This window comes from Microbacterium sp. B19 (assembly GCF_000333395.1).
GTDB lineage: Bacteria > Actinomycetota > Actinomycetes > Actinomycetales > Microbacteriaceae > Microbacterium.
In genome coordinates this window covers 1-56401 of sequence record NZ_BADA01000145.1, presented here as the reverse complement: position 1 = coordinate 56401, position 56401 = coordinate 1, and the positions used below count along the sequence as shown (strand labels likewise).

Below are 56401 nucleotides of genomic sequence, written 5' to 3'. Positions count from 1 at the left end.
AGGCCGAGCACGTCGTCGACATCTTCGGCATCTGCGCCGACTGCGCGCGGGCGCGCGCTCGTGAGCGTGGCGACGACTAGTCGCACGGTCGCGTCGGCACCCCCGCGTTCCGGCGTCACGCGTACCCTCGCCGGCCTCGGCGTGGGTCTCCTCGTCGTCGTCGCGCTGTTCCTCATCGACGCGCTCGCGCCCACGTTCTTCGCGGCGCCCCTCCCCACCCGCGCGCAGGACGGCCTGACCCTCGCGCTCAGCGTGCTGATCGAGTCGCTGCCGTTCGTCGTCCTGGGCGTGCTGCTCTCGATCATCGTGCAGGTGTGGGTGCCGCCCGGGGCGATCGAGCGATGGATGCCACGCGCCCCGTGGGCGCGCCGGGCGGTGCTGTCGCTCCTCGGCATGCTCATCCCGGTGTGCGAGTGCGGCAACGTGCCCTTCGCCCGCGGCCTGCTCATGCGCGGGTTCGCGGTGTCGGACACCCTGACGTTCCTCGTCGCCGCGCCGATCGTGAACCCCATCGTCATCATCAGCACGAACGCCGCGTTCGGGCTGAGCGACGGCATCCTGGTGGGTCGCCTCGTCGGGGGCTTCCTCATCGCCAACCTCATCGGCTGGCTGTACAGCCGGCATCCGGATCCCGACAAGCTCCTCACCGAGCGCTTCCTCGAGACGTGCGAGATCGTGGTGCAGGAGCGCGGCGGGCGCGGGCGCCGCTCGCTCGCGCAGTTCGTCGTCGAGCTGCGGTCGGTCATGCCGGCGCTCATCATCGGCTCGCTCATCGCGGGGGCGGTGCAGGTGCTGATCCCGCGGAGCGCGCTGCTGGCGATCGGCTCCGACCCCGCGCTGTCGATCGCGGCGATGATGGTGCTCGCCGTCGTCGTGTCCCTGTGCTCCAACGTCGACGCGTTCTTCGCGCTCTCCTTCGCCTCGACCTTCACGCCGGGCTCGATCGTCGCGTTCCTCGTCGTCGGTCCGGTCGTCGACCTGAAGATGTACGCGCTGCTGCGCACGACCTTCACCACACGCGTGCTCGTGGGGCTGACGATCGTGGTCGTGCTGTCGGCCTTCGCGCTCGGAACGGTGGTGAACCTCCTTGTCTAGAACGGGTGCCCTGGCCACGCGGTGGCTCGGCGTCGGCCTCGCCGCGTGCCTCGCGGTCACGACGATCGCGCTGTGGCTCACCGGCCGCCTCGCGCTGTACGTCAACCCCGACTCGGCGTGGTTCGCCATCGGGATGGCGGTGGTCGCCCTCGTCGGCTCCGTCGCGACGTTCGCGCTGCCGCTCGGTGCGGAGGCCGATCACGGTCACGACCACGAGCACGGGCACGCCCCGGCGCCCGCGCTGGCCCGTCGCGAGGCCTTCGCGCACGCCGATCACGCCCACGCCGACGCGGCCGACGCCCACGATCACGACGCGCACGAGCATCTCGCCGCGCGCCCGCGCCTGACGCCGGCCGGCATCGCCGCGTTCAGCGGCGGGCTCATCGCCTCGGGTGCGGTGGTCGCGGTGCTGCTGACCCCGCCCGCGGCGCTGTCGGCCGAGCTCGCCGTCTCGCGCGACGTCGGCGCCCCGCCGTTGTTCGTCGGCGCCGACGTGATCACGCTCGCGGCCTCCGGCGACACCTCGAAGTTCGGCATCGGCGACTGGGCGGCGGTGTTCGCGCACGCGACCAACCCCGAGACGTTCGACGGCAAGCCGGTCACCCTCACCGGGTTCATCACGCCCGGGCAGGACGGCGCGACCTTCGACCTCACGCGCCTGGTCATCACGCACTGCGTCATCGACGCGCAGACGGCGCGGTTGCCGATCAGCGCCAACGGCGCCGCGCCGGCGACCGGGCAGTGGGTCACCGTGACCGGAACCGTCCGTTCGAGCGGGGACGGGGCGCTCGAGGTGCGCGCCGACCAGGTCGCGACCATCGACCAGCCGACGGATCCGTATGAGTACTGACTCCCGCCGCGTCCGCGCCCGCCGGCGCCGCGGTCGCGGGTATCTCCTCGCCTTCGGGGCCGTGGTCGCGGCGCTCGTCCTGGTCGGCGGGGTCGGTGGTGTCGTCGCGGTCGCGCAGGGCCCCCGGGTCACGGACGTGCAGGTCGACCCGAGCGCCGCGGTCGCGGCATCCGGTGCCCGGGTCATCCTCACGACGACGCAGTCCCTCGCGAAGATCGACCCCTCGCAGGTCGAGGTGCAGCCGGCGACACCGTTCACGGTCGACACGTCGGGGCGGAGCGTCGGCATCCGTTTCACCCTCCCGCTGCGCGACGACTCCGACTACAGCGTGACCGTCCACGACGTCCGCGGGCTCGGCGCCGGGCCCGCGGCGACGTTGACCGAGACCTTCCGCACTCCGCCGCTGCAGGCGTTCCTGTTGCAGCGCGGCACGTCCTCCGGCGACACGATCTTCCACACCGACCTCCACGGCGACGCGGGGCTGCCGGTGTTCACCCACCCGCACATCGAGGATTTCCGCGCGACAGCGAACCACCTCGTGATCTCGGTGCGCGAGGACGACCGCGCGCGCGTCATCATCACCGACCTCGACGGCAAGAACCCGCGTGACATCCCGCTGCCCGGCCCGGGGTTCGTGTCGAACCTGCAGTCCGCCGACCGCGGTGAGCGCATCGGATTCACCTTCTCGGATGCCACCCTCGGCACGACCGGCGGACGCGAGAGCAAGCTCTTCACGGCGTCGGCCGCCGACGAGGCGCCGCCGGTCGAGGTCGGCCTCAACGGCGGGGACGTGCGTGTCGCCGACTGGCGGTTCGTGCCGGACACCGACAGCATGCTCGTGCTGACGTTCGACTTCCGGCTGCTGCTGACCGACGCGCAGGGCGGCAACGCCGCGCCGCTCGGCACCGCCCAGTCCATCGACGGCATCGCCCGCGGCTCGTCGATCGCGATCGTCGAGCGGCTCGAGGGCATCCGCGAGATCAACCTGAGCGACGGTTCGGAGCAGCCGCTCGAGGACCCGGTCGACCCGCCCGGGATGCCGGGGCGTGCGACGCCCGTGCCCGGAACCGGCACCGGCACGCTCCGCTCGTTCGCCGACATCGGGTCCGACGGGGCTTACCGCTCCACGACGATCGGGCACGTCGACCCGGACGGCGCGGTGCGTCCGCTGCTGAAGGTCCCCGGCACCGACACCGTGCTGCAGACGTGCGTCTCGCCGAGCGGGCGCTACGCGGCGGTGCTCGTCGCCCCGCAGGCGGTCGACAACCCGTTCGACCGGTACCAGCTGCCGCTCCCGGGGCGCCTCCAGACGCATCTCGTCGAGATCGACACCGGTCAGGAGCTGTCCGCGCTGCAGGGCTTCGACCTGTCGTGGTGCCAGGTGCCGCCCGGATGACGCGACCCGCGACGCGCGACGACCTCGCCGCTCTGCCCGTCGAGGTCGCGCCCCTGCTCCTCGGCGCGCACCTCGAGACGGTGGTCGCGGGGGAGCGCGTGGTCCTCCGCCTCACCGAGGTCGAGGCGTACCACGGGCTCGGCACGGGCGACCGCCCCGACCCGGGCTCGCACGCACGCAGCGGCCCGACCGCGCGGAACGCCACCATGTGGGGCGAACCCGGTCACCTGTACGTGTACCTGAGCCATGGCATCCATTCGTGCGTCAATGTGGTGTGCGGTCCGGACGGCGTCGCCGGCGGTGTGCTGCTGCGCGGCGGCGAGGTCATCGAGGGCACCGACGTGGCCGAACGCCGACGGCGGGAGCGCGGGGGCGTCGTGCGCGCGGCACGCGACCTCGCGCGCGGTCCCGGACGACTGGGAGATGCCGTGGGCCTCCGGCATCCGGTCCACGACGGGATCGACGCGGTCACGGGAGCCGAACGGGCGGGCGCCCGGGCGCGGCTGTTCCTGCCCGACGAGCCGGTCGCGGCGACGACCGGTCCGCGCGTGGGCGTGGCCGGGATCGCGGGGACGGATGCCTTCCCGTGGCGGTTCTGGATCGACGGCGACCCGACTGTGTCCGCGTTCCGGTGGGGGCGAGGGGCGGCGGAGGCGGCGCGTTGAGATCGGCCCCGGGTTTCCCCGGCGTAACCTCGGCGATTCGCGCAACCTCAGTGGCATCCAGGTCGATCCGACTGAGTTTGCGCGGATCGCTGAGCGGGGGCGGGATGCGTCGGAGGCGCCGGCCCGTCAAGGCGACACGCCGTCCGTGCTAGACTGAACGCTTGTCTGCGCGCACTCCAGCACGCAGTACGTACCCCTTCTTCCGATCCCGGCCTCGTGCTGTGCCCGGAACGGGGTGCAGACAAGGGATCTTGGGTGGCACCGTCCGGTGTCACGGTACAGAAGGAGACATCACCATGGCAGCAGTGTGCCAGGTGACTGGAGCGGTTCCCGGCTTCGGTCACAACATCTCGCACTCGCACCGCCGGACGAAGCGCCGCTTCGACCCGAACGTGCAGAAGAAGACCTACTTCGTTCCGTCGCTGGGTCGCAACATCAAGCTCAACGTCTCGGCGAAGGGCATCAAGGTCATCGACGCGCGCGGTATCGAGGCCGTCGTCCGTGACCTGCAGGCGAAGGGCGTGAAGCTGTAATGGCGAAGAAGGCTCAGGACATTCGTCCGATCATCAAGCTGCGTTCGACCGCCGGCACGGGCTACACCTACGTGACGCGCAAGAACCGCCGCAACAACCCCGACCGCATCGTGCTCAAGAAGTACGACCCCGTGGTCCGCAAGCACGTCGACTTCCGAGAGGAGCGCTAAGCACATGGCTAAGAAGAGCAAGATCGCGCGCAACGAGCAGCGCAAGGTCGTCGTCGAGCGCTACGCCGCGAAGCGCGCCGAGCTGAAGAAGACCCTGGTCGACCCCAACGCGACCGACGAGGCCCGTGAGGCCGCCCGCGTGGGCCTGCAGAAGCTGCCCCGCAACGCGTCGCCCGCCCGCGTGCGCAGCCGCGACGTCATCGACGGCCGCCCCCGTGGCGTGCTGACGAAGTTCGGCGTCTCGCGCGTCCGCTTCCGCGACATGGCGCACCGTGGCGAGCTGCCCGGCGTCACCAAGTCGTCCTGGTAAGCACCAGTACCACCGCGAAGGGCGGGGGTCCCGAGAGGGGCTCCCGCCCTTCGTCGTTTCCCGGCCATTCCTTTCGCTAGTATTCCCGCGAAGGCGGCGGGGCACCGACCTTCCCGGTTGCAGAGGAGCAGGCGTGCGGAAGACGGTGCGGCGAATCGTCGCGTGGGGAATCGGGATCGGTCTCGCGGCCGTGTTCGGCGTTGCAGGAGCGGCCGGTGCGGCGGACGCCCCACCCGCCTCCGGCGACGGCGCGGTGTGGATGGTGCCGCCCGCCGCGAGCGTCGGCCAGCAGGTGCAGATCATCGGGCTCGGGTTCACTCCCAACGCCGACGTCTATGTCACGACGTCCGCGAGTCCGGACCCCACCCTGATCGGTCGGAGCGCGAGCGACGGCACCTTCACCCTGCCCTTCACTGTGCCCGACCTGCCGCCGGGTCAGCATCAGCTCGATGCGACGGCGGGGTCGGTGCAGGGTGGGCTGGAGTTCATGGTGCTCGCGCCGGGAGAGGAGCCGCCGTCGTCCGAGAACGCCTCCGTCCAGGTGACGCCGAACCCCGTCACTCCGGGGCAGCGGGTCGTCGTGTCCGCCGAGGCATTCCCTCCGGACGTGGCCGCCGGGCTCCGCGTCATGTCCGATCCCGTCGAGTACCAGTCCCTGGGGACGACCAACGACAGCGGCAGGATCCTGGCGCCCTGGACGGTCCCCGATCTTCGACCGGGGACATATCGGGTCTTCGTCTATGCCGGCAACACGGTCGCGTTGACGGAACTCACCGTTGCGGAGGCTGCCGAAGAGCCGGAGCCTGCGCCGTCGTCCACCGAGGGGAGCTCGCCGGGACCGCAGGCTTCTGCGTCGTCGTCGCCGACCTTCACCCCGACGGCCGCGCCGCAGCTCGCCGCGAGCGGCACCCCCGACGTCGGCGGTGTCGTGCCGTGGGGTGTGGCGGCCCTGGTGGCGGCCGCGGCGGTCGGCGTTCATCGGCTCCGATCCCGCGCGAAGGGGTGACGAGGGTTCTCTCGCGCGCCCCACGAGCCCCTCGCGCCCCATCCGACTCGCGACACGCCGCCCTCCCGAGGGCGAAATCCGTCAAAATCCGCGTAATTCCGCGGTTCGGTTGATACTGTCGAGGCGGTCTCCCGACCACCGAGGAGAATCCCTCCTCGTCCGATGTAACGAGAGGCGACACCACAGTCGCCTGGAGGACAAACCACATGGCCGACAAGTCCATCACCAAGACCGAGCTCGTCGCGAGCATCGCCAGCGCGACCGGACAGAGCCAGTCCGCCGTGTCGAGCGTGCTCGACTCCCTCTTCTCCACCGTCTCCGAGGCGGTCGCCAAGGGCAGCAAGGTCTCGATCCCCGGCTGGATCGCGTTCGAGCAGGTCGCCACGTCGGCCCGCACCGGCCGCAACCCCCAGACGGGCGAGGAGATCTCGATCCCCGCGGGCAAGCGCGTCAAGGTCACCGCCGGCTCGAAGCTGAAGGCCGCCGTCAAGTAAGACGACGTAGACCTGACAAGAGGGGGGATGCCAGTCGGCATCCCCCCTCTTGTCTTTCCGGCCGCGCGTGGTGGGGCACGACGTAGGCTTGGGGGGTGAATCCCCGAGCCCTGCGCGTGGCCGGACCCGTCATCCTCGTCGTGGTCTCGCTGATCTGCGTCGTCGCGGGTCTCGCTTACGGCGGCGGTGCCGCACCGTCGCTCCTCGCCGACCCCGGTCCGTTCGTCCGCTGGGGTCTCCCGATCTCGACGCTCGTGGTCAACCTCTCGGCCGCGGCCATGGTCGGCTCGCTCGTCCTGGCGTTGTTCGCGCTGCCGGCGGGGGAGCGACCGTTCGAGATCGCGCTGGACACGGCATCCATCGGCGCGGCCGTCTTCACCGTCGCCTCGGCGACCACCGGATTCCTGACGTTCCTCAACGTCATCAACGCCACCCCGACCCTCGACCCGCTCTTCGGGCAGCAGCTGGGGCGGTTCCTCGTCGAGACCGAGATCGGTCCGGCCTGGCTCATCACCACGATCGCGGGTGCCGTGCTCACGGTGCTCACGTTCGCCGTGCGCTCGTGGCTCCCGACGCTCCTCGTCGCGATCCTCGCGCTCGCGGCCCTCATCCCGATGGGGACGCAGGGCCATGCGGGCACCGAGGCGAGCCACACGGCCGCCGTCACCTCGCTCGTGCTGCACATCCTCGCCGCGGCCGTATGGCTCGGCGGCCTCATCCTCCTCGTGGTCGTGCGCCCGGCGATGACGCGCCCGCAGCTGCAGACCACGATGCTGCGGTACTCGTCGATCGCGCTGGTGGCCTTCGTCGTCGTGGCGATCTCCGGCACGGTGCGCGCCTCGATCGGCCTGGTCGGGTGGCAGAACCTCCTCTCGCCGTACGGCATCCTCGTGCTCGTCAAGGTCACCGCGCTCGTCGCGATGGGGATCCTCGGTGCCTGGTACCGTCGGCGCCTCATCGGCCGCATGGGCGATGCGGAGGGGTCGCGCCGGTTCTGGGGCGTCGTGCTGCTCGAGCTGGTGTTCATGGGCGTCGCGAGCGGCATCGCCGTCGCCCTCGCCCGCACGCCCCCGCCCGCCGCCGACCTCCCCCTCATCGGCACCACGCCCGCCGAGGTGCTCACCGGGGCGCCGGTCCCGCCGGAGTTCACGATCGACCGCTGGTTCACGGCGTGGGACATCGACCTGCTGTGGGCGTTCGTCGCCGGCTTCGGGCTGTTCTTCTACCTGGCGGGCGTGTGGCGCCTCCGTCGGCGCGGCGACGCGTGGCCGATCCACCGCACCGTGCTGTGGTCGCTGGGGATGCTGGCGGTGTTCTGGGTCACCTCGGGTCCGCTGAACGTCTACCAGGACTACCTGTTCAGCGTGCACATGATCGAGCACATGCTGCTGTCGATGGCGATCCCGCTGATGCTGGTGGCGGGTGCTCCTGTCACGCTCGCGGCGCGCGCGATCCGCAAGCGCGACGACGGGTCGCGCGGTGGCCGCGAGTGGATCCTGTGGGCCGTGCACAACCCGGTCGCGAAGGTCCTCACGAACCCGTTCGTCGCGGCCGGCCTGTTCATCGTGTCGCTGTGGGCGTTCTACTACACCGACCTGTTCCGCTGGTCGCTGTACGACCACGTCGGGCACATCTGGATGGTCGCGCACTTCCTCATCACGGGGTATCTGTTCGTCCTGAGCCTCATCGGGATCGACCCGGTGCCCTTCCGGCTGCCGTACCCGGGGCGGCTCCTCATCTTGATCGCCGTGATGGCGATGCACGCGTTCTTCGGCATCGCGATCATGATGAACTCCGGCCTCATGGCGGCCGAGTGGTTCGGATCGATGGGCCGCACGTGGGGCGCCACCCCGCTGCAGGACCAGTACACCGGTGGCGGTGTCGCGTGGAGCGTCGGCGAGATCCCGACGCTGATCCTCGCGATCACCGTCGCGATCCAGTGGAGCCGCAGCGACGAGCGGCAGCAGCGCCGCCGTGACCGCCACGTCGACCGGGTGGGCGACGTCGAGCTCGACGCCTACAACGCCGAACTGCAGCGGCTGGCCGAGCGCGACGCCCGCGCCGCCGAGCGCGAGGCCGCGAAGGGCCGCTGAGCCCGCCCGCCCGCTCCCGGTGCGGCACCGGCCTCAGTCGAGGCTGCCGCCGATGGAGATGGATGCCGACCCGTCGGGCTGCACCGAGATCTCGCCGTTGACGGTGAAGGGGACGTCCTCCTCCACCGTGCGGACCGAGCCGTCGAAGATCGAGCGGATGTCGACCTCGATGTGCGCCACCGCCCGGGTGGAGGGGATGCGCCAGCCCGCGCCGTCCGGCACGACGGAGACCGTCGGCTGCTCGACGATCGACCACGTGGGAGCGTCGTCGATGCGGTTGCGCACGGTGAAGCCGAAGGGGCATCCGGTGGGCTGCAGCACCTTCTGCTGCGCGCACGCGGTGAGGAAGTCCGAGACGCGCTGCTGCACGACGGACACGAACTGCTCGGTGGGCTGCGCCTGCACCTCGACGGGCACGTCGGTCAGCGGTGAGTCGGCGAGGATCGCAACGCCCGGCGTCGTCGACATCGGGGTGTCCACGGCGACCGAGTACAGCCCCGGGGAGAACACCAGCAGGGGGACGGGCGCCGAGGGGTCGGCATCCACTCCGTCCATCGACACCTGCCGCTTGTCGATCTCGAAGCCGTTGACCGAGAACTGCATCGAGCCGCCCACGGTGAGCGCGACGACCGCGAGCGGGCTCACGTCGAAGCGCCAGTGCGGCACGACGCCGATCCAGCCGTCCTGGCGCACGGCGAACGTCGTCTTCCCGTCGTACGAACCCGCACGGTAGGCCACGGTCACGCGGGTGACGTCGCCGTCGGCGGCCTCGTCGATGACGCGCGCGTCGGTGATGGTCTGCAGCGCGTCCGGGCGAAGGAGGGCATCGGATGCCGAGGTCGGCAGGCCCGCGCTCTCGAGTTCGGCGGAGTCGACCGCGACGCCGGGAACCGCGAGTGCTTCGGCTGCGCGACGGTCCTGCAGCAGTTCGAGGTAGTGCAGGACGAACGCGCGGGGGCTGTACAACTCGCGATAGGCGGCGGCCGCTCCGGCGCCGAGCGCCGCGAGGAGGAGGACGCCCACGATCGCCAGGATCGTCAGATCGCGCGCGAGTCGCCGGGGTCGGCGCGCGACGGCGACATCCTCGGATGCCGTCGGTGCCCCCGCCGCGCTGTTCACGGTCTCAGTCTAAGAAAGCCACCCGCGCGCGAACGGAATACGTCGCGCCCGATAGGGTTTCGAGATGTCGGCCATGGGGGCGGCGGGGGCTATCGAGGAGGATGCCGTGAGTTCTGTCCAGGGTCGGGTCCGCCCCGATCTCGAGCCCGTCCGCGAGCGTTTCGCGGAGTGGTCCGCGGCCGATCCGGACTGGGGTGCGCAGCTGTGCGTGGTCGTCGGCGACGAGGTCGTCGTCGACCTGGCGTGCGGACCCGGAGCGGATGCCATCACCGGCGTCTACTCCGTGAGCAAGGGCGTCGCCGCGACCGTCATCGCGCTGCTCCTCGGTGAGGGGGCGCTCGAGCTCGACCGTGCCGTCGCGCACTACTGGCCCGAGTTCGCCGCGGCGGGGAAGGGCGAGATCACGGTCCGCCAGCTCCTGTCGCACCAGGCGGGGCTTCCGGCGACGGATGACGGCATCCGTCCCGAAGACGCCCTCGACTCCCGCGCGGGGGCCGAGCGTCTCGCGCGCCAGCGGCCGCTGTGGCGACCCGGGGCCACCTTCGGCTACCACGGGATCACGATCGGCATCCTCATGGAGGAGCTCGTGCGCCGCATCGCGGGGGCGGAGCTGCAGGACGTCTTCGAGTCCCGGATCCGCGCGCCCCGCGACATCGACTTCTTCCTCGGTCTGCCCGACGATCAGGCCGCCCGGTACGTCGACCCGCGGCCACCGCTGCTCACCGAGACGGTCGATCCCGGTCCGCGCGACAACCTCTTCGCTGCCTCGTTCGGCCCGCTCGGTCACGCGGGCGACGCCATCCTCACCGGGTTCGGGCCGCATTCCCCCGAGGTCCGGCGACGGGGGACCGCGGCGGCCGGGGGCGTCGGATCGGCGCGCGGTCTCGCGCGGCTGTACGCGGCGACGCTCGGGAACGTCGGTGAGCCGATCGCGCCGCCCGAGACGTTCGCGGAGATGTCGCAGGTGCACGTGCGCGGGCGCGACATGGTGCTCGACATCCCCCTGAGCTTCGGCATCGTCTTCATGAAGCCGCACATCGACATGCCGTTCGCGAGCTTCCGCGCCTTCGGGCACGATGGCGCCGGCGGTGCGATCGCCTTCGCCGACCCGGTGCACGACCTGGCGTTCGGCTACATCCCGACGCGGATGACGGTCCCCGGCGGCGTCGACGCCCGCGCGGTCGAGCTGTCGCGCCTGGCCCGGGTGATCCTCGGGGCGCCGCGGGTCTGAGAAGCCGCGCCGAAAGCGCAAGGCGAGCGCAAGATCGGCGCAAGAATGGCGCAGTTCTTCCGCGCGAGAGCCCGCGGCGGTCCCGCGCGGGCGTCGTCCGGTGCAGTGTGGGTACGGCCTGCGTCCAGCAGGAGCGGCGAGGTGGGGGCACCTCGGACCGCATCCGACGCCGTACCCGAATGCGGCGCTCCCGGGGGGAATCATGTCTCGCACACACCGACGGTCGCGTCAGCGCGTGGGAGCGCTCCCACATGCCCGCCGGCGCCAGTGGGGGTCCGAGCGCACCCGCGTTCCGCTGCCGACCGTCCACACGCCGCCGTCCGCGGCGACCCTGGTGTGGGCGCGCGTCGCGATCATCGTCACCGTCGTCGCGTGGGCCGCGTACATCCTCACGACCATCGTGCGACAGCTCCGGGTGTACGGGCCGGACGACTATCTCCTCACGGTCGAGGCATGGATATATGCCGCCGTCGTCACATTCCTCACGCTGTCCGCCCTCATGTACCTGGTCGCGCGCGAGGGAGCGCTCGGTCGGTTCCGTCGTCACCGCCGCGCGGCCCGCGCGGAACTGGATCAGCACTTCCTCACCGGACACGGCGACGGCCTCACCGTCCTCGTTCCGTCCTACGCGGAAGAGCCGTCGGTCATCCGCAAGACGCTGTGGTCGGCGGCCCTGCAGGAGTACCCGGACCTGCGGGTCGTCCTCCTCCTCGACGACCCGCCCTCCCCGTCCGATCCCGCTGAGCGGGCGCGGCTCGCCGCCACCCGGGCCCTGGCCGCCGGCATCCATGCGGATCTCGAAGGCCCGCGCTCGCTGTTCTCCGAGTCGCTGCTCACGTTCGAGCACGAGTTGCTGACGACCGGGCGCGTGGGCCAGGACGCGGTCCGGCGCGTGCACGCCGCCTACGTCGAAGCCGTGCGGTGGTTGCGCGAGATGGCGGACACCGAGCCGCACGAGGATCACGTCGACACGTTCTTCATCGACCAGGTGATCCGCGGGCTGGCCGACGACCTCGAACTCACCGCTCGGGCCCTGGATGCCGCGCTGATCGCCGAGCGGACACCGGAACCGGAGCGCCTCCTCGGGCTCCACCGCCGGCTCGTCCGCATCTTCACCGCGGACATGGCGGTCTTCGAACGCAAGGCGTACGCGTCCCTGTCGCACGAACCCAACAAGGCGATGAACCTGAACGCCTACATCGGGCTCATGGGCGGGCGCTACCGCGCGGAACGGACCCCGCAGGGCGTCCACCTCCGGCTCGTCTCGGGTGCCGCCGAGGCGGATCTCGTCGTCCCCAACGCCGAGTACCTGCTCACGCTCGACGCGGATTCCCTGCTGCTGCGCGACTACTGCCTGCGGCTCGTGCACTTCCTCGAACAGCCCGGCAACGAGCGCGTCGCGGTCACGCAGACGCCGTACTCGTCGTTCCGCGGTGCCCCGACCCGCATCGAACGCCTGGCGGGTGCGACCACTGACCTCCAGCACATCCTCCACCAGGGCATGACCGCCCACGGCGCCACCTTCTGGGTGGGGGCCAACGCCGTCATCCGGATGGAGGCCCTCGACGACATCCTCGAGATCGAGTCCACGTCGGGGTTCGAGGTGCGCCGCTACGTGCAGGACCGCACGGTCATCGAGGACACCGAGTCCAGCATCGACCTGACGCAGCGCGGGTGGACGCTCGTGAACTACCCCGAGCGCCTGAGCTACAGCGCGACGCCGCCGGACTTCGGCTCGCTCGTCGTGCAGCGACGCCGCTGGGCGAACGGCGGGCTGCTCATCCTCCCCAAGTTCCTCGCCCAGGTGCGGGCGCGGCGCCGCACCGAGACGCCCGTGCGGCTCGCGGAATGGCTGCTGCGGGTGAACTACATGGCGTCGCTCGCGTGGGCCAGCGTGGGACTCGTGTTCCTGCTCGCGTTCCCCTTCGACAGCGCACTGCTCAGCCCGCTCGTGGTGCTCGCGGCCTTGCCGTACTTCCTGTCGCAGGCGAGCGATCTGCGCACCACCGGCTATCGGCGGCGCGACATCTTCCGCATCTACGGCTTCAACCTCATCCTGCTGCCGGTGAACCTCGCCGGCGTGCTCAAGTCGGTCGAGCAGGCGCTCACGGGGCGCAAGATCCCGTTCGCGCGCACGCCGAAGGTGCGGGATCGCACGGCGACGCAGCTCCTGTACGTGGTGAGCCCCTGGGCGATCCTCGTGTTCTCGGTCGTCACCGCGTGGTGGAACGCGTCCGCGCAGAACTGGGGTACGGCCGCATTCGCCGGGTTCAACTCGGTCTGCGCGGCCTGGGCCATCGTCGAGAACATCGGGGTGCGCAATTCGATCGTCGACGTCTGGCTCGGGTTGACGAACTGGATGTGGGTGCCGGTCGCCGCGGGCGGGAGCGGAACGACCCCGACGGGAGAGGACTTCGACTGGGAGGCGGCGCTGTACCACGGCTATCCCGCGGTCGGTGATCGGGCCAGCGCGCGGACGACTCCGCCCCGCCTCGAGACGGAGACCTCCGCCCTCCCGACCCCGATCGATTCCGGCCTCCGATGAACTCCCGCGTCAGCTACGTCTCCCCGCCCGCCCCGGGACCGCACGACGGCAAACGCCTCTCGCCGTGGCGGGTGCTCGCGGGTCTCGCCGTCGTCGCGGTCGTCGTGGCCGGCGGCGTCGTCGGCTACCGATTCTTCAGCGGCACCGCTGAGGCGCGCGCGGAGGTGCCCGCGCCGTGGTTCGCCGGCTACGTCGACGTCACCGCGACCCCCGCGTACGACTTCGAGACCCCGCGCCACGACGAGACGCGCGATGTCGCGCTGGCCTTCGTGGTCGCCGCCGCTCCCGACGACTGCGTGCCCTCGTGGGGCGCGGCATACTCCCTGGATGCCGCTGCCGACGACCTCGACCTCGATCGGCGCATCGCCCGGCTCCGACAGCGCGGCGGAGACGTCGTCGTCTCCTTCGGCGGGGCGGCGAACACGGAACTGGCATCGGCCTGTGCGGACGTCGACGCCCTTCGGCAGGCGTACGCCGACGTCGTCGACCGCTACGCGGTCGGCCGCATCGATCTCGACATCGAGAACGACGACCTCGCGGACCGTGTCGCCGGGCTCCGGCGGGCGCTCGCCGTGGCCGACCTGCAGCGGGAGCGCGCGGCGAGCGGGGACCCGCTGGCGGTGTGGCTCACCCTCCCGGTCTCCGAACGCGGCCTCACGGACGACGGTCGCGCCGCCGTGGCGCAGATGCTCGACGCGGGTGTCGACCTCGCCGGCGTCAACGCCATGACCATGGACTACGGCACCGATCTGGGCGGGCGGAGCCTGGCCCTCGTCGCCCAGAATGCGCTCACGGCCGTCCACGACCAGCTGCTCGACGCGTACGCCCATGCCGACACCCCGATCGCCGACGCGACGGCGTGGGCGAAGGTGGGCGCGACGCCGATGATCGGCCAGAACGACGTGGAGCAGGAGGTGTTCGGACTGGAGGACGCGCGACAGCTGAACGCGTTCGCGCTCGCGCAGCACCTCGGTCGGGTGTCGATGTGGTCCCTCAACCGCGACCGTACGTGCGGCGAGAACTACGCGGACGTGCGCCTCGTCTCGGACGCCTGCAGCGGCGTGGATCAGGGGGACACCACGTTCGCCGCGACGCTCGGCGCAGGCTTCACGGCATCCGTCGCGGCCGCGCCCGCGGCGTCGACGCCCCTGCCGCCCGCGCCGACGGACGATCCGGCCCGCAGCCCCTATCCCGTGTGGGTATCCGGGAGCACCTACCTCGCGGGGACGAAGGTGGTGTGGCACGGCACGGTGTACCGGGCGAAGTGGTGGACGCGCGGGGCCCAGCCCGACGACCCCACGGTGGCCGCGAGCGACTCTCCGTGGACGATCGTCGGGCCCGTGCTCGCCGGCGAGACCCCGCAGCCGCAGCCGACGCTCCCCGCGGGTCTCCTCCCGACGTGGAACGGCACCGACGTCTACACCGCGGGGAGATGCGTCGAGCTCGACGGCACGGCGTTCCAGGCGCGGTGGTGGACGCAGGGCGACAGCCCCGCCGCGGCATCCATCGATCCGGGGACGTCCCCGTGGATGCCACTCACCGCCGACCGCGTGATCGGGGGTCAGGCCGGCTGCTGAGTCGCCGCGAGGCTCTGCACGATCGCCACCGCCGCGAGCTGCCCGCTCGCGATGGCCACCGCGAGCGTCGCCATGGGGCCGGGGAAGTGGTCGGGGTGCGCCATGTCGCCCGCCGCGAACACGCGCTCGACGCCGGTGCGCCCGTACGGGTCGATGCGCACGGCCCCCGACTCCTGGAACGTCAGGCCGAGGTCCGCGGCGAACGGTGCGCGCTGACGCGGCGCCGGGGCGACGAACACCCCGGCCACGTCGACGGTCGACGCGTCGTCGAGAACGAGCCTCAGGCCGTCCTCCAGGTCTTCGACGGCCACGACACGTGCGGGGTCGAGCACCCGGACCTCGGATGCCACGGGCTCGAGCATCCCGCGCAGCATAACCGCGTGCGGGGAGGCGTTGAGGATCGCGACCGGCCGGCCCGCGAACTCGTGGCCGTGGCAGAACGGGCAGTTGGCGACGCGGTTCCCCCAGTGCTCCGCGAGTCCGGGGATCGGCGGCAGGTCGTCGGCGAGGCCCGTCGCCAGCACGAGGTGCTCCGCGCGGAGCGTCTCGCCGTCGACCTCCACCCGCACGCCGTCGGCGTCCGCGGCGACCCCGGAGACCCTGGCATCCCGGATCTCCACCGTCGCGTAAGCGTCTAGCTCGGCGCGGCCGCGGCGCCGGAGGTCGGCCGGCGCGACGCCGTCGTTGCCGAGCAGGTTGTGCGCGTGCTCGACCGTCGCGTTGCGGTACTCGCCGGAGTCCAGCAGCAGTACGCGTCGGTGCATGCGCCCGAGGGTGAGGGCGGCCTGCAGGCCCCCGGGACCGCCGCCGATGATGATGGCCTCGTACATGACGGGCTCCTTCCGTTTGCGTTCGCGACCATCGTGTGACTTCATGTCGACATGAAGTCAAACGGCGAGACGATCGGCGACGCGGCGGCCCGGTTCGGGCTCGAGACGCACGTCCTGCGGCACTGGGAGGACGAGGGTCTCCTCCGCCCGGCGCGGAACCCGGCGGGACGGCGCCGCTTCGGTGACGCCGATCTCGTGCGCATCGCGGTGATCCTCCGCAACAAGGCGGCGGGCATGTCGCTCGACCAGATCCGCGTGCTCCTCGACGAGGACGCCCCCGACCGGCATCGGGTGCTCGAGGAGCACGTGGCCGAGCTCGACCGCCGCGCCGCCGACATCGCTCAGGCCCGGGCGATGACCGAGCACGCGCTGCGCTGCCGCGCGCACGACATCACCGAGTGCCACCGCTTCCGCAGCCACGTCGAGGACGTCCTCACAGGCCAGGCCCGGTGGCTCGTCACTCACACCGAACCGCCCGTTCCCGCGCCCGGCATCCCGCGCGAACTAGCATGAACCGGTGACCACGCCACCCCTTTCGGCCGAGCAGCAGGCGCTGTTCCGGCTGATCGAGGACACGCGCGAGCACGTGTTCGTCACGGGCCGCGCGGGCACGGGCAAGTCGACGCTGCTGCAGCACCTGGCGTGGAACACGAAGAAGCAGATCGCCGTGTGCGCCCCCACGGGCGTCGCGGCGCTCAACGTCGAGGGGCAGACGATCCATTCGCTGTTCCGCCTGCCGATCGGCCTCATCGCGAACGGCGAGATCGACCAGAACGACGCGACCCGCAAGCTCCTCAACGCGATCGACACGCTCGTCATCGACGAGATCTCGATGGTGAACGCCGACCTGATGGATGCCATCGACCGCTCGCTCCGCCAGGCCCGCGGCCGCCGCGCCGAGCCGTTCGGCGGCACCCAGATCGTCATGTTCGGCGACCCGTACCAGCTCGCGCCGGTGCCTCCGCGCGGTGATGAGGCGCGGTACATCCGCGACCACTACCGATCGTTCTGGTTCTTCGACGCGAAGGTGTGGTCCGGCGAGACGTCGGGGGACGGACTCATCGACATCGGGCGGCACGGCGCCGACCTGCACGTCAACGAGCTCGTCGAGATCCACCGGCAGTCCGACCCGGGCTTCAAGACGCTGCTCAACGCCGTCCGGTACGGGCGCGTCACCGCGGAGATGGCCGGGATCCTGAACGCCGCCGGGGCGCGCACCCCGCCGCATCCCGCCGACGGCGAGCACCCGATCATCACGCTCGCGACGCGGAACGACCGCGTGAACGAGATCAATCGCCGACACCTCGACGAACTGGTCGGCCGCACGCAGACCGCGAATGCCGAGATCTCGGGTGACTTCGGCCGCGGCGAGGCGAACTACCCCGCCGAGCTCGCGTTGACGCTCAAGATCGGCGCGCAGGTGATGTTCCTCCGCAACGACTCCGCCCAGTTCGGCGAGGGGCCGCGGTGGGTCAACGGCACGATCGGCACCGTCACCCGCATCGCGGGCGACAGCGTGCGCGTCGAGGTCGACGGCACCGAGCACGACGTCGAGCCGGCCGTGTGGGAGCGCTATCGCTACGCGTACGACCCCGGCACGAAGAACCTGTCGCGCGAGATCGTCGCCGAGTTCACGCAATTCCCGCTGCGCCTGGCGTGGGCCGTGACGATCCACAAGTCGCAGGGCAAGACGTACGACCGCGCGGTCGTCGATCTCGGCGCCGGCGCCTTCGCGCCCGGTCAGACCTACGTCGCGCTGAGCCGACTGACCTCGCTCGACGGTCTGTACCTCTCGCGCCCGCTCCGTCCCAGCGACATCCGCGTCGACGAGGACGTCCGGCGCTTCATGAAGCAGGCGTGGCTCGGGCGGCAGCAGGCCGCGCAGGCCTGAGGCGCGCGTTCAGGCGACCTGCGCCGCCTTCGCGCGGGCCAGGTCGGCGCAGAGCTCGGTGGTGAACCGGTACGCGACGAGCACTTCGTCGATGACGCGGGCCTTCTCTGCGTCGTCCCAGGGCGCGGCATCCAGCTGTTCCCGGTAGACGCGTTTGAACGCCGACGGATCGGCGATGTCGGCGAAGAGGTACAGGCCGATCCCGTTCGTCTCGAAGCCGAACCGGCGCTGCAGCACCCGGCCGATCGAGGGGCCGCCCGAGAGATCGCCGAGGTAGCGCGTGTAGTGGTGCGCGACGAAGCCACCCGGCCACTGGGATGCCAGGTGGCGGATGCGCGACACGTACGCCTGGGTCGTGGGGAGCGGGGCGATCCGCTCGCGCCAGTCGGGGCCGATGAGGAACTCGAGGTCGGCCGCGATCGCGGGGAGTCGCGTGAGCTTGTCGCTGAGGAACACCGACACGACGGGGTGGTCGCGCAGGAGGGCGGTGCCGGCCTCCAGGGCCTCGTAGATGAACCAGTGCTGCACGACGTGCGCGATGTAGTCATCGCGCGTGCCGGTGCCCGTGATGAGGTCCACCATGAAGTCGGTGCATTCGGACGACGTGTGGGCCGCGCTCGACCGCTCCCGCAGGGCGGCGGAGAACGAAGCGACGGCGTTCATGCGGACATCATACGCAACGGGTTAGGTAAACCTAAGTCCTGTGACGCAACTCGCAGGGTGAATACCCGGTCAACCGTGATGCAGACGTGACTCCGCCCGGGTGCAAGCGGACGCCCCGATTGTTCCGCGTGTGTTTGAATTCTTCGAGCGCCGCTTCGTCGCGCGCGGAATCGTGGGGTGGACATGCGGGGTTGGCGCCGATCTGCGGCCGTGGTGGTCGCGGGAGCCAGCATCATCGCCCTCGCCCTGTCCGGGTGCACGCCCCAGTCGACGGCATCCATCAAGGTTCCCGACCAGGTGCAGGCGGAGCTTCCGGGGGACACGGTCACCCAGTTGCAGGATGCCGTGACCTCGGCGATGGCGATCACCGGCTCGACCGGCGCGATCGTGGGCGTGTGGGCGCCGTGGAGCGGCACGTGGGTCGCGGGCCTCGGCACGCAGGGGCCGGGCGGCGCGGAGGTCACCACCGACATGGGGTTCCGCGCGGCGGACGTGACCCGCTCGATGACGTGCGACGTCGTCTACGAACTCGCGGCCGACAAGACGTGGTCGCTCGACGACCCGATCACGAAGTGGGTCAGCGGCCTGCCCGGCTTCGACGACATCACGCTGCGCCAACTGTGCGACGGGACGTCCGGTCTGGGCGTGTACGGCGACATCCTCCAGAACCAGGTGCTGAGCAACCCCGATCGCGCGTGGAACGACCGCGAGCTCATGGCCTACGGCATCGCCAGCCCGCGCCGCAACGCGCCGGGCGCGGCCTTCGCCGGGTCCGACACCAACTACCTCCTCGCCGGCATGGCCGTCGAGCGCGCGACGGGCGAGACCCTGTCCGACGTCCTCGCGCAGCGCGTGGCCGGACCGCTGGGGTTGAGCGGGACGTCGCTGCCCGGTCCCGCCGCCGCAGCGCCGTCCGCCAACGCCCTCAACGGGTACTGGTCGCAGAAGAACGGCGACGCCTGGAACTGCACCGATCCGGGGAACTACACGGTGACGTCGGCGAGTTTCGGGGCCGGCGCCTCCGGTGCCGTCACCGACATCGCGGATCTCGGCCGGTACGCGCAGGCCCTGGCGACGGGCGCCTTGCTGCCCGACGGCAACGACCGCTTCGCGAACCCCGTGCCCGTGAGTGCGGACGCCCCGACCTGGTTCACCGCCGCGGGCGGTGCGTACCAGGCCGGATCGCTGATCGGACAGTTCGGGTCGGCGCCCGGCTACATCGTCGGCGCGTTCGCCGACCCCTCCACCGGAATGTCGGTCGCCGTCGTCCTCAACAACTCCGGCGCCAACGAGATGGCGGGCGCGTGGCTCGCGTGGGAGCTGGCCGCGATCGCCTCCAAGGCGCCCGCCGCGGACGGTCGCACCACCCCCGAGGCCGGTCTGCCGTGGACCGCGCAGCAGATGAGCGACAACCTCAACACGATCGCCATCTGCCCTCCCGCCGCGAAGTGACCACGCGCGTGACCCGTCGCGTGGTCGCGCCGTGACCGCGCGCGCCGGTCGCGGAACCGCCGCGGCGCTCGTGCTGGTCGGGCTCGCGTGCCAGGAGGTCGGGGCCTCCTTCGCCGTCCTGCTCTTCCCGCGGACGGGGCCGCTCGGCATCGTGATGCTGCGCCTGGTCTTCTCGGCGCTGCTCCTCCTCGCGATCGCGCGCCCCCGGCTGCGGGGCCACACGGCGGGCGCGTGGCGCTCGGTCGTGTGGTTCGGTGTGGTGCTGGCATCCATGAACGGGCTGTTCTATCTGGCGCTGAACCGCCTTCCGCTCGGGGTCACCGTGACGATCGAGGTGCTCGGGCCGCTGACACTGTCGATCCTCACCGCGACGGGGATCGCGCGGTGGCTGTGGGCCGGTCTCGCGCTCGCGGGTGTGGTCGCGCTCGGCGCCGGCGGATGGGATCGTCTCGACGCGCTCGGGGTCGTCTTCGCGCTCGGCGCGGCGGCCAGCTGGGCGCTGTACATCCTCGCGTCGGCCCGGGTCGGGCGGGAGTTCCCGCGCCTCGACGGCCTCGCGCTCGCGATGAGCGTGGGTGCCGTGATCGCGCTGCCGTTCGGCATCGCGCAGGCGCAGGGGGCGCTGCTGCGACCCGACGTCCTCGCGCTCGGCGCCGCGGTGGCCGTGCTGTCGTCGACGATCCCGTACGCCCTCGAGCTCATCGCGCTCCGGCGCCTGCCCGCGTCGGCCTTCGCGATCATGATGAGCCTCGGGCCGGCGACGGCGTCGCTCGCCGGGTTCCTGCTGCTCGGACAGCACCTCTCGTGGCTCGAGATCGCGGGGATCGGCCTCGTGATCGCGGCGAGCATCGGCGCGGTGACCGCGGCCGGGCGGCGACCGGCGAGCGAACCGATCGTCTGACACGGGATGCCACGTCCCGGCGCCCCGCGCCAGCGGCATCCGCTGTTTATCTTCGAGGGGTAGAACGGACGCATGCCCATCATCGACAGCGCCGTGTACGTGGACGGTCATCGGATCGAGAACCCGTCGAGCCTCGACCAGACCTTCGAGTACATGGAGGCCCACGGCGGCATGGCCTGGATCGGGCTGCTCCGGCCCTCGCCCGAGGAGCTCGAACGCGTCGCCAAGGAGTTCTCACTGCACCCGCTCGCCGTCGAGGACGCACTCACCGGACACCAGCGGTCCAAGCTCGAGCGCTACGGCGGCAACCTCTTCGCCGTGCTGCGACCCGCCCGCTACGACGATGCGACCGAGACCGTGCACTTCGGCGAGCTGCACGTCTTCGTCGGGTCGGACTACGTCGTCACGGTCCGCCAGGCGGAGGTGCCGGACCTCGCGCAGGTGCGCCGCCGGCTCGAGGGACAGCCCGAACTACTCGCGCGCGGACCCGAGGCCGTGCTGTACGCGATCCTCGACGAGGTGGTCGACCAGTACGACCCGGTCGCGGCGGGGCTGCAGAACGACGTCGACGAGATCGAGGACGCCCTGTTCGGCACGGGCGACGTGGAGCTCACGCAGCGCATCTACGAACTCGCACGCGAGGTCATCCACTTCCAGCGCGCCACCGAGCCGTTGCGCGACATGCTGGAGGCTCTCCTCCGCGGCGCGGAGAAGTACGGGGTCGACATCGAGCTGCAGCGATCGCTCCGCGACGTGCTCGACCACGTGCTGCGGCAGTGCGACAAGCTCGGCTCTCTCCGTGCGATCCTCGACAACGCGCTGACCGTCAATGCCACGCTCGTCACGCAGCGGCAGACCGAGACGTCCCTCGAACAGAACGACCAGGTGAAGAAGATCTCCGGGTGGGCGGCGATCCTGTTCGGACCGTCGTTGATCGGCGCGATCTACGGCATGAACTTCAAGAACATGCCCGAGCTCGATTGGACGTTCGGGTACCCGATGGCGCTCGCGCTCATGGCCGCGACGTCGTTCGGGCTCTGGATCACGTTCAAGCGCAAGCACTGGCTCTGAGGCGCAGCGGCCGGCTTTTCGGCGCGCTTCACGGGCGCGGGAGCGCGGATGCCAATGATGGAGGGGTGACTGACACCACTCCTTCGGGCTCCGGCTCGGGCTCCGTCTCCGGCGATGGCGCCGGCGCCGGGACTCCCGCCGAGCCGATCACGACCGCGTCCGTGCACCTCGAGGACGAGGGGTACCACAAGCGATTGAGCTCGCGGCAAGTCCAGATGATCGCGATCGGCGGTGCCATCGGCACGGGCCTCTTCCTCGGGGCGGGCGGCCGTCTCGCCCAGGCGGGCCCGGCGATCGTGCTGTCGTACGCGGTGTGCGGCCTGTTCGCGTTCTTCATCCTGCGGGCGCTCGGCGAGCTGGTGCTGCACCGGCCGACCTCGGGCTCGTTCGTCTCGTACGCGCGCGAGTTCTTCGGGGAGAAGGCGGCGTTCGTCTCGGGCTGGTTCTACTGGATCAACTGGGCGACGACGACGATGGTCGACATCACCGCGGCCGCGCTGTACATGAACTTCTTCGGCAAGTACGTGCCGTGGATCGGCGCCGTTCCGCAGTGGGTGTGGGCGCTCGCCGCCCTCGTCACGGTGCTCGCGGTGAACCTCGTGTCGGTCAAGGTCTTCGGCGAGCTGGAGTTCTGGTTCGCGCTCATCAAGGTCACGGCGCTCGTGGCGTTCCTGCTCGTGGGCATCTACTTCGTGATCTTCGGCACGCCCACCGGGGCACCCGTCGGGTTCTCGCTCATCGCCGACAACGGCGGCTTCTTCCCCAACGGCATCCTGCCCGCGATCATCCTCATGCAGGGTGTGGTGTTCGCGTACGCCTCGATCGAACTGATCGGCACGGCCGCGGGCGAGACGAAGAACCCCGAGAAGGTCATGCCGCGCGCGATCAACTCCGTGATCATCCGCGTCGCGGTGTTCTACGTCGGGTCGGTGCTGCTGCTCTCGCTGCTGCTGCCGTTCACCGCGTACTCCAAGGACGAGAGCCCGTTCGTCACGTTCTTCGCGTCGATCGGGGTGCCCGGCGTCGACGTCATCATGAACCTCGTCGTGCTCACGGCGGCGCTGTCGTCGCTGAACGCGGGGCTGTACTCCACCGGCCGCATCCTGCGCGCGATGGCGGTCGCCGGGTCGGCGCCGAAGTTCGCCGCACGCATGAACAAGGCGGGCGTGCCGTACGGCGGCATCGCGATCACGGCGTTCGTCGCGCTGTTCGGCGTCGTCATCAACTTCGTGGCGCCCAGCGACGCGTTCGAGACGGTGCTGAACGTGGCGGCCGTCGGCATCCTGGTGACCTGGGCGACGATCATGCTGTGCCAGATGCGGCTGAAGAAGCTCGCGGACCGCGGTGAGCTGGTGCGGCCGTCGTTCCGCCTCTTCTGGGCGCCGTACACCGGATACCTGACGCTGGCGTTCCTGCTCGTGGTGCTCGTGCTGGTGTTCGTCGACTCGCCCGCGACCGCGCTCGTGGCGCTGGTCGCGAGCATCCTCATCGCGATCGGGTGGTTCGCGCGCCGCAAGCGCATCGCCGAACTGGCCGAGGAGCGGGACGGCTACACGGGGACGGTCCCGGTGGTGCCGAGCCCGTTCTCGAAGGAGTAGGTCGTCGGTTCGCGTGAGGTCATCGTGACCCCCGAGTACAGCCGCTCCATCCCCGGTGTGCTGAAGAACGCGCTGGACTGGTCGGCGCGTCCCTACGGTGAGGCGTCCTTCAACGACAAGCCCACCGCGGTCGTCGGCACTTCCCAGGGCGGTATCGCCACCGCCGCCGGTCAGCAGCACCTGCGCTCGGTCCTCCTGCACTACAACGCGCTCGTGCTCGGACAGCCCGAGGGCTACATCCAGTCGACGCCCGGCCTGTTCGGCGAGGACGGCACCGTCAACGACGAGGGCACGGCAGCGTTCCTCCGCTCGATCATCGAGGCGCTCGTGACGCTCGTCGAGCGCACGGCTCCCGCGGCGGTTCCGGCGGTCTGACGCTCCGCACGTCGGGGTCGGGCTTGGCTCCGGCCCCGACGTCGCGCGCAAAGTTCGCAGATTCGGCGGTTCTTCGCAGATTTCCGGCCGAATCCTGCGAAGAACGGGGAAATCTGCGACGTTTGCGCGCGTCGCCCCGCGCAGCCTCAGCCGCCCAGCGCCTGCGCCTTCCGGCGCAGCAGCGCCGCCTCGCGGGCGTTGCGGGTGAGGCCCGCGGCCTCGAGCAGCTGCGCGCGGGCGTCCTCGACGCGGCCCAGGCGCGCGAGCAGTTCGCCGCGCACGGACGGCAGCAGATGCGAACCGCGCAGAGGCGTGGCATCCATTCCGTCGACGATCGCGAGCCCCTCTTCCGGACCGGATGCCATTGACACGGCGACCGCGCGATTGAGCTCGACGACCGGGTTCGCGGTGATCCGGCCGAGCATCTCGTACAGCAGGACGATGCGGTCCCAGTCGGTCACCTCGACGCTCGCGGCCTCGGCGTGACACAGCGCGATCGCGGCCTGCAGTTGATACGGGCCTCGGCCCTTGCCGAGGGCGTCGGCCCGGTCGAGGAGCGCGCGGCCGCGGGCGATCGCCGAGTGATCCCAGCGGCGTCGATCCTGGTCGGCCAGCAGCACGGCATCCCCGTTCCCGTCGATCCGGGCGGCGAAGCGGGATGCCTGGAACTCCATGAGCGCGGAGAGCCCGAGCACCTCCGGCTCGCGGGGGAGTAGGCGGTCGAGGACGCGGCCGAGCCGCAGCGCCTCGTGCGCCAGCTCGGTGCGGAGGACCGCGTCGCCCGTGCTCGCGACGTAGCCCTCGGTGAAGATCAGGTACACGACGGTCAGCACCGCCGTGCGCCGCGCGGGCCATTCCGCGGGCTCGGGCACCGCGAAGGGGACGCGCGCCGCGCTGAGCGCCTTCTTGGCCCGGACGATCCGCTGCTGCATCGTCGGGACGGGGACCAGGAAGAGCCGCGCGATCGCCTCGGTGTCGAGGCCTGCCACGACCTTCAGCGTCAACGCCACCTGCGCTTCGCGCGAGAGCACGGGGTGACAGGCGGCGAAGACCAGGCGCAGGACGTCGTCGTCGATCGGCTCCCACATGTCGTCGGCCACCTCGTCGAGGTCGGCGGCGAGGAGGCGGTACTTCTCGCCGAGGCGCTGCTCGCGCCGCCAGCCGTCGATCGCGCGACGCTTCGCCACCGCCGTGAGCCATGCCCCGGGGTTGCGCGGAACGCCGTCGCGCCCCCACTGCTCCACGGCTTCGACGAGCGCGTCCTGCGCGAGGTCTTCCGCGGTGCCGAGGTCGCCGACCACGCGAGCCAGCGCCGCGACGATCCGGGCACCCTCGATGCGCCAGATCGCCGCGACGCGGCGCGAGAGGTCGGGCTCGGTCACCGCCCGGACAGCTCCTCGCGCCAGCCCTCCTCCTTCTGGATGTACTCGTTGTCGGCGAACGCGGCGAAGTCGGTCTCGTCCGTCACGCGGCGCACCTCGAGCTTGTTGCCGGCGATGAGCGGCGCGCGGCGCGCCCACTCGATCGCCTCGTCGCGCGACGACACCTCGATGATCCAGAAGCCGTTGAACAGCTCGTGCGTCTCGCCGTAGGGGCCGTCGGTGACCACCGGCTCCTCACCGCCGAACTCGACGACGAAGTTCTGGCTCATGTCTTCGGCGAGGCCGTCGCCGGCGACGAGCACGCCCGCGGTGATCATGGACTCGTTGTACGCGCCCATGTCGTTGATGATCTGCTCGAAGGGGATCTGCTTGTACGCCGCGTACGCCTCGTCGGTGCCGCGCATGATCAGCATGTACTTCGTCATGGTCTCTTCTCTTCCCTGCTGCCGTGGATTCCGGGGGAGCGGATGCCTGCCCCTACTATCGCGTCGAACGGCGCGGGCCGGAATCGACAGGGGGACGAAAAAAGATCCCGGATGCCGTCAGCCGAAGATCATCGGGAGGTCGTCGTCCTCGCCGTCGGTGAAGTCGAGGTCGGCGACGACGGGCACGTGGTCGCTCGGCGCCTCGCCCTTGCGCTCGTTGCGGTGGATCTCGGCGCCCTGCACGGCGTCGGCGAACGCCGTCGAGCCGAGGATGAAGTCGATCCGCAGCCCCTCGTTGCGGGGGAAGCGCAGCTGCTTGTAATCCCAGTACGTGTAGCCGGTGGGAATGAGCGGACGCACGACGTCGGTGAGCCCCGCGGACTCGAACGCGGCGAACGCGGCGCGTTCGGGCGGCGAGACGTGCGTGGTCACGCCCTCGATCACGGTGGGGTCGCCGTTGTCGGCATCCGTCGGGGCGATGTTGAAGTCGCCCGTGAGGGCGAGGGGCAGGCCGGGGTTCGCCGCGAGCGTGTCTTCGGTGTGACGGCGGAGGGCCTCGAGCCAGTCGAGCTTGTAGCGGTAGTGAGGGTCGTCGAGCCCGCGGCCGTTCGGGACGTACAGGCTCCACACCTTCACGCCGTTGACGGTCGCGCCGAGCGCCCGCGCCTCCTTCGGCAGATCGGGACCTTCCTTGCCCTTCTCGAACCCGGGCATGCCGGGGAAGCCGATCTCGACGTCCTCGATCGGCTCGCGGCTGGCGATCGCGACGCCGTTCCACTGGTTGAGCCCGTGCGCGACGACGTGATACCCGGCCTCTTCGAACGCGGCGTACGGGAACTGCTCCGTCTTGCACTTGATCTCCTGCATCGCCAGCACGTCGATGTGCTCGCGCACGGCGAACTCGACGGTGCGGGCGACGCGGGCGCGGACGGAGTTGACGTTCCAGGTGGCCAGGCGCATGGCATCCAGCCTACTTTCGGGCGGGGACATCGCCGGGCGATGAGCTGCAGCGGGGGATCCCCTACCGTGCCGCGGCGAGCAGCACACCGCCCACTGCCCAGACGAGGGCGAGAGCCCCCATCGCGAACGCCCACCGCTCGCGCGGCTCCCGTTTCCGGGAGAAGGCCCCTCGGACACACAGCCCCCACCAGATCGCCAGGACGGCGATCACGGAGGAGACGGCGATCGCATGTGCGGACGCCGGTGCGAACGCGGTCGCCGCCGCGCCGATCGGAAGCGGGGCGGCCGCGGCCCACCACGCGATCCCCGGCGAGTGCGACGCGCTCCGGGGATCCCACGGCGCCGCGCCCAGCCGTCGTGCGACGTCGGGGACGTCTCCGGGCACGGGATCGTCGAACCTCAGGTGCGACCGCTCGGCGAGGACCGATGACGGGTCGTTCCCTCCACGCGACAGGATGCTCGCCGCGTACGCGTCGCGCTCCGCCTCCGTGGTCACCCCGGGAAGCGGACAGCCCCAGCGGCCCGCCTGGGCGGGGCGATTCCGTCTTCGCGCATCTTCGACGAGCGCGCGTCGCGCTTCCGGATCGCCGTCGGCACGGACGAGCGCGCGCAGCATCACCCGTCCCTCTTGCGGTCGGCTGTCGAGGAGCTCGAGGGCGCGCCGGGTGGCGAACTCGGGGTCGGGGAGTTCGACCGGACGATCGAAGAGCCGCAGTCCCGCGGCGAGCACTCCTCCACTGACGATGACCGTGATCAGTGCGGCGAGAGCGAGTTCGGCAGCGGACGACGATGGCGTGTCGAAGAGCGCGTTCCACAGCGTGGGACCGGTGTTCCAGACAAGGACGACGAAACTCGCGATCAGCACGATGACCGCGATGAACACGCCAACGCACCCCAGAAGCGCGACGCGAGAGGCATCCTTCGGTCCGCGCTCGACGTAGCTCGGCGATGTGAGGTCGGCGACGACGGGGGGAACGACCTCGTTGTCGGGGAGCAGCAGGCTCTGACGCACGAAATTGCCTCGGCTCGCTCGACCGAGCATCCACAGACGCATGTGCGCAATCTCTCGTGGTCGCGCCCAGCCCGGGAAGACGACGCCCCACCGCCCCGCTTGCGCGCGATCCCCGATCTGCCGGTAGTGCTCCGCGAGAGCCAGGCGGAGTTCGGGCGATCGGGATGCCCGTGCCTTGGCTTCCTGGCGCGCCTCTTGCACGTCCGTCCCCGCGCCTTCGGTCGCGAGCAGCGCGACGAGGTCGGGGGTGGGCGTTTTCGGCATGCGCCCATGATGGCGGAGGCTTCGCTTTCCGCACCAAATAGACTCGACGCCGTGACCACCGCCTCCACGCCCGAGCTCGAAGCCGACCGTCAGGCCCTCATCGGCCTCATCAACGCCGAGGCGGTGTTCCACGGCGACTTCACCCTCTCGAGCGGCAAGAAGGCGACGTACTACGTCGACATGCGCAAGCTCACGCTCGACCACCGCGCCGCTCCCGCGATCGGCCGTCTCGTGCTCGACCTCGTGAAGGACCTCGACGGTGTCGTCGCCGTCGGCGGGCTCACGCTCGGCGCCGACCCGATCGCCAACGCCGTGATGCACGAGTCGGTGCACGCGGGCCGCCCGCTCGACGCGTTCGTCGTGCGCAAGGAGCCCAAGGACCACGGCCGCGGCCGCCAGATCGAGGGCGCCGACGTCGCGGGCAAGCGCGTCGTCGTCGTCGAGGACACCTCCACAACCGGGCAGTCCGCCCTCAAGGCCGTCGAGGCGCTCCGCCGCGAGGGCGCCGAGGTCGTCGCCGTCGCCGTGATCGTCGACCGCAAGACCGGCGCACAGGCCGCGATCGAGGCCGAGGGCCTGCAGTGGCTGGCATCCATCGACCTCGACGACCTGGGGCTCGCGCCGCAGTAAGTCGGATGCCGGGGCGGATGCGGCGATCACTCCCCGCCGTCGCCCGGACCGTCGAACGGGTCGCGGTGGTCGCCCCTCCGCGAGCGGCGCCACTGCACGATGAACGCGACGAGCGTGCCGGCGGTGATGACGAAGGCCGTGAGGAGCCAGAGCGTGCGGTCGTCCATGGGGTCTCCTGATCAGACGGGGCGTTTGCCCGCGGCGGCGTCGGCCACGATCTTGGCGATCCGCGCCTCGCGCGTCTGCGGTCGCACGGCCATCGCGATCTGAGTGAGCCCGAACTTCCGGGCCGAGGGCGGGAACGCGTCCCAGTTCGTTCGCGCCGCGGGTACCGCGTCGAGAGCGGCGGTGAGTTCGCGCGGCTCGATGCCGGCCTCGGGTCCGTCGAGGATCTCCCACGCGCCGTTGGCACGGGCGACCTCGAGCGCGCGGACACCCGCGGGCCGCAGACGCCCCTCGGCCTCAAGTCGGGCGATGCGCGCCTTGTTCGTCGCCGCCCATCCGCTCCGCGGCTGACGCGGCGCGAACCACAGCCCCGAGCTCACCTCGTCGAACACCCGCACCGGGCCGTCGATCCAGCCGAAGCACAGCGCCTCGCAGATCGCCTCCTCGTACTCGACGTAGCGGCCCGCGTCGGCGCCCCGACCGCGGAGCAGCCACGCGCCCTTCGACACGGTGTGGTTCTCTTCGAGCCAGCGGCCCCACTCGACGGCATCGACCGCCGCGACCTTCACCCCGTCGTCGAGCGCGCCCACGTCACAGGCCTTCGGCCAGGCCCTCTTCGCCGTCGGCGAGGTCGGTCTCGACCGGCTCGGCGCGGACGAGGTCGGCGACGGATGCCAGGATCTCGTCGGGCCGGAACGGGTACTTCTCGATCTCGTTCTGGTCGCTGATGCCCGTCATCACGAGCACGGTGTGGAGCCCCGCCTCGATGCCGGCCACGATGTCGGTGTCCATGCGGTCGCCGATCATCCCGGTGTTCTCCGAGTGCGCGCCGATGCGGTTGAGGGCGGACCGGAACATCATCGGGTTCGGCTTGCCGACGATGTACGGCTCTTTGCCGGTCGCTTTCGTGATGAGCGCGGCGATCGCCCCGGTCGCGGGCAGCACGCCCTCGGTCGAGGGGCCCGTGGCATCCGGGTTCGTGGCGATGAAACGGGCGCCGTCGCGGATGAAGCGGATGGCCTTCGTGATCGCCTCGAACGAGTAGTTGCGCGTCTCGCCGACCACGACGTAGTCGGGTGCCGTCTCGGTCATGATGAAGCCCGCCTCGTGCAGCGCGGTCGTGAGCCCCGCTTCGCCGATGACGAAGGCGGAGCCGCCGGGCATCTGCGACCGCAGGAAATCGGCGGTGGCCAGCGCGGAGGTCCAGATCGAGGACTCGGGCACCACGAGTCCCGACGACCGCAGGCGAGCGCTCAGATCGCGGGGCGTGAAGATCGAGTTGTTGGTCAGGACGAGGAACGGCGTGCCCTCGGCTCGCCACTGCGCGAGCAGTTCGGACGCACCCGGCACGGGGGTGTTCTCATGGACGAGCACGCCGTCCATGTCGGTGAGCCAGCACTCGATGTCGCCCCGGGTTCGCATGGGCCCAGCCTAACGCGAGGGTCCGACACGGCCAGGGGGAAGAGTTCGGGGCGCCGACCCGGAAGTCGGCGCCCCGCGGGAACGCTTACTTGAACGTGTCCTTGACGTCCTCGGTGGCCTTCTTCGCCTCGGCCTTGACCTGGTCGGCCTTGCCCTCCGCGACGAGCTTGTCGTTGTCGGTGGCGTTGCCGATGGCTTCCTTCGCCTTGCCCACGATGTCCTGAGCGGCGTTCTTGATCTTGTCGTCGAGACCCATGATCGGTTCCTTCCCTAAGTGACGTCGTCGCGCCGGGTGGTGGCCGCGGCGGAGCCGGTGTGCTCACTCCTCAGACGCGTCGACCCGGCCATTCGTCACGCGATCGAGCGAAAAAGTTCACGAGATCGGTATTCCGCATCCGGAATGCACCCGTGACGGCGCGGAGCGATCTCGTTAGGGTCGAAGGGTGGCGCGCGACGAGTGGGACCCCCGGAACCTTCCCGACCTCACGGGCCGCGCGTACCTCGTCACCGGGGCGACCCGCGGACTCGGCTACTTCTCGTGCGAACAGCTGGCCGGTGCGGGCGCGCACGTGCTGCTCACGGGGCGCAACCCGAACCGGCTCGTGCTCGCGAAGGAGGCCGTGCGTCGAACGCATCCGGATGCCTCGATCGAGACGCTCCTCCTCGACACGAGCAACCTCGGGTCGGTGCGCGCCGCTGCGGCGACGGTCCGCGCCCGGGGTCGACTCGACGGGCTTCTGATGAACGCGGGGATCGTGCACCCGCCCAAGACGCGTGAACTGGCCGGAGGGCACGAAAAGGTCTTCGCGACGAACGTTCTCGGACACTTCGCGCTCGCGGGTGAGCTGCTGACCCCGCTGGCGGCGGCGCGCGGGCGCATGGTGTGGGTCGGCAGCATGGCGACCTCCCTGTGGAAGCACCTGCCGACCGACCCCGACCTCGTCGAGGGCTACACCCCGTGGCGGGCATACGTGCAGTCCAAGGCGGCCACGACGATGCTGGCCCTCGAGGCCGACCGCCGGCTGAAGGCGCACAGCGTGCCGGTCGAGAGCCTGGTCGCCCACCCGGGGTACTCGACGAGCGGCCGGACCCGTGGCATCCGCGGGGTGAACGAACCGACGCGCCTCACGCGCTTCGTCGACAACCTCCAGGCCGCGTTCACGCAGGGCAAGGACGAGGGGGCGTGGGCTCTCGTCCGTGCCCTGACCGACCCGCGGGCCGAGGGCGGCTCGATGTACGGACCCGCGCAGCTCGCGCGGGGGCTTCCGCGCCGGGCGACTCCCGCGCGCCTCACGCGCGACAGCGGGCTCAGCGCCGACCTGTGGCGCGCGTGCGAGACCGCGACGCACGTCCGCTGGCCGTTCGAGCGCGTGCGCCGCGTGGCATCCTGAATCCGGTTCTTCGGCTGAGACGGCGTCGCGCGCGGTGACGAGCAGAGGATCTGGGACGGCGGGAGGATCCGCCGCGCCGGATCGGGCCTCCCGCCCTCCCACGCCCTCCGCCCGTCACGGGCGCGCCGCGCGCGTCTCCCATGCCCTCCGCCCATCACCGGCGCTCCTGTCGCGTCAGCGCGTGAGCCAGACCGAGGCGCCGGCGCCCTCGGGCAGCGCGACCTCGACGCCGTCCGCCCGCACGGTGTCGGGCGACACGACCTCGACCTCGTGGCCGACGTCGATCTGCCGCGCCACGAGCGCCCGGAGCAGCTCGGGGTCGCGATCGCTGACGCGCAGCACGCGTCCCGAGTGACCGGATGCCGCGTCCTGCAGCAGCACGAAGGGTTCGCGGTGCACCGCACCGGTGGCATCCGGGATCGCGTCTCCGTGCGGGTCGAACCGGGGCCGCCCGAGCCGCTCGTCGATGCCCTCGAGCAGCCGGTCGCTGAGCGAGTGCTCGAGGACCTCGGCTTCGTCGTGCACCTCGTCCCACGAGTAGTGGAACTCGCGCACGAGCCACGTCTCGATGAGGCGGTGTCGACGGATCACCGACGCCGCGCGCCGCGCGCCCGCGGGCGTCAGTGACACGGGACCGTACGGCCGGTGGCTCACGAGCCCCTGCGCCGCGAGCTTCTTCACCATCTCGGTGACGCTCGAGGGGGCGAGGCTCAGCACCCCGGCCAGCTGCGAGGGCGTGATCGGGTCGTCCTGCCACTCGGTGTGGTGGTAGATGGCCTTGAGATAGTCGTCGGCCACGGGCGATTCCACGCGCTCAGCCTAACCGCCGCTGAACACCAGCCACAGGAGCACGGCGTTCAGCGCGACGAGGAACACCGAGGCCATGATGCCCGCGGCTGTCGTGAGGGGGCGGTTGCGGTGGGCGCCGAGGAGGTCGCGCCGGGAGGTCAGCACCACGAGCGGGATGAGCGCGAACGGGATGCCGAACGACAGCACGACCTGGCTGAGGACGAGGGCCACCGTCGGGTCGATGCCCAGCCCGAGGATCGCGAGCGCGGGGACCAGCGTCACCAGGCGGCGGGCGAGGAGCGGAACGCGGATGCGCAGGAGCCCGTGCATGATCTCGGCGCCGGCGTACGCGCCGACGGACGTGGAGGCCAAGCCGCTCGCGAGCAGCCCGACGGCGAACAGTGTCGCGACCAGCGATCCGAGCCCGTCGCGGAGCGCCGCGTAGGCGCCCTCGAGGCTGTCGGTGCCGTCGACGCCCGTGAGGTTGGCCGCGGCGAGCAGCAGGATCGCGAGGTTCACCGTGCCGGCCACCGCGAGGGCGATCGTCACGTCCCACCGGGTCGCGCGCAGCAGGCGCGGCGTCGAGACGCCCCGAGCCGCTTCGAGATCGGCGGCGGCGGTCGGCTCGGCGGGAGCGAAACGGTCGCGGCTCAGCGCCGAGTGGGCGTAGATCGCGTGCGGCATGATCGTCGCGCCCAGGATGGATGCCGCGAGCAGCACCGACGTCGCCCCGTCGAACCGCGGGACGAGTCCGCCGACGACACCGACCGGATCGGGCGGCGCGAAAAAAAGGCCCGCGGTGAAGCCCCCCGCGATGATCACCAGCAGCCCGATGACGACGGTCTCGAACGCGCGTGCGCCGCGCCGCGACTGCACCAGCAGCAGCGCGATCGACACCACGCCCGTGATCGCCCCGCCCCACAGCAGCGGGATGCCGAACAACAGATTCAGCGCGACGGCGCCGCCGATGACCTCGGCGACGTCGGTGGCCATCGCGACGAGCTCGGCCTGCAGCCAGTACGCCCGACGGACCCACGGGCGGTGGATGCGACGCCCGAGCAGCTGCGGGAGGCTCTCGCCCGTGACGATGCCGAGCTTTGCCGACAGGTACTGGATCAGCCACGCCATGACGTTGCCGAGCACCACCACCCACACGAGCAGGTAGCCGAACACGGCCCCGGCCGTCATGTTGCTCGCGACGTTTCCGGGGTCGAGGTACGCCACGCCTGCGACCATCGCGGGCCCGAGGAGCCATGCCGCGCGGCGCGTGGCGCGACGCGGGGGCGCGGCATCCAGAGTTTTCGGCATGCCGAAAGATTAGCGATATTTCGGGATACCGAAAAGTCGTGTTGCGCGAGGAGGCGGCGCGCGCGGGGCGGCGGATAGCCTGGAGCGATGACCCACGGCGACGCGACCCCGGTACCGGACGACGCGACGCCGGTGGTGCTCCCGGGTGTCGGGCCGTGGCCCGGCGGACCCGACGCGTGGCCGGACGACCCGCGCTACGATCGCGAGCTGCTCGCCGAGGGCGACCGCCGCAACGTCGTCGACACGTACCGGTACTGGACGATGGATGCCATCGTCGCCGACCTCGATGCGCGGCGGCATCCGTTCCACGTGGCGATCGAGAACTGGCAGCACGACCTGAACATCGGGTCGATCGTCCGGAGCGCGAACGCGTTCCTCGCGGCCGAGGTGCACATCATCGGCAAGCGGCGCTGGAACCGTCGGGGCGCGATGGTCACCGACCGGTATCAGCACGTGCGGCACCACGAGGACGTCGCCGCGTTCGTCGCCTGGGCGAACGACGCCGGGCTCCCGGTTCTGGCGATCGACAACGTCGACGGCTCCGTCCCCGTCGACCGCGCGGAGGTGCCCGAGGCGTGCGTGCTGCTCTTCGGTCAGGAGGGGCCGGGACTCTCGCCCGAAGCGCTCGCCGCGGCCACGAGCGTCATCGAGATCACGCAGTACGGCTCGACGCGGTCGATCAACGCGGCCTCGGCGGCCGCCGTCGTCATGTACGAGTGGTGTCGCCGCTGGGCGTGAAGCCCTCTGCGCGGGCGGGGCACTCGTCGAGCACCGGCGAACCGTGGACGCGACCGGCGCGCATGAGCATCACGGCCGCCGCGTAGAGCACCGCGGCGCTGAGCACGACCGAGACGCCGAGCACCGCACCCGAGTACGGTCTCGCCCGGTAGATGTACGCCGAGGTCGTGGCATCCCACACCTGGTATTCGACGTAGTAGTAGCCGCCCGCGCAGAAGATGGCCATCGCCAGGATCAGCGCGGCGACGACGATCACGACTGCCGCTGCATGCCCCCGCATGCGCCCAGGATAGAGAATCCTGAGTGTCGGGTGTGTAAAGAATGCGCGAATTCAGGTCCCCGCGCGCGGGTGAATTTCGTAAGCGAACACCGCCTGCTCCGCTGCGTCCACCCGGAGCGTCGCCGGGGAGGTGGCATCCCATCGGATCGTCGTGGGCGTCGCTCCCGACTGTCCGGGCGCGCCGCACGCGACGTCGGTCGTCGTCCCGGCGACCTCGACGGTGAGGGGCGCTCCGGTCGCGCTCTCGCACGCGACGACGACGTCCCAGGAACCGCCGACGGGGGCGAGGTCGACCGCGGCTCCGGCGGGCCCGACCTCACCGGTGCCGCGCGCGACGGCGGTACTGCCGCCGAGGCCGTTCTCCGGCAGCGCGGTCGCCGCCCACTGCTCGAGCGCGGTCGTGTCACTCGGCAGCGCCGCGCCGGGGGACGGCGCCGACGGGGCCAGAGACGGGACGGATGCCGATGGCCCGGCGGAGGACGCGGACGGCGAGGCCGCGTCGGTCGAGGTGCACCCCGCGAGCACGAGCAGCGCCGGGACAAGCAGGGCGGGGAGGGTCGCGAGGACCGGGGGGTTCGACCTCATGCCCGCACGGTACGCGCGGCGCCTGGGAGTCGCGTGGGCGTGTCAGGCGCCCGCGGTCGTCCAGGCGTGGCCGCGCACGCGCAGGCCCAGGGTGGTGGCGCGGGCGAGCAGGTAGACGCCGAAGAACGCCGCGGCGAGCCAGGCCAGGCCCGCGGCGCCGCCACCCGCGAACAGGGCGACGAGCACGAGCGCGGGGAGGTACGGCACGAGGTTCAGCAGCCCCGCGATCGCGAGGTACTTCGCGTCGCCCGCGCCGATGAGCACGCCGTCGAGGACGAAGACGAACGAGGCGAGCGGCTGCGCGACCGCGAGCACGAGCAGGGCCGGCTGGATGAGCGCGGCGATCGCGGGATCCCCCGTGAAGACGAGTCCGAGAACCCCGGATGCCGCCGCCACGAGCGCCCCGACGGCCACCCCGAACCACAGCCCCCACGCGACCGTGCGCGACAGGACGTGTCGGGCACCGGCGACATCGCCCGCGCCGAGCGACTTGCCGACGAGCGCCTGCGCCGCGATCGCCAGGGCGTCGAGGGCGAAGGCCGCGGTCGAGAAAATCGTGAAGGCGATCTGCCACCCGGCGAGCTCGGCGGACCCGAGGCCCGTGGCCACCGCCACCGTCGCCAGGAACGCGGCGCGCAGACTGAGGGTGCGGACGAACAGCCACCCGCCGGAACGCGCGGTACCCCGCAGACCCTCGGCCTCGGGGCGGACGGATGCCGCGTGCCGACGCGCCAGCCGCGTGGCGATCACCACGTACGCGCCCACCATGCCCCACTGCGCCAGGACCGTGCCGATCGCGGAACCGGCGATGCCCCACCCGAACCCGTAGATGAAGAGCGCGTTCAGCAGCGCGTTGACGCCGAAGCCGAGGCCGGCGATCCACAGCGGGGTCACGGTGTCCTGCATGCCGCGGAGGAGCCCCGTGGCGGCGAACACCACGAGCATCGCGGGCAGCCCCCACATCGAGATCGACAGGTAGACGCGCGCGTTCTCGGCCACGTCGGGCGCGGCGCCGAAGACACCGACGAGGAGCGGCGTGGCCATCACCCCGACGAGCGCGAGCACCCCGCCGATCGTGAGCGCGAACCACATGCCGTCGATGCCGACCGAGACCGCACGGCCCAACTCGCCCGCGCCGTAGCGGCGGGCGACCGCGGGGGTCGTGGAGTACGCCAGGAAGACCATCAGCCCGACCACGGTCTGCAGCACCGCGCTGCCGATCCCGAGGCCTGCGAGCGGCGCGACGCCCAGATGGCCCACCATCGCACCGTCGACGATGAGGAACAGCGGCTCGGCGATCAGCGCGCCCAGCGCCGGCACGGCCAACCGCACGATCTGGCGGTTGAGGGTCGCCGGTGCGGGTGTGGTCACCGTTCGAGCCTACGGCCGGCCTCCGACACGGCATGCTGAGCCCGCGTGGAGCGGAGGGATTTATCCTGTCTCCATGACCCAGACCCCCCACGCAGGTCTTGCGCTCGAAGAGCTCAGCGATGAGATCCGCCCGCAGGACGACCTGTTCCGGCACGTCAACGGCCGCTGGCTGGAGCGCACCGAGATCCCCGAAGACAAGGCCCGATGGGGCAGCTTCCATCTCATCGCCGAACAGGCCGAGAAGGACGTCCGCACCATCGTGGAGGAATCGCAGCAGGCCGAACCGGGCAGCGAAGCCCGCAAGATCGGCGACCTGTTCGCGAGCTTCATGGACACCGCCCGCATCGAGGAGGCGGGCGCGACGCCGCTCGCCGACCAGCTCGCGCGTGTGGATGCCATCACCGACGTGCCCGGATTCCTGCGGCTCGTCGGCGAGCTCGAGCGCGACGGCGTGAGTGGCCTGCTCACCCTGTTCGTCGAGCCCGACCCGGGCGACCCGACCCGGTACGTCCCCGTGATCTATCAGGGCGGCCTGTCGCTCCCCGACGAGAGCTACTACCGCCTCGAGAACTTCGCCGAGACCCGCACCGCCTACCGGGCGCACATCGAGCGCATCCTCGAGCTCGCCGGGGTTACCGAGGCAGCGGCATCCGCCGATCGGGTGTTCGCGCTCGAGACCGACATCGCCACGCACCACTGGTCGCGCGAAGACAGCCGCGACGCGGTGAAGACCTACAACCTCCGCACGTGGGACGAGATGGTCGGCCTCGCCGGTCTCGACCTCGCGCCGTGGCGCGCCGGTGTCGCGCCCGGCCACGAGGACGCCTTCGCCGAGGTCGTCGTGTACCAGCCGAGCTTCGTCGAGTCGCTCGCGACGCTGCTCGTCGAGGAGCGTCTGGAGGACTGGAAGGCGTGGCTGCGGTTCGCGATCGTGCACTCCTCGGCGGCGTTCCTGTCCGACGAGTTCGTGGCCGAGAACTTCGCGTTCTACGGCACGCAGCTCACTGGTGTCCCCGTCAACCGCGAGCGGTGGAAGCGCGGCGTGAGCCTCGTGGAGGCCGCCCTCGGCGAGGCGATCGGCAAGGTCTACGTCGAGCGACACTTCCCGCCCGCGGCGAAGGATGCGATGGACGTGCTCGTCGCGAACCTCATCGAGGCGTACCGCGAGTCGATCGCCTCGCTCGAGTGGATGACGCCCGAGACGCGCGAGCGCGCGCTCGCGAAGCTCGACGCGTTCACGCCGAAGATCGGCTACCCGGTGAAGTGGAAGGACTACTCCGCGCTCGAGATCGACGCCGCCGACCTCGTCGGGAACGTCCGTCGCGCCCACGTCTGGGAGCACGACCGCCAGCTCGCGAAGGTCGGCCAGCCGATCGACCGCGACGAGTGGTACATGACTCCGCAGACCGTCAACGCGTACTACAACCCGCTCATGAACGAGATCGTGTTCCCCGCGGCGATCCTGCAGTACCCGTTCTTCGACGCCGACCGCGACGCCGCCGCGAACTACGGCGGCATCGGCGCCGTGATCGGACACGAGATCGGCCACGGGTTCGACGACCAGGGCAGCCGCTTCGACGGCGACGGGTCGCTGCGCGACTGGTGGACGGATGCCGACCGCTCGGCGTTCGAGGAGCGCACGAAAGCGCTCATCGCGCAGTACGAGGAGCTCGTTCCCGAGGGCCTCAGCGCGGAGCACCACGTCAACGGGGCGCTCACGATCGGCGAGAACATCGGCGACCTCGGCGGCCTCGGCATCGCGATCCGCGCCTACCGGCTGTCGCTCGGTGAGGACGAGCCGGCCGACGGTCCCGTGATCGACGGGTACAGCGGCATCCAGAGGCTCCTGCTCAGCTGGGCGCAGATCTGGCAGCAGAAGGGTCGGGATGCCGAGACCATCCGGCTCCTCACGATCGACCCGCACTCGCCGAACGAGTTCCGCTGCAACCAGATCGTGCGCAACATCGACGCGTTCTACGACGCGTTCGACGTGACCGAGGGTGACGCCCTGTGGCTCGCCGAGGACCAGCGCGTCACCATTTGGTGAGGTTGCGTTTGTTGCTCTCCTGACCCGGAAGGAGCCACGCTCGTGGGCATGCCACCGGTTCCCGAGCCCGCCGTCCCCGAACCCGCCGGAGGGCCCGTGGAGTCGTCGCGACGCGACGCCCCGGCTCTCCGCGGGTCGGCGCGCAAGGGTCCCCGGCGACTGCCCCGGCGGGCGGCCGCCGGGCGGCGCTCGTTCACGGCCACGCTCCGGGCGCTCGACGAGCTCGCGGCATCCGGAGCGAAGGTGTCGGTGCGCATCGACGACCTCGACGGCGGCTCCGCCGTGCTCGAAGGTGACGACTTCCTCACGCTGCCGGTCGCGGGCCTCGGGGTCGTGCCGCTGCTCGTCGAGGTGGCCGCGGCGATCGAGGCGGGCCGCGTCGACGCGCTCGAGATCATCGATCGCGCGACCGTCGACTCCGCCTCGGGCGGGGGAGTGTGGCAGCACTTGAAGGCTCCCGCGCTGCCGCTGGCCGACGTCGCGGTGCTCGCCGCCTCGGCCGGGGACGCGCTCGCCGCCAACGCTCTGCTGCAGCGCGTCGGCTTACCCGCGGTTCGGGCGCGGATCGAGGAGCTCGGGCTGCGCCGCACGGCGCTGCTCGACCGGTTCCGCGACGACCGTGGCCCCGACGACGCGCCGCACGTCGCGCTGTCCACCGCGCGCGAGATGGCCGCGGTGTTCGCGGGGCTCGTGAACTCGACGGTGGTGTCGCCGGGGGTCAGTGCCCAGGTCGCGGAATGGCTGAGCCTCAATCACGACCTGTCGCTCGTGGCATCCGCCACCGGTCTGGATCCGTTCTCGCACGAGAACGACGAGCACGGCCTGCTGTTCGTCAACAAGACGGGGCGCTCGGACGGCGTGCGGGCCGAAGCGGGAGTGCTCGGGGGCCCGCGCGCCGGCGTGGCGTTCGCGATGATCGTGAACTTCGACGACCTGTCGATCGCGCACCGCCTGCGCGCGCACGACGCCTTCCGCGTGCTCGGCGTAGAGCTCATGGAGTACGTGTTCTGAGGTGCGGGCGCGACGTGGCGGCGCCGTCTGACGCCGAGACTGCCCGCGCCTGACAGACCCACTGCAGGCTGCAGTGGTTTCGTCAGGCGGATGCAGTCTCGCGGACCGGAGGCGGTACGGGAGGCGGGACGCGCGGCGGGGAGCCGCGGCGGCACAACGCGGGGGTCAGAGGTGGGCGCGGACCTCGTCGTCGGACGGCTCGACGAGGACGGCGCCGTCGGGCAGCACGACGACCGGCACCCTGGTGCTGCCGCCGATCCCGGCAGCGCGCGCGGCGTCCTCCGCCGACGCCCCGACGTCGACGAACGTGTACTCCGCGCCCACGTCCTGCAGCAGCGCGCGCGTGCGGAGCGTGTCGGCGCACTCCTGCTTCCCGTAGACCACGATCTCGGCGCTCATCGGGCCGTGTACCCGCCGTCGACCGGCAGTGTCACGCCGGTGATCCAGTCGGCCTCGTCGGAGGCCAGGAACAGCACCGCGTACGCGACGTCGATCGGGCGGCCGAGCCGACGGATCGACTGGTGCGCGGTCATCATCTCCTCGTACGCCGGCATCCCGCCGGGATACTCGGCGGCGATGCCCTCGACGAGCGGGGTGAGCACGGTCGACGGGTTGACCGCGTTGACGCGGATCCGATGCCGGCCGTAGCTGGCGGCATCCTGTCTCGTCTGCATGTTCACGGCGCCCTTGGCGACGTGGTACGGCGTGAATTCGTCGTTGCCGAGGATCCCGTAGATCGACGAGAAGTTGACGATCGCGCCCTTCCCGGCCTCGAGGAAGTGCGGGACGGCGGCCTTGGTCGCGAAGAAGACGCCCTTCACGTCGACCGCGAAGACGGCATCCCACTCCCGCTCCGTGACCTCGTGCGTGGGCTTGTCGACGCCGATGATCCCGGCGCAGTTGACCAGCACGTCGAGCCCGCCGAACGCCGCGGCGGCACCGTCGACCGCAGCCCGCACGTCGGACTCGTCCGTCACGTCGGCTCGCGCGAACACCGCGTCGCCCCCTGATTCCCGGATGCCGGCGGCCACCGCCTCGCCGGCTTCGGGCTGCGCGTCCAGGAGCGCGACACGCGCCCCCTCCGCCGCGAAGAGCTCGGCCGTCGCGCGGCCCATTCCGGAGGCGGCGCCGGTGATCACCGCGCGCTTGCCCTGCAGTCGTGCCATGGGGATTCCTTTCGGGACGGCGGGGACGCGCGCGGTGCGCGCCCCCGCTGGAGGGGTCGGGTCAGGCGTCGACGGGCTGCTTGGCGCCGGTGCGGTGGAGGAGCGACGCGTAGCCGGATTCCTCGAGCTCGCGGCAGTAGCGCTGGTAGACCTGCCCGCCGCCCATGTAGACCTGGAACTCCTCGGGCTTACCCGGGATGTTCTCACCGAGGAACCAGGCCTTGGCCTTCTTGCCCTCCGTATACATGACGGTCTGACGTCCGGTCTTCTCGGTCTCCTCGCGCCACCAGTCCTCGGATTCGGGCGTCGCCTCGAAGTACTCGATCCCGTTCTCCTCGGCCCACTTCAGCGCCCGCTGCAACCACTGCGCGCCGAGCTGGATCGGAACGATGAGGTTCGAGTACGGCGTCTGCGGGCCGAGCGACATGAAGAAGTTCGGGAAGCCGTTCGCGTTGATGCCGAGGTTCGACTTGAGTCCGTCCTCGGCCCACTTCTCGCGCAGCGTGCGACCTCCGCGGCCCACGATGTCGATGTGGGTGAGCGTGCCGGTCATGGCGTCGAAGCCGGTGGCGAAGATGAGCACGTCGAGTTCGTACTCGGTGTCGCCGACCTTCACGCCCTTCTCGGTGATGGCCGTGATCGGCGTCTCGGCGGTGTCGATGAGGTGGACGTGATCGTGGTTGAACGCGGCATAGTAGCCGTGTCCGGTCGGGACGCGCTTTCCGTTGAACGAGTACGTGCGCGGCGAGAGAAGCTCGGCCGTCTCGGGGTCCTTGACGATCTCGGCGATCTTCGTGCGGATGAACTCGGACGCCAGTTCGCTGGCCTCGTGGTTCGTCGCGAGGTCGTTGAAGCACTCGTTCGCGAAGTGGAAGCCGCCCTCGTTCCACTTGCTCTCGAAGATGCGGCGGCGCTCGTCCTCGGAGACCTCGAGCGCGCTGTGCTCGGCGGGCTCCATCGCGACGCCGAACGGGTGGTTCGCCGCCTTCTCGTAGACGAGGTCGTAGTTCTCGCGGAGCCACGCCATGTCTTCTTCCGAGACCTTGTCGTTGTTCGTCTCGACGATGAAGTTCGGCGTGCGCTGGAAGACGAAGAACTCGTCCACCTGCCCGGCGATGACGGGCACGATCTGGATGCCGGAGGCACCGAGTCCGATGAGCCCGACGCGCTTGCCCGACAGGTCGACGCCTTCCCGCGGCCACTGGGCGGTGTGGTACTTCTCGCCGCGGAACGTCTCGATCCCGGGGATCTCGGGGAAGATCGGCTGCGACAACACGCCCATGCCGCTGACCAGGTACTTCGTCGTGAGCGTGTCGCCGCCCTTCAGATGGACTGTCCAGGTGTTGGCATCCTCGTCGTAGACGGCCGACTCCACGCGGGTGTGGAGGCGGATGTCCCGGCGGAGGTCGAGGCGGTCGGCGACGAAGTTGAGGTACGACAGCACCTCCTCGCCGGACGGGTACCGCTCGGTCCAGGTCCACTCGTCGCGCACCTCCTTCGAGAAGGAGAACGAGTAGTACGAGTACTCGCTGTCGGTGCGCACACCGGGATAGCGGTTCACCCACCAGGTGCCGCCGATCCCGTCCTCCCCGTCTAAGGCGATCGTGCGGAGGCCGATCTCACGGAGGTGGTGCAGCATCGCCAGGCCGGAGAATCCGGCGCCGATGACGATGGCGTCGTAGTCGCGGTCGCCGGTACCGCGTGCAGGGGTGTCGCTCATGGCGGGGGTCCTTTCGGTGGAGGGGGTCATGCCGAGACGCGCGACGAGCTGGTCGCGCGCACCCATTCGGCGATTCGACGGATGGAGGTGTCGGCGGGGGCGTGCCGCCCCGCCTGGAGGGGCCAGACGTGCTGTTCGCCCGAGACGGTCTCGAACGTGACGTCGACGCCGTCGCGGGCGGCGCGCTCGGCCAGACGCACGGCGTCCGCGTACAGGGACTCGGCGTCGCTGGCGGTGATGAACAGCGGCGGGAACCCGGTGAAGTCCGCGTACAGCGGGTTCACGAGCGGGTCGGTGGGAGAGGCGCCGCCGGAGAGGTAGCGGTCGATGTTCCCCTGCAACCCTTCGCGGGCGATCAGGAAGTCCGTCGCGTCGTTGGTCTCGATCGTCTCGCCCGAGTTCTCCATGTCGACCCAGGGCGAGATCGTCGCGACCCGCCCGGGGAGGGCCGCGCCGCGCTGCAGACGCCGCAGGACGGTCGCGATCGCGATGCTCGCGCCGGCGCTGTCGCCGACCGGCGTGATGGCCTCGGGGGCGTAGCCGTCGGCGAGAAGCGCGTCGATCACGGCATCCGCGTCGTCCAGCTGCGCGGGGTACGGGTGCTCGGGGGCGAGACGGAAGTCGGCGACGAACGCGGACGAGCCGGCGGCCTTGGCGAGGTGTCCGGCCATCTTGCGGTGGCTGGCCGACGAACCGAGGGCGAATCCGCCACCGTGCAGCACGAGCAGGATGCGGTCGCGGTCGGCCTCCAACGGCGTGACCAGGATGCCGGGGACGCCCCCGATGCTCGTCGAACGGTACGTTACGTCCTCCGGTTCGGCCGTCGCGCGCTGCCAGTCCTCGAACACCCATCGAAGGACGGGGAGCGACATGTCGGGGGCGGCGGTGAACTCGACGGTCCACTCGGCGTAGATCTCCCCCAGGGGGTCGGTGGGCCTGTTCTCGGCCATTCGCGGATCCTCCTCATCGTGGATTCCAGGTCGTTCGGGGCATCGGAGCGCCCCGGTGACCCCAGGATGAACCGCCCTCCGGCCGTCGGAACGGGGTGTCGCAGAATGAGTCACCCGCGTCTCACCGTGACGCGATCAGCCCCCCGCCCGCCGCCGCAGACTGCTGGACACCACCACATCCATGCCGGCATCCACAGCGGGGGACCCACCCCTCCGGCCGGCTCTCAATGACGAGAAAGTTGGCACGCACATGCGACACAGCACCGCGCTCCGAGCGGCAGCGGTCTTCGCCGCCGTCGGGGCACTCCTGCTCACCTCGGCCTGTTCCACCGGGTCGCTGTCGTCGGCCGGGTCCGGCGGCGACGCGACCACCGGCGCCACCGACAGCCAGGTCACCACCGGCACGGTCGGCGTCCAGGGCGACATCCAGGACATCTCGAACTTCTGCGGCGACAAGGACATCACGGTCGCCCTCGCCGACGGCTTCGGCGGCAACTCCTGGCGCAAGATCACGCGGGCGATCTTCGAGGCCGAGGCGGCCAAGTGCCCGAACATCAAGAAGGTCCTCTACACCGACGCGCAGGGCGACACCCAGAAGGCGATCAGCGACATCAACTCGCTCGTCGCGCAGGGCGTGAACGTCATCGTGACGTTCGTCGACGGCGGCGAGGCGCTGCTCCCCACCATCCAGAAGGCGACCGCGGCGGGCGTCAAGGTCGTGCCCTTCGTCGGGTCGCCCGGCGGGACGCCCGGTAAGGACTACGTCGACTTCGTGTCGGAGGACATCACCACCTACGGCAAGAACCTCGCCGACTGGACCATCAAGACCATGGGCGGCAAGGGCAACCTCGTCATGCTCGGCGGTATCGCCGGCAACTCGTACTCGCAGGGCGTCTACGAGGGCGTCCTCGAGGCCGTCAAGGCGAACCCCGGTGTGACGCTGCTCAACACCGACGGTCCCGTCGCCACCGACTGGGAGCCGGGCAAGACGCAGCAGGTCGTGGCCGGTCTCATCACGAAGTACGGCGACATCAACGGCATCGTCGCCGACTACGGCGGGGGCTCGGTCGGTGGCATCCGTGCCTTCGAGGCCGCGGGCAAGCCGTTCCCGGTGTGGTCCGCGAACGACAGCAACGAGTTCGCGTGCCTCTGGTACGAGTACAAGGACACGCAGCCGACGTACCAGATCGCGACCGAGTCCTCCCGCAACTGGATCGTCACCGTCGCCCTGCACAAGGCGCTCGCCGCGGCCAACGGGCTGCCGAACGACGAGCCGTCCACCTACAACCTCGAGATCATCGAGGACTCCACGGACTCGTCGAAGCAGCCCAAGTGCGAGAGCAGCCTGCCCGCCGACGCGATCCTCTCCTCCGGCCTCTCGGTCGACCAGCTGAAGCAGCTGTTCCAGTGATCCCCCGCCGGGGTCGCGGCCGAACGTGCCGCGGCCCCGGCCCCCGTTCCCACTCCCAGGAGGAGAAAGCCATGAACCGTCTCACCGGCAAGGTCGCCGTCGTCACCGGCGCGGGCCGCGGCATCGGCCGCGCGATCGCGGAAGCCCTGCACGCCGAGGGGGCGACGACCGTCGCGACCTCGCGCTCGTCCGCCGACCCCACCTTCGGGCCCATCCAGTACGCCCCGCTCGACGTCGCCTCCGAGGAGGACTGGCGCCGGGTGATCGGCGACGTGCTCGACACGCACGGCCACATCGACGTCCTCGTCAACAACGCCGGGATCATCGCGTACGACCCGCTCCACGAGCTCACCATGGCCGACTGGCAGAGCGTCGTCGCCACCAACCAGACCGGCGTGTGGCTCGGCATGCGCGAGGTGATCCCGCACATGATCGCGCAGGGCGGCGGCTCGATCGTCAACATCTCGTCGATCTGGGGCTCGGCGGCGGTCGGCGGCGCGCACGCGTACCACGCGACCAAGGGCGCGGTGCGGAACATGTCCAAGAACGCCGCGATCACGTACGCCACGCAGAACGTGCGCGTGAACTCCCTGCATCCGGGGTTCATCGAAACGCCCCTCACCGACGCCCAGGCGCCCGACGTCAACGACTACGTGGTCTCGCAGACGCCCATGGGGCGCGCCGGCAAGCCGCACGAGATCGCCGCCGGCGTCGTCTTCCTCGCCAGCGACGAGGCGAGCTTCGTCACCGGCTCCGAGCTCGTCATCGACGGCGGCTACCTCGCTCAGTGACGCACACCGACAGAACGGATTCGCCATGACAGACATCGACGTGGGGACGGCGCTCGCGCCCCCCGAGGCGGGTGCGGGAGTCGCCTCCCTGCTGCGCCTGGACGGCATCACCAAGACCTTCCCGGGCGTCCGCGCCCTCACCGACGTGCACCTGGACGTGCGCGCCGGCGAGGTCCACGCCCTCGTGGGCGAGAACGGGGCGGGGAAGTCCACGCTCATGGCGGTCGCGTCCGGGGCGCTCGCCGCGGACGAGGGCTCGGTCTGGATCGCCGGCACCGAACTCGCCTCCGCCGACCCCGAGGAGGCCCGACGACTCGGCCTCGGCATCGTCCGCCAGGACCCCGCTCTCCTGCCCGACCTGACGGTCGCCGAGAACATGGCCGTCGGGGTCGGCTTCCGCCGCGTCGGCGGCCTCGGCCGCGCCGCCGCGTGGGCCGCGGAACGGCTCGCCCCGTGGGACATGGGCATCGACCCCCGCACCCGTGTCGCCGACCTGTCGGTCGAGCAGCGCTTTGTCGTGGAGATCGCGAAAGCACTCGCCCTCGACCCGCGCGTCCTGATCCTCGACGAGCCGACCGAGCACCTCAGCATCGAAGAGGTGCAGAAGCTGTTCGCCCGCGTGCGCGAGGTCGTCGCGGGCGGCGCGGCGGTGGTCTACATCTCGCACCGGATCCCGGAGGTGAAGCAGATCTCCGACCGCATCACGGTGCTCCGCGACGGCAAGGTGCGCGGGACCTTCCCCGCCGCCGAGGTCGACGAGGCGCAGATCATCGAACGCGCCATCGGGCGCAAGCTCGAGGCCGTGTTCCCCGAGAAGGGCAGCATCGCCGGCACGATCCAGGATGCCGACCGGCTGACGGTCCGCGGACTGCGGGGCGACCACTTCCACGACGTCTCCCTCACCGTCCGCTCCGGCGAGATCGTCGGTCTCGCGGGCGTCCAGGGGAATGGACAGGCCGCGCTCATCCGCGCCCTCGCCGGGCTCGAGGCATCCACGGGCGAGGTGAGTGTCGATGGCCGTCGCGTCGGCGGCGGGTCGTCGGGTGCCGCGGCGGCCGGTGTCGTCTACGTCCCGGCCGACCGGCACCGCGAGGGGGTGTTCCTGCCGCTGTCGGTCGCGGAGAACGTCTCTGCCGGCACCCTGCCCGAAGCATCCCGCGCCGGCTTCGTCAGTGACCGGAAGATGATGGCGCGCGCGAAGGAGATGATCGGGCGCCTGTCGATCAAGACGCCGAGCCCGCGCACCGCGGTGTCGTCGTTGTCGGGCGGCAACCAGCAGAAGGTCGTGCTCGCCCGCACGCTGCTCGCCCGGCCCCGCGTGCTCCTCGCTGAGGAGCCGACGCAGGGCGTGGACGCCGGAGCCCGTGTCGACATCTACCGGATCCTCCGCGAGGCCGCCGACGCCGGCGCCGCCGTCGTCGTGCTCTCGTCCGACGGTGTCGAGCTCGAGGGACTGTGCGACCGGGTGCTGATCCTCTCGCGCGGCGAGGTCGTGCAGGAACTCACCGGATCCGAGGTCACCGAGACCGCGATCGCCCGCGCCGCTCTCACGTCCACGACCGTGCGCGCCCGCGAGGAGACCGACGGGCGCCGCCACCGACTCCGCGCGTGGCTGCGCGGCGATCACGCTCCGGCCGTCGCGCTCGCGGCGGTGTTCGTGGCCCTCGCCCTCGCGGTCGCGACCACCAACGGCGCCTACTTCTCGCCCTTCAACCTCAACAACCTGCTGTTCATGATCGCGCCGCTGCTGTTCGTCGGCGCCGCGCAGCAGGTCGTCGTCCTCGGGTCGGGTTTCGACCTGTCGGTCGGGCCGCTCATGGGGTTCCTCGTCGTGCTGTCGTCCTTCTGGATCGTCGACGGCGGCAACCTCTACGTCGGCCTCGCGCTCATGATCGCCGGCGCGATCGGCGTGGGCGTCATCAACGGACTACTCGTGACCCGGTTCGCGATCAGCCCGGTCGTCGCCACGCTCGCGATGTTCATGGCGCTGCAGGGCCTGTACCTGCTGCTGCGGTCGACGCCCGGCGGGGTGATCTTCCCCGGCGTCTCGGACCTGATCCAGGCCCGCGTCGGCCTCGTCCCCGTGGCGACGATCGCCGGGATCGTGGTGCTCGTCCTGCTCGAGATCGCCCTGCGCCGCACGCGCTGGGGAGTGCAGTTGCGGGCCGTGGGCTCGCACGACGCGGCCGCCGCCCGCCTCGGCATCCGAGTCGGGTGGGTGCGGTTCCTGTCGTACGTGCTCTGCTCGCTGCTGGTGCTCCCGGCGGCCGTGATCCTCATGGCACAGATCGGCATCGGCGACGGTCGTCCCTCGCTGTCGTACACGCTGGCATCCGTCACCGTCGTGGTCCTGGCCGGAACGAGCATCTTCGGCGGGCGCGGTTCGTTCATCGCGGTCATCGCGGCGGCGTTCCTCGTGCAGCAGATCCTCAACGTCTCGCCGTTCCTGGGGCTGTCGCAGGCCTGGTCGTACTGGCTGCCCGGCCTCGTCACGCTCGCCGCGGCCGGACTCTACGCCGCGCTGCGCGGCGGCGGTCGCCGTCGACGTCGCCCGCGGGGCGCCGCCATCGCTTCTCCCGGAGGTGCCTCATGACCCGGATCGACACTCCGCGCTCCGCGCCGGAGACCACCACCACCTCGCTCCCCGTCCCCCCGACCGGGCGCTCGGCCGAAGCCGTATGGCGGAGGGCGCTCGCCGGCAGCTGGGTGCCGATCACGGTCGCGACCGCGGCGCTGTTCCTCGTGAGTCCGGTCATCGCACCGGGGAGCCTGGATGCCGCGCCCCTGCTGTCGATGCTCCCCTTCGCGTCCGTGCTCGCGATCGCCGCCGCCGGGCAGACGCTCATCGTGCAGCAGCGCGGGCTCGACCTGTCGGTGCCGGGCATGATCGCGCTCGCCGCGGTTCTCGCGACGGCCCTGCCGCAGCAATACGGCTGGGGCGTGTGGCCGGCGGTCGTCGCCGCGGTGGTGCTCCCGGGCGTCTTCGGGCTCTTCAACGGCGCGATCGTCGCGGGCCTCCGGATCATGCCGCTCGTCGCGACCCTGGGGATGAACGCCGTGCTCCTCGGCACGGTGTTCTCGATCGCGAACGGCACGCCCTCGGGGGCAGCCGACGAGCTGAACCGCTTCGCGCTCGCCCGCACGCTCGGCATCCCGAACACGGCCCTCATCGCGATCGTGGTCATCGCCGTCGCGGCCGTGGTCACCCAGCGCTCGATCATCGGCCGACGTCTCACCGCGGTCGGGGTCAGCGAACCCGCCGCGGCCGTCGTCGGGGTACGGGTGCGGGTGTACCAGATCGCGGCTTACGGGTTCGCGGGCCTCTGCTACGGCGCCGCCGGCGTGCTGCTCGCGGGCTACACGAAGACCCCTGCGCTGTTTCTCGGCGACCAATACCTGCTGCCGACGGTGGCCGCGGTGGTTCTCGGTGGCACGGCCCTCACCGGCGGCATCTCCTCGATCGCGGCGACGGCGGTGGCCGCGCTGTTCCTCACGCAACTCGGACAGTTGCTGCGTTCGGTCGGCTGGCCCGACGCGCTGCAGCTGCTGACCCAGGCGATCGTGCTCGTGCTGGTCGTGGTGATCCGCGAGTTCGTGCCGGTGCTCGTGCGGCGCCGTGCCGTGCGGCGGATGGCGCGGGAGTCCTGACCCGGGACGGGTGCGGGACGGGGCGGAGGTGCGTCGGGTGCCTCCGCCCTTCCGCGTGCCGTGGCTGCGGCCCAGGCGGGCGCAGGCGGCGGGTGGGGGCGGGCGGGGCCGTTTCGCCGAGACTGCATCCGCCTGACAAACCCACTGCAGCCTGCGGCGGTTTCGTCAGCGGCATGCAGTCTCGCGGATACCGGATACCGGATACCGACCGTCAGGCCGTCAGGCGGTACGTCTTCATCTTGCGGTACACCGTGGCGCGGGAGAGGCCGAGGATCTCGGCGGCGCGCGACCGGTTGCCGCCCGCCTCCTGCAGCGCGCGCTGGATCGCTTCGAGCTCGGCCCGCTCGATCATCGTCATCGACCGCGCGCCGCGGACCGACATCGGCAGATCCGCCGCGCCGATCGAGCCGCGACGGCCGCTCAGCGCGAGTTGCTCGATGACGTTCCGCAGTTCCACGATGTTCCCCGGCCACGCGTGGGCCTCGAGGGCGGCGAGCGCGTCGCGGGTCGGTTCGAGGTGTGCGGACGGCGCGGCGTGGTCGGCGAGGGCGCGCCACAGCGGGCCGACGTCACCCGTCCGGTCCCGCAGCGCGGGGACCCACGTCGTGGGGGAGCCGACGCGCGTCGCGAACGAGCCAGCCTCGGCGCGGTCGGCGACCGACAGCGTGAGCAGGACCGCACCCCGCGTGGGCGTCGAGTCGATGAGCGACACCATTCCCGACAGCGAGCCCGGATCCAGGGTCTGGATGCCTTTGACCACCACGGGCGCGCCGGCGGCGAGTCGCTCCGACAGGCGGTGGAGCCAGCGGCGGGAGCCGAGGACGTGGCGTTCGGCCGCGTCGACGACCGTGGCCGCGCGCGCCGCGCCCGGACGGTGCGGCAGCCCGAGAGCGAGGGAGGTCTTGCCGGTGCCGGGTTCACCGGCGATCAGCAGGGGAGTGCGGGCTTCGCGGTGCCGGGCCACGGTCTGCGCGACCGCGAGCCACTCGGTCGACCGGCCCGCCAGCGCCGGGCGCAGCGGGCCGAAGCCGCCGTGGGTGACGGGGCGTTCTCCGACGTTCACGACGGCGACGCTGCCGGCACCGTCCTGCAGCCGGGTGACCTGCACGTCGGCGTGGCCCGTCGAGAGTTCGACGTTGACGCGGCCACCGCGGGAGTCCTCGGCGCACAGGCGCTGTACGAGGGCCATGTCCGCGGTGGACAGGCGGGACGCCCGCTGGTTCTGCATCAGCAGCCCGTCCGGGCCGAGCGCCACGACCGGCCCCTGCTGGACACGGGAGGCGGCGAGGAACGCGGCGAGCATGGTGCGGGCGGCCGGGCGCTCGGCATCCATCACGTGCTGGCCGAGCTGCGCGGCGATCGAGTGCGTGAGGGGACGCAGGAGCTCGGGGCGTTCGGTGATGCGCGTGGAGAGGGTCACGACCGCGAGCAGGCGGCCGGTCAGCGGGTGGCGCACGGGGCTGCCGGTGCACACCGCGGAGCGGTAGAACTCGGCGAAGTGCTCATTGCCGGTGATCTGGACGCTGCGGCCGGTGGCGGCGACGGTGCCGACGCCGTTGGTGCCGACGGTCTCCTCGGACAGCACGGCACCGCGGACCGTGCCGAGACGGTCGAGGTGTTCGGCGGCGGCGCGGTCGTGGGTCCACCGCTGGAGGATGCGGCCCTCCGAATCGGCGAGCAGCAGCCCGAGGCCGGTGCCGTCCAGTTCGTCGGAGACGCGCGCGAGCGGGGCCTGGAACATCTCCAGGAGGTGGCTGTCGAGCAGGTCGAGACCGACCTGCGGCACGTCGCGGATGCGATCGGGCGAGCCGAGGGCGTCCTTGGAACGCTGCCACGAGGTCACGAGGTCGGGGCGGAGGGCGGCCGTCGCGGACGTGGCGCTGAGGATTTCGTTCTTCGCCTGCTCGATGAGGCGCGCGGAGGCTGTGGTCATCTTCGACTCCTTCGTCGAGGACGGGCTCGCTCGCCCGTCGATGCGGATCAGAGGATCCGGATGCGATGGGCGGGCTGTCGGGTGCGCTGAGAGTACCCCACTCGTGGTCGCGGGGGAATGGGCCGCTCGGCGCTCATACGGCGACCTCGTCGAGGTGCACGAGCCCGCCGTCGGGGGTGACGCGTCGCTCGTACTCGAGCACGGCGAGGCGTCCGGCGAGCTCGATGTGGTGCTCGCTCGTGGCCCGCGCGGCGACCGGATCGCGGTCGACCGCCGCGGCGTGGACGATGGCGGTCAGCTCGTCGAACGACTGCGCCACGCGGGCGTCGTCGAGGAAGGCATAGCGCCGGAAGAGGCCGATGCGGGTGTGGACTCCGGCCAGCTGGTCGGAGAGGACGTCGTTGTCGGCTCCGGCCAGCAGGATCCGGTAGAACTGCGACTTGCTCTCTTCCCGGCTCGCGAGCGTGCCGTGCAGGTATTCCGCGGTCATCGCGGCGTGATGGTCGATGAGGCGGGCGCAGTCGGCGGGGCTCGCGCGCCGCGCGAACAGGGCCGCGGCGAGGCCCTCGAGGGTGGCGCGGACCTCGTACAGCGACTCGATCTCGCGCTTGGTGAGCACCGCCACGATCGGGCCGCGGCCGGGGAGGACCGAGATGAGGCTCTCGCTCTCGAGCTGGCGCAGGACCTCGCGGATGACGGTGCGGGAGACGCCGTACGCGGCGCACAGGTCGTTCTCGCGGAGGCGCTCGCCGGGCGCGCGGCGTCCTTCCAGGATCTCGTCGCGCAGGAGCAGCAGCACCTGCTGACGCAGGGGAGCGGCGTGCCGTTCGATGACGGGCATGGGCGACCGGCCTTTCGGGAGCTGTCTCACATCGAGACACTCGCCGTGCGACGGCGGGTGTCGCTATTACCGTAATACGAGATGACGATTCCGGAAAGGATCAACGATGACCACTCTCGCTCCGCCGTCGCGAACGGCGACTCTGCGCGGGCATTCCGTGCCCCTGGATCTCTTCATCGACGGCGAGTGGCGCGCCGGTGACGGAGACTTCGCGGTGTACGACCCGGCATCCGGAATCGAGATCGCGCGCGTCGCCGACGGCACCGCCGCGGACGGGAAAGCGGCGCTGGATGCCGCGGCCGCCGCGCAAGCCGCGTGGGCCGCCGTCCCTCCGCGCGACCGGGCCAACCTGTTCTCCCGCGCGCACCGGCTGCTCCTCGAACGAGGGGATGCCATCGCCGAGATCATGACGCTCGAGAGCGGCAAGCCGCTCGCCGAGTCGCGGGCGGAGTTCCAGCTCAGCGCCGACTTCTTCCTCTGGTACACCGAGCAGATCGCGCACCTGCACGGCTCGTTCGCTCACGGATCGCGCGGCGGATACCGGATCGTCACGACCCACCAGCCGGTGGGCCCGACGCTGCTCATCACTCCGTGGAACTTCCCGCTGCTGATGATCGCGCGCAAGGCCGGCGCGGCGCTCGCGGCGGGATGCACCACCGTGGTGAAGACGGCGCGCGAGACGCCGCTCACGTGCGCGCTGTTCGTGTCGGTTCTGACCGAGGCCGGCTTCCCGCCCGGCGTCGTGAACCTCGTGCACACGACGTCGTCGTCGACGATCTCGGCCGAGGTGATGGCCGACCCGCGGCTGCGGAAGGTGAGCTTCACCGGCTCCACCGAGGTCGGGTCGACGCTGCTGCGCCAGGCTGCGCCCGGAATCGTCAACGCCTCGATGGAGCTCGGCGGCGACGGACCGTTCGTCGTGCTCGACGACGCGGACGTCGAGGCCGCCGCCGCGCAGGCGATCGTGGCGAAGTTCCGCAACGCCGGTCAGGCGTGCGTCGCGGCGAACCGGATCATCGTGCACGAGAGGGTCGCCGACGCGTTCATCGAGCGCTTCGTGACCCTCGCGAAGGCGCTGCGCGTCGGGAGCGGCTTCGACGCCGGAACCGACGTCGGCCCCATCATCTCGGCCCGCCAGCGCGATGGTGTCGCCGACCTGGTCGCGGAGTTCGAGCGCATCGACGCGACGCTGCTCGCGGGCGGTCGCGCGATCGACGGCGACGGGTACTTCTTCGAACCCACCGTCTTCGAGGTGCACGACCGCGAGAGCGACGTCTGCCACCGCGAGCTGTTCGCCCCGATCGCCGCGATCTACCGTGCCGAGAGCACGGCGGATGCCATCCGCTTCGCCAACGACACCCGGTACGGTTTGGCCGCCTACGTTTTCACGCGCGACCTGTCCCGCGCGTTCGCCGTCGCCGAGCGACTCGACTTCGGCATGGTGGGCATCAACCGCGGGATCATGGCCGATCCCGCCGCCGCGTTCGGCGGTGTGAAGGCGTCCGGCCTGGGCCGCGAAGGCGGACAGGACGGCATCTACGAATTCCTCGAGCCGAAGTACCTGGCCGTCACCGTCGACGAAGAAGGAGCCCTCTCGTGAGCGACACCACCGTCCTGCCCGCCCCCGTCCGCACCGACAACGACCTCGCGCTCGGGCTGCTGCGGCAGCCGCGCTCGGTCCTGTTCGGGCCGGGGCAGCGCCGCCAGCTGCCGCGCGTGGTCGCCGAGATCGGCCGCCACGCCCTCCTCGTCACCGATGAGCGGATGGCATCCAGTACCGAATTCCGCGAGATCGCGGACGGCCTGCGCGCCGCGGGCGTCGAGGTCGAGGTGTTCGACCGCACCGAGGCCGAGCTCCCGCGCGAGAACGTGATGGAGGTCGCGGAGCGCTACCGCTCCGTGCCGATCGACGTGATCGTGGGCGTCGGCGGCGGGTCGTGCCTGGACCTCGCCAAGGTCTCGGCGGTCGTGCTCGCGAACGGCGGCGATGTCCGCGACTACTACGGCGAGTTCCTCGTCCCGGGTCCGGGCGTCCCGGTCGTCACCGTGCCGACCACGGGCGGCACGGGCGCCGAGGTCACCTGCATCTCGGTCGTCTTCGACGGTGAGCGGGGCATGAAGGTCGGCGTCGCGAGCCCCCACCTCGAGGCCACGGTCGCGGTCATCGACCCCGAGCTCACCCTCACCTGCCCGCCCGGACTCACCGCCGCGACGGGCGCCGACGCCCTGTCGCACCTGGTCGAGGCGTTCACGGGTCGCGCGAAGAACCCCACCCCGGAGGAACTCGCGACCAAGCTCTACGCGGGGAAGAACGTGCTGACCGACGTGTACGCGCGGCAAGGGTTGTCGCTGCTCGGCAGGTCGCTGCCGGCCGTCGCGGCGGACGGGTCCGACCTGTCCGCGCGCACCGACACGATGTTCGCGTCGTACTGCGCGGGCATGGCGATCAACACCGCGGGCACCGCGGGAGCCCACGCGATCCAGTCGCCGATCGGCAACCTGACCCACACGCCGCACGGCTTCGGAGTCGCCGCGCTGCTGCCCTGGGTGATGCGGTACAACCTGCCGAGCCGGATCGCGGAGTTCGCCGAGATCGCGCGGCTCCTCGGTGCCGGCGACGCGTCCGCGAGCGACGAGGAGCGGGCGCGCGAGGGCATCCGCGCCGTCGAGGGACTGCTGCGGGCGCTGGGCGCGCCGACCGATCTCGCGACCCTCGGCCTGTCGCCCGACGACTTCGGCTTCGTCGCCGATCAGGCGCTGCTCGCCACCCGCCTCACCGCGAACAACCCGCGCGAGCTGACCCGTGAGGCGGTGCTCGAGATCCTCCGCCGCGGGCACGCCGCCGATCGCGACTGGTGGGGCGAGTGAGCACTCGGCCCATCGCGATCGTCGGGTCGGGCGCGATCGGCGTCGCGTTCGCGGTGCTCTTCGCCCGGGCCGGCCGCACCGTTGCCGTGTTCGACATCGACGACGCCGCGCTGGACCGCGGTCGCGCGGACGTCGAGGCGCGGCTGCGGCTGCTCGCCGACGCGGGGCTCCTCGACGAGGAGCCTCCCGTCGTCGCGGCGCGGATCGGATGGCATACGGATGCCGCGACGGCCGCGCGCGACGCGGAACTCGTGCAGGAGTGCGCCCCCGAGCGGGCCGACCTCAAGCGCGAGGTGCTGGCGCGGTTCGCGGCGGTGGCTCCCTCCGATGCGGTGCTGGCGAGCTCGACGTCGGCGATCGCTCCGTCGGTGCTCGCCGCGGGCCTGGCGCCGGACGTCGCCGCACGCGTGGTCGTGGGGCATCCGGGCAACCCCCCGTACCTGCTGCCCGTGATCGAGGTCGTCCCCGCTCCCGTCACGGCATCCGGAACCGTCGACCGGGCCGCCGCGATCTACCGCTCCGTGGGCCTGCGTCCGGTCGTGTTGCGGCGCGAGATCGAGGGCTTCGTCTTCAACCGGCTGCAGGGCGCGCTGTTGCGCGAGGCCTACTGCCTGGTGCGGGACGGGATCGTGGATGCCGCCGACGTCGACGAGGTCGTCCGGAGCGGCCTGGGCCGCCGGTGGAGCATCATCGGCCCGTTCGAGACGAGCGACCTCAACGTGCGCGGCGGCATCGCGGCCCACGCCGAGCGGATGGGGGAGTCGTACGCCCGTATGGGCGCCGAGCGAGGACAGCACGACCCGTGGACGCCCGAGCTCGTCGCCCGCGTCGCCGCCGAGCGTCGCGCGGCGCTGCCGCTCGAGGACTGGGACGCACGGGTCCGCTGGCGCGACGCCCGCCTCATGGCCCTCACGCCGCTGTGGGACGAGGTGGGCTGAGCGGGCCGGGCGAGCGGTGTCCGGTGACGCCGAGACTGCACGCGCCTGACAAGTCCACTGCAGGCTGCAGTGGTTTCGTCAGGCGGATGCAGTCTCGCGGACTGAGGCGGCGGGTTATCCCGCAACTCGCCCCGGAACGCAATCCCTCCGTGCGTGATTCGGCCCGGTGGGAGCCTGGTGCCCCCGAACACCGAAAGGACTGGGACGATGTCCGAAACCACCACCACCGACCCGTTCGCGAACTCCACCGGCCCCGAGGGCCACTCGATCACGGACTGGACCGACCTCGGCCGCGAGATGTGGTCGTACCTCACCGGCCGCGGCGCGGCGGTCAACTACTCGTTCGTCGACATGACCGTCGAGGTGCCGCGCGACATCGGCCCCGACGCTCCCCGCGCGACGTGGAAGCTGAACGGCACCCTCCGCGTCACGACGAGCGACGACACCGCGCCGGGCTCCGACCCGTACCGCGGCAACTGAAGGCGGGCGC

55 protein-coding genes are annotated in these 56401 nt (G+C 71.2%); 33 read left to right on the top strand and 22 right to left on the bottom strand.

The genetic code is table 11. The annotated features are described in order from the left end of the window. Positions 1 to 165 precede the first annotated feature (165 nt). The 10 genes from I5G_RS05670 (at position 166) to I5G_RS05625 (ending at position 8612) form a co-directional block, all read left to right on the top strand. Complete coding sequence (locus tag I5G_RS05670) at positions 166 to 1095, top strand: permease (protein ID WP_239642501.1); 930 nt, start codon at positions 166 to 168, stop codon at positions 1093 to 1095. Continuing rightward, the gene (locus tag I5G_RS05665) at positions 1088 to 1945 is read left to right on the top strand and encodes a TIGR03943 family protein (protein ID WP_022878200.1); all 858 of its coding nucleotides are present in this window, start codon (positions 1088 to 1090) and stop codon (positions 1943 to 1945) included. Before I5G_RS05670 ends, I5G_RS05665 begins: the two co-directional genes overlap by 8 nt. Continuing rightward, the gene (locus I5G_RS05660; protein ID WP_022878199.1) at positions 1935 to 3341 is read left to right on the top strand and encodes a hypothetical protein; all 1407 of its coding nucleotides are present in this window, start codon (positions 1935 to 1937) and stop codon (positions 3339 to 3341) included. Before I5G_RS05665 ends, I5G_RS05660 begins: the two co-directional genes overlap by 11 nt. After that, positions 3338 to 4006: a DNA-3-methyladenine glycosylase gene (locus I5G_RS05655; protein ID WP_022878198.1), complete on the top strand. Its 669-nt coding sequence runs from the start codon at positions 3338 to 3340 to the stop codon at positions 4004 to 4006. Before I5G_RS05660 ends, I5G_RS05655 begins: the two co-directional genes overlap by 4 nt. 296 nt (positions 4007 to 4302) lie before the next feature. Beyond that, the gene (gene rpmB / locus I5G_RS05650) at positions 4303 to 4539 is read left to right on the top strand and encodes a 50S ribosomal protein L28 (RefSeq protein ID WP_013584774.1); all 237 of its coding nucleotides are present in this window, start codon (positions 4303 to 4305) and stop codon (positions 4537 to 4539) included. Further along, complete coding sequence (gene rpmG, locus I5G_RS05645; RefSeq protein ID WP_022878197.1) at positions 4539 to 4709, top strand: 50S ribosomal protein L33; 171 nt, start codon at positions 4539 to 4541, stop codon at positions 4707 to 4709. The genes rpmB and rpmG overlap by 1 nt, the downstream gene beginning before the upstream one ends. A 4-nt stretch (positions 4710 to 4713) precedes the next feature. Beyond that, positions 4714 to 5019: a 30S ribosomal protein S14 gene (rpsN, locus tag I5G_RS05640; protein WP_022878196.1), complete on the top strand. Its 306-nt coding sequence runs from the start codon at positions 4714 to 4716 to the stop codon at positions 5017 to 5019. A gap of 133 nt (positions 5020 to 5152) precedes the next feature. Then, positions 5153 to 6025, top strand: coding sequence for a hypothetical protein (locus I5G_RS05635; protein ID WP_022878195.1), 873 nt, complete (start codon positions 5153 to 5155; stop codon positions 6023 to 6025). A gap of 206 nt (positions 6026 to 6231) precedes the next feature. Further along, complete coding sequence (locus I5G_RS05630) at positions 6232 to 6519, top strand: HU family DNA-binding protein (RefSeq protein ID WP_022878194.1); 288 nt, start codon at positions 6232 to 6234, stop codon at positions 6517 to 6519. Between the two features lie 95 nt (positions 6520 to 6614). Next, positions 6615 to 8612: a cytochrome c oxidase assembly protein gene (locus I5G_RS05625; protein WP_022878193.1), complete on the top strand. Its 1998-nt coding sequence runs from the start codon at positions 6615 to 6617 to the stop codon at positions 8610 to 8612. A gap of 33 nt (positions 8613 to 8645) precedes the next feature. Here I5G_RS05625 and I5G_RS05620 read toward each other — a convergent pair whose 3' ends face one another. After that, positions 8646 to 9731 carry a hypothetical protein gene (locus I5G_RS05620; RefSeq protein ID WP_022878192.1) on the bottom strand — a complete coding sequence of 362 codons (1086 nt, stop codon included), beginning with the start codon at positions 9729 to 9731 and terminating at the stop codon, positions 8646 to 8648. Positions 9732 to 9795: 64 nt separating this feature from the next. Here I5G_RS05620 and I5G_RS20850 point away from each other — a divergent pair, with 64 nt between their 5' ends. The 3 genes from I5G_RS20850 (at position 9796) to I5G_RS20840 (ending at position 15084) form a co-directional block, all read left to right on the top strand. Continuing rightward, positions 9796 to 10962, top strand: a complete 1167-nt coding sequence (locus I5G_RS20850) for a serine hydrolase domain-containing protein (protein WP_051038648.1) — start codon at positions 9796 to 9798, stop codon at positions 10960 to 10962. Positions 10963 to 11164: 202 nt separating this feature from the next. Then, positions 11165 to 13507 carry a glycosyltransferase family 2 protein gene (locus I5G_RS20845; protein ID WP_083896561.1) on the top strand — a complete coding sequence of 781 codons (2343 nt, stop codon included), beginning with the start codon at positions 11165 to 11167 and terminating at the stop codon, positions 13505 to 13507. After that, positions 13504 to 15084 (top strand): chitinase, encoded by a 1581-nt coding sequence (locus I5G_RS20840; RefSeq protein WP_022878188.1) that lies wholly within the window; start codon positions 13504 to 13506, stop codon positions 15082 to 15084. Before I5G_RS20845 ends, I5G_RS20840 begins: the two co-directional genes overlap by 4 nt. On the opposite strand, the gene I5G_RS05595 is transcribed toward I5G_RS20840, so the two are convergent. Then, on the bottom strand, positions 15069 to 15914 hold the full coding sequence (locus tag I5G_RS05595; protein WP_026095673.1) for an NAD(P)/FAD-dependent oxidoreductase: 846 nt from the start codon (positions 15912 to 15914) through the stop codon (positions 15069 to 15071). The genes I5G_RS20840 and I5G_RS05595 overlap by 16 nt on opposite strands. 51 nt (positions 15915 to 15965) lie before the next feature. On the opposite strand from I5G_RS05595, the gene I5G_RS05590 reads away from it, so the two are divergent. Together I5G_RS05590 and I5G_RS05585 are read left to right on the top strand one after the other, a co-directional pair. Then, positions 15966 to 16427, top strand: a complete 462-nt coding sequence (locus I5G_RS05590; protein ID WP_022878186.1) for a MerR family transcriptional regulator — start codon at positions 15966 to 15968, stop codon at positions 16425 to 16427. Between the two features lie 4 nt (positions 16428 to 16431). Beyond that, a complete protein-coding gene (locus I5G_RS05585; RefSeq protein WP_022878185.1) occupies positions 16432 to 17805 on the top strand; it encodes an ATP-dependent RecD-like DNA helicase in 1374 nt (457 codons plus the stop codon). Positions 17806 to 17814: 9 nt separating this feature from the next. Here I5G_RS05585 and I5G_RS05580 read toward each other — a convergent pair whose 3' ends face one another. Next, positions 17815 to 18468 carry a heme oxygenase (biliverdin-producing) gene (locus I5G_RS05580; RefSeq protein WP_022878184.1) on the bottom strand — a complete coding sequence of 218 codons (654 nt, stop codon included), beginning with the start codon at positions 18466 to 18468 and terminating at the stop codon, positions 17815 to 17817. A gap of 183 nt (positions 18469 to 18651) precedes the next feature. Here I5G_RS05580 and I5G_RS05575 point away from each other — a divergent pair, with 183 nt between their 5' ends. From I5G_RS05575 to I5G_RS20830, 5 genes are all read left to right on the top strand, one after another. Next, positions 18652 to 19920: a serine hydrolase gene (locus I5G_RS05575; protein WP_026095672.1), complete on the top strand. Its 1269-nt coding sequence runs from the start codon at positions 18652 to 18654 to the stop codon at positions 19918 to 19920. Between the two features lie 31 nt (positions 19921 to 19951). Beyond that, on the top strand, positions 19952 to 20821 hold the full coding sequence (locus tag I5G_RS05570) for a DMT family transporter (RefSeq protein WP_022878182.1): 870 nt from the start codon (positions 19952 to 19954) through the stop codon (positions 20819 to 20821). A 72-nt stretch (positions 20822 to 20893) separates the two neighbouring features. After that, positions 20894 to 21892 carry a magnesium/cobalt transporter CorA gene (gene corA / locus I5G_RS05565; protein WP_022878181.1) on the top strand — a complete coding sequence of 333 codons (999 nt, stop codon included), beginning with the start codon at positions 20894 to 20896 and terminating at the stop codon, positions 21890 to 21892. Positions 21893 to 22038: 146 nt separating this feature from the next. Continuing rightward, on the top strand, positions 22039 to 23490 hold the full coding sequence (locus tag I5G_RS20835; protein WP_051038656.1) for an amino acid permease: 1452 nt from the start codon (positions 22039 to 22041) through the stop codon (positions 23488 to 23490). A gap of 24 nt (positions 23491 to 23514) precedes the next feature. Next, positions 23515 to 23865: an NADPH-dependent FMN reductase gene (locus I5G_RS20830; RefSeq protein ID WP_022878179.1), complete on the top strand. Its 351-nt coding sequence runs from the start codon at positions 23515 to 23517 to the stop codon at positions 23863 to 23865. 146 nt (positions 23866 to 24011) lie between these two features. On the opposite strand, the gene I5G_RS05550 is transcribed toward I5G_RS20830, so the two are convergent. From I5G_RS05550 to I5G_RS05535, 4 genes are all read right to left on the bottom strand, one after another. Next, complete coding sequence (locus I5G_RS05550) at positions 24012 to 25247, bottom strand: RNA polymerase sigma factor (RefSeq protein ID WP_022878178.1); 1236 nt, start codon at positions 25245 to 25247, stop codon at positions 24012 to 24014. After that, positions 25244 to 25672 (bottom strand): YciI family protein, encoded by a 429-nt coding sequence (locus tag I5G_RS05545; protein ID WP_022878177.1) that lies wholly within the window; start codon positions 25670 to 25672, stop codon positions 25244 to 25246. Before I5G_RS05545 ends, I5G_RS05550 begins: the two co-directional genes overlap by 4 nt. Before the next feature lie 117 nt (positions 25673 to 25789). Then, the gene (locus tag I5G_RS05540; RefSeq protein ID WP_022878176.1) at positions 25790 to 26632 is read right to left on the bottom strand and encodes an exodeoxyribonuclease III; all 843 of its coding nucleotides are present in this window, start codon (positions 26630 to 26632) and stop codon (positions 25790 to 25792) included. A gap of 61 nt (positions 26633 to 26693) precedes the next feature. Further along, the gene (locus I5G_RS05535) at positions 26694 to 27908 is read right to left on the bottom strand and encodes a hypothetical protein (RefSeq protein WP_022878175.1); all 1215 of its coding nucleotides are present in this window, start codon (positions 27906 to 27908) and stop codon (positions 26694 to 26696) included. A gap of 51 nt (positions 27909 to 27959) precedes the next feature. Here I5G_RS05535 and pyrE point away from each other — a divergent pair, with 51 nt between their 5' ends. Next, positions 27960 to 28538, top strand: a complete 579-nt coding sequence (pyrE, locus tag I5G_RS05530; RefSeq protein WP_022878174.1) for an orotate phosphoribosyltransferase — start codon at positions 27960 to 27962, stop codon at positions 28536 to 28538. A gap of 26 nt (positions 28539 to 28564) precedes the next feature. On the opposite strand, the gene I5G_RS25715 is transcribed toward pyrE, so the two are convergent. From I5G_RS25715 to I5G_RS05510, 4 genes are all read right to left on the bottom strand, one after another. After that, positions 28565 to 28705: a hypothetical protein gene (locus tag I5G_RS25715; RefSeq protein ID WP_022878173.1), complete on the bottom strand. Its 141-nt coding sequence runs from the start codon at positions 28703 to 28705 to the stop codon at positions 28565 to 28567. Positions 28706 to 28717: 12 nt separating this feature from the next. Continuing rightward, positions 28718 to 29293 carry a YdeI family protein gene (locus I5G_RS05520; protein WP_022878172.1) on the bottom strand — a complete coding sequence of 192 codons (576 nt, stop codon included), beginning with the start codon at positions 29291 to 29293 and terminating at the stop codon, positions 28718 to 28720. A gap of 1 nt (position 29294) precedes the next feature. After that, positions 29295 to 30125: an HAD-IIA family hydrolase gene (locus I5G_RS05515; protein ID WP_022878171.1), complete on the bottom strand. Its 831-nt coding sequence runs from the start codon at positions 30123 to 30125 to the stop codon at positions 29295 to 29297. An 85-nt stretch (positions 30126 to 30210) separates the two neighbouring features. Next, positions 30211 to 30381 carry a CsbD family protein gene (locus I5G_RS05510; RefSeq protein ID WP_022878170.1) on the bottom strand — a complete coding sequence of 57 codons (171 nt, stop codon included), beginning with the start codon at positions 30379 to 30381 and terminating at the stop codon, positions 30211 to 30213. Between the two features lie 187 nt (positions 30382 to 30568). Here I5G_RS05510 and I5G_RS05505 point away from each other — a divergent pair, with 187 nt between their 5' ends. Continuing rightward, entirely contained in the window at positions 30569 to 31516 is a 948-nt protein-coding gene (locus I5G_RS05505; RefSeq protein WP_022878169.1) for an SDR family NAD(P)-dependent oxidoreductase, read from the top strand. 174 nt (positions 31517 to 31690) lie between these two features. Here I5G_RS05505 and I5G_RS05500 read toward each other — a convergent pair whose 3' ends face one another. Then, positions 31691 to 32326: a metal-dependent transcriptional regulator gene (locus I5G_RS05500; RefSeq protein ID WP_022878168.1), complete on the bottom strand. Its 636-nt coding sequence runs from the start codon at positions 32324 to 32326 to the stop codon at positions 31691 to 31693. Between the two features lie 9 nt (positions 32327 to 32335). Then, positions 32336 to 33613 (bottom strand): Nramp family divalent metal transporter, encoded by a 1278-nt coding sequence (locus I5G_RS05495; protein ID WP_022878167.1) that lies wholly within the window; start codon positions 33611 to 33613, stop codon positions 32336 to 32338. Between the two features lie 87 nt (positions 33614 to 33700). Between I5G_RS05495 and I5G_RS05490 the strand changes: the two genes are divergently transcribed. After that, a complete protein-coding gene (locus tag I5G_RS05490) occupies positions 33701 to 34351 on the top strand; it encodes an RNA methyltransferase (protein ID WP_022878166.1) in 651 nt (216 codons plus the stop codon). Here I5G_RS05490 and I5G_RS05485 read toward each other — a convergent pair. The 3 genes from I5G_RS05485 to I5G_RS05475 are packed head-to-tail and all read right to left on the bottom strand — an operon-like array spanning position 34320 to position 36587. Then, positions 34320 to 34631 (bottom strand): hypothetical protein, encoded by a 312-nt coding sequence (locus I5G_RS05485; RefSeq protein ID WP_022878165.1) that lies wholly within the window; start codon positions 34629 to 34631, stop codon positions 34320 to 34322. The two genes, I5G_RS05490 and I5G_RS05485, sit on opposite strands and share 32 nt — an antisense overlap. Before the next feature lie 51 nt (positions 34632 to 34682). Next, a complete protein-coding gene (locus I5G_RS05480; protein ID WP_022878164.1) occupies positions 34683 to 35216 on the bottom strand; it encodes a hypothetical protein in 534 nt (177 codons plus the stop codon). A 42-nt stretch (positions 35217 to 35258) separates the two neighbouring features. Beyond that, a complete protein-coding gene (locus tag I5G_RS05475) occupies positions 35259 to 36587 on the bottom strand; it encodes an MATE family efflux transporter (RefSeq protein ID WP_022878163.1) in 1329 nt (442 codons plus the stop codon). A 73-nt stretch (positions 36588 to 36660) separates the two neighbouring features. On the opposite strand from I5G_RS05475, the gene I5G_RS05470 reads away from it, so the two are divergent. Continuing rightward, a complete protein-coding gene (locus tag I5G_RS05470; protein WP_022878162.1) occupies positions 36661 to 38634 on the top strand; it encodes a M13 family metallopeptidase in 1974 nt (657 codons plus the stop codon). A gap of 42 nt (positions 38635 to 38676) precedes the next feature. Then, positions 38677 to 39645: a serine hydrolase gene (locus I5G_RS05465; protein ID WP_026095670.1), complete on the top strand. Its 969-nt coding sequence runs from the start codon at positions 38677 to 38679 to the stop codon at positions 39643 to 39645. Positions 39646 to 39810: 165 nt separating this feature from the next. Here I5G_RS05465 and I5G_RS05460 read toward each other — a convergent pair whose 3' ends face one another. From I5G_RS05460 to I5G_RS05445, 4 genes are all read right to left on the bottom strand, one after another. Then, positions 39811 to 40044 carry a glutaredoxin domain-containing protein gene (locus I5G_RS05460; RefSeq protein ID WP_022878160.1) on the bottom strand — a complete coding sequence of 78 codons (234 nt, stop codon included), beginning with the start codon at positions 40042 to 40044 and terminating at the stop codon, positions 39811 to 39813. After that, positions 40041 to 40811, bottom strand: a complete 771-nt coding sequence (locus I5G_RS05455; RefSeq protein ID WP_022878159.1) for an SDR family NAD(P)-dependent oxidoreductase — start codon at positions 40809 to 40811, stop codon at positions 40041 to 40043. The genes I5G_RS05460 and I5G_RS05455 overlap by 4 nt, the downstream gene beginning before the upstream one ends. Before the next feature lie 61 nt (positions 40812 to 40872). Beyond that, the gene (locus I5G_RS20825; RefSeq protein ID WP_051038652.1) at positions 40873 to 42531 is read right to left on the bottom strand and encodes an NAD(P)/FAD-dependent oxidoreductase; all 1659 of its coding nucleotides are present in this window, start codon (positions 42529 to 42531) and stop codon (positions 40873 to 40875) included. A gap of 26 nt (positions 42532 to 42557) precedes the next feature. Next, positions 42558 to 43481, bottom strand: coding sequence for an alpha/beta hydrolase (locus I5G_RS05445; protein ID WP_022878157.1), 924 nt, complete (start codon positions 43479 to 43481; stop codon positions 42558 to 42560). Between the two features lie 250 nt (positions 43482 to 43731). On the opposite strand from I5G_RS05445, the gene I5G_RS05440 reads away from it, so the two are divergent. The 4 genes from I5G_RS05440 (at position 43732) to I5G_RS20820 (ending at position 49331) form a co-directional block, all read left to right on the top strand. Next, positions 43732 to 44892: an ABC transporter substrate-binding protein gene (locus tag I5G_RS05440; RefSeq protein WP_022878156.1), complete on the top strand. Its 1161-nt coding sequence runs from the start codon at positions 43732 to 43734 to the stop codon at positions 44890 to 44892. 71 nt (positions 44893 to 44963) lie between these two features. Then, a complete protein-coding gene (locus I5G_RS05435; RefSeq protein WP_022878155.1) occupies positions 44964 to 45683 on the top strand; it encodes an SDR family NAD(P)-dependent oxidoreductase in 720 nt (239 codons plus the stop codon). 25 nt (positions 45684 to 45708) lie between these two features. Continuing rightward, positions 45709 to 48276 (top strand): ATP-binding cassette domain-containing protein, encoded by a 2568-nt coding sequence (locus I5G_RS05430; RefSeq protein ID WP_022878154.1) that lies wholly within the window; start codon positions 45709 to 45711, stop codon positions 48274 to 48276. After that, positions 48273 to 49331, top strand: coding sequence for an ABC transporter permease (locus I5G_RS20820; RefSeq protein WP_022878153.1), 1059 nt, complete (start codon positions 48273 to 48275; stop codon positions 49329 to 49331). The genes I5G_RS05430 and I5G_RS20820 overlap by 4 nt, the downstream gene beginning before the upstream one ends. A gap of 211 nt (positions 49332 to 49542) precedes the next feature. Here I5G_RS20820 and I5G_RS05420 read toward each other — a convergent pair whose 3' ends face one another. Both I5G_RS05420 and I5G_RS20815 read right to left on the bottom strand, forming a co-directional pair. Then, positions 49543 to 51264, bottom strand: coding sequence for a sigma-54-dependent Fis family transcriptional regulator (locus I5G_RS05420; RefSeq protein ID WP_022878152.1), 1722 nt, complete (start codon positions 51262 to 51264; stop codon positions 49543 to 49545). A gap of 133 nt (positions 51265 to 51397) precedes the next feature. Beyond that, positions 51398 to 52105 (bottom strand): GntR family transcriptional regulator, encoded by a 708-nt coding sequence (locus tag I5G_RS20815; protein ID WP_022878151.1) that lies wholly within the window; start codon positions 52103 to 52105, stop codon positions 51398 to 51400. Positions 52106 to 52211: 106 nt separating this feature from the next. Here I5G_RS20815 and I5G_RS05410 point away from each other — a divergent pair, with 106 nt between their 5' ends. The 4 genes from I5G_RS05410 (at position 52212) to I5G_RS05395 (ending at position 56391) form a co-directional block, all read left to right on the top strand. Further along, positions 52212 to 53705, top strand: a complete 1494-nt coding sequence (locus I5G_RS05410; RefSeq protein WP_022878150.1) for an NAD-dependent succinate-semialdehyde dehydrogenase — start codon at positions 52212 to 52214, stop codon at positions 53703 to 53705. After that, positions 53702 to 54973, top strand: coding sequence for an iron-containing alcohol dehydrogenase (locus tag I5G_RS05405; protein ID WP_022878149.1), 1272 nt, complete (start codon positions 53702 to 53704; stop codon positions 54971 to 54973). Before I5G_RS05410 ends, I5G_RS05405 begins: the two co-directional genes overlap by 4 nt. Further along, positions 54970 to 55911: a 3-hydroxyacyl-CoA dehydrogenase gene (locus I5G_RS05400; RefSeq protein ID WP_022878148.1), complete on the top strand. Its 942-nt coding sequence runs from the start codon at positions 54970 to 54972 to the stop codon at positions 55909 to 55911. The genes I5G_RS05405 and I5G_RS05400 overlap by 4 nt, the downstream gene beginning before the upstream one ends. A 207-nt stretch (positions 55912 to 56118) precedes the next feature. After that, complete coding sequence (locus I5G_RS05395; protein ID WP_022878147.1) at positions 56119 to 56391, top strand: hypothetical protein; 273 nt, start codon at positions 56119 to 56121, stop codon at positions 56389 to 56391. The last annotated feature ends 10 nt before the right edge of the window (positions 56392 to 56401 follow it).

Coding starts and splice junctions, on each gene's coding strand:
- I5G_RS05660 (WP_022878199.1), top strand. CDS start 1,935: ATGAGTACTGACTCCCGCCGCGTCCGCGCCCGCCGGCGCCGCGGTCGC.
- I5G_RS05655 (WP_022878198.1), top strand. CDS start 3,338: ATGACGCGACCCGCGACGCGCGACGACCTCGCCGCTCTGCCCGTCGAG.
- rpmB (WP_013584774.1), top strand. CDS start 4,303: ATGGCAGCAGTGTGCCAGGTGACTGGAGCGGTTCCCGGCTTCGGTCAC.
- rpmG (WP_022878197.1), top strand. CDS start 4,539: ATGGCGAAGAAGGCTCAGGACATTCGTCCGATCATCAAGCTGCGTTCG.
- rpsN (WP_022878196.1), top strand. CDS start 4,714: ATGGCTAAGAAGAGCAAGATCGCGCGCAACGAGCAGCGCAAGGTCGTC.
- I5G_RS05630 (WP_022878194.1), top strand. CDS start 6,232: ATGGCCGACAAGTCCATCACCAAGACCGAGCTCGTCGCGAGCATCGCC.
- I5G_RS20850 (WP_051038648.1), top strand. CDS start 9,796: ATGTCGGCCATGGGGGCGGCGGGGGCTATCGAGGAGGATGCCGTGAGT.
- I5G_RS20845 (WP_083896561.1), top strand. CDS start 11,165: ATGTCTCGCACACACCGACGGTCGCGTCAGCGCGTGGGAGCGCTCCCA.
- I5G_RS20840 (WP_022878188.1), top strand. CDS start 13,504: ATGAACTCCCGCGTCAGCTACGTCTCCCCGCCCGCCCCGGGACCGCAC.
- I5G_RS05595 (WP_026095673.1), bottom strand. CDS start 15,914: ATGTACGAGGCCATCATCATCGGCGGCGGTCCCGGGGGCCTGCAGGCC.
- I5G_RS05590 (WP_022878186.1), top strand. CDS start 15,966: ATGAAGTCAAACGGCGAGACGATCGGCGACGCGGCGGCCCGGTTCGGG.
- I5G_RS05580 (WP_022878184.1), bottom strand. CDS start 18,468: ATGAACGCCGTCGCTTCGTTCTCCGCCGCCCTGCGGGAGCGGTCGAGC.
- I5G_RS05575 (WP_026095672.1), top strand. CDS start 18,652: ATGCGGGGTTGGCGCCGATCTGCGGCCGTGGTGGTCGCGGGAGCCAGC.
- corA (WP_022878181.1), top strand. CDS start 20,894: ATGCCCATCATCGACAGCGCCGTGTACGTGGACGGTCATCGGATCGAG.
- I5G_RS05545 (WP_022878177.1), bottom strand. CDS start 25,672: ATGACGAAGTACATGCTGATCATGCGCGGCACCGACGAGGCGTACGCG.
- I5G_RS05540 (WP_022878176.1), bottom strand. CDS start 26,632: ATGCGCCTGGCCACCTGGAACGTCAACTCCGTCCGCGCCCGCGTCGCC.
- I5G_RS05535 (WP_022878175.1), bottom strand. CDS start 27,908: ATGCCGAAAACGCCCACCCCCGACCTCGTCGCGCTGCTCGCGACCGAA.
- I5G_RS25715 (WP_022878173.1), bottom strand. CDS start 28,705: ATGGACGACCGCACGCTCTGGCTCCTCACGGCCTTCGTCATCACCGCC.
- I5G_RS05515 (WP_022878171.1), bottom strand. CDS start 30,125: ATGCGAACCCGGGGCGACATCGAGTGCTGGCTCACCGACATGGACGGC.
- I5G_RS05510 (WP_022878170.1), bottom strand. CDS start 30,381: ATGGGTCTCGACGACAAGATCAAGAACGCCGCTCAGGACATCGTGGGC.
- I5G_RS05495 (WP_022878167.1), bottom strand. CDS start 33,613: ATGCCGAAAACTCTGGATGCCGCGCCCCCGCGTCGCGCCACGCGCCGC.
- I5G_RS05490 (WP_022878166.1), top strand. CDS start 33,701: ATGACCCACGGCGACGCGACCCCGGTACCGGACGACGCGACGCCGGTG.
- I5G_RS05485 (WP_022878165.1), bottom strand. CDS start 34,631: ATGCGGGGGCATGCAGCGGCAGTCGTGATCGTCGTCGCCGCGCTGATC.
- I5G_RS05480 (WP_022878164.1), bottom strand. CDS start 35,216: ATGAGGTCGAACCCCCCGGTCCTCGCGACCCTCCCCGCCCTGCTTGTC.
- I5G_RS05470 (WP_022878162.1), top strand. CDS start 36,661: ATGACCCAGACCCCCCACGCAGGTCTTGCGCTCGAAGAGCTCAGCGAT.
- I5G_RS05460 (WP_022878160.1), bottom strand. CDS start 40,044: ATGAGCGCCGAGATCGTGGTCTACGGGAAGCAGGAGTGCGCCGACACG.
- I5G_RS05455 (WP_022878159.1), bottom strand. CDS start 40,811: ATGGCACGACTGCAGGGCAAGCGCGCGGTGATCACCGGCGCCGCCTCC.
- I5G_RS20825 (WP_051038652.1), bottom strand. CDS start 42,531: ATGAGCGACACCCCTGCACGCGGTACCGGCGACCGCGACTACGACGCC.
- I5G_RS05445 (WP_022878157.1), bottom strand. CDS start 43,481: ATGGCCGAGAACAGGCCCACCGACCCCCTGGGGGAGATCTACGCCGAG.
- I5G_RS05440 (WP_022878156.1), top strand. CDS start 43,732: ATGCGACACAGCACCGCGCTCCGAGCGGCAGCGGTCTTCGCCGCCGTC.
- I5G_RS05435 (WP_022878155.1), top strand. CDS start 44,964: ATGAACCGTCTCACCGGCAAGGTCGCCGTCGTCACCGGCGCGGGCCGC.
- I5G_RS05430 (WP_022878154.1), top strand. CDS start 45,709: ATGACAGACATCGACGTGGGGACGGCGCTCGCGCCCCCCGAGGCGGGT.
- I5G_RS20820 (WP_022878153.1), top strand. CDS start 48,273: ATGACCCGGATCGACACTCCGCGCTCCGCGCCGGAGACCACCACCACC.
- I5G_RS05420 (WP_022878152.1), bottom strand. CDS start 51,264: ATGACCACAGCCTCCGCGCGCCTCATCGAGCAGGCGAAGAACGAAATC.
- I5G_RS20815 (WP_022878151.1), bottom strand. CDS start 52,105: ATGCCCGTCATCGAACGGCACGCCGCTCCCCTGCGTCAGCAGGTGCTG.
- I5G_RS05410 (WP_022878150.1), top strand. CDS start 52,212: ATGACCACTCTCGCTCCGCCGTCGCGAACGGCGACTCTGCGCGGGCAT.
- I5G_RS05395 (WP_022878147.1), top strand. CDS start 56,119: ATGTCCGAAACCACCACCACCGACCCGTTCGCGAACTCCACCGGCCCC.